The 48,275-nt window shown below is 60.3% G+C and carries 47 protein-coding genes (1 of these 47 cut by a window edge); 24 read left to right on the top strand and 23 right to left on the bottom strand.

Translation table 11 applies throughout. The annotated features are described in order from the left end of the window. The 3 genes from ACIPIZ_RS17150 to bfr all read left to right on the top strand — a co-directional run. The coding region (locus ACIPIZ_RS17150) for a bL17 family ribosomal protein (protein WP_401166228.1) at positions 1 to 203 on the top strand (203 nt) is incomplete at its 5' end. Positions 204 to 443: 240 nt separating this feature from the next. Further along, positions 444 to 1,898, top strand: a complete 1,455-nt coding sequence (locus ACIPIZ_RS17145; RefSeq protein ID WP_122661442.1) for a catalase — start codon at positions 444 to 446, stop codon at positions 1,896 to 1,898. Positions 1,899 to 2,047: 149 nt separating this feature from the next. Continuing rightward, positions 2,048 to 2,515, top strand: coding sequence for a bacterioferritin (gene bfr, locus ACIPIZ_RS17140; protein ID WP_053124309.1), 468 nt, complete (start codon positions 2,048 to 2,050; stop codon positions 2,513 to 2,515). Between the two features lie 65 nt (positions 2,516 to 2,580). Here the strand turns inward: bfr and uvrA are convergent, their stop codons facing one another. Beyond that, entirely contained in the window at positions 2,581 to 5,415 is a 2,835-nt protein-coding gene (gene uvrA, locus ACIPIZ_RS17135; protein WP_401166226.1) for an excinuclease ABC subunit UvrA, read from the bottom strand. A gap of 191 nt (positions 5,416 to 5,606) precedes the next feature. Between uvrA and ACIPIZ_RS17130 the strand changes: the two genes are divergently transcribed. Both ACIPIZ_RS17130 and ACIPIZ_RS17125 read left to right on the top strand, forming a co-directional pair. Continuing rightward, the gene (locus ACIPIZ_RS17130) at positions 5,607 to 7,004 is read left to right on the top strand and encodes an MFS transporter (RefSeq protein WP_064392258.1); all 1,398 of its coding nucleotides are present in this window, start codon (positions 5,607 to 5,609) and stop codon (positions 7,002 to 7,004) included. Positions 7,005 to 7,013: 9 nt separating this feature from the next. Continuing rightward, positions 7,014 to 7,538 (top strand): single-stranded DNA-binding protein, encoded by a 525-nt coding sequence (locus ACIPIZ_RS17125; RefSeq protein WP_008081898.1) that lies wholly within the window; start codon positions 7,014 to 7,016, stop codon positions 7,536 to 7,538. A gap of 107 nt (positions 7,539 to 7,645) precedes the next feature. Here ACIPIZ_RS17125 and ACIPIZ_RS17120 read toward each other — a convergent pair whose 3' ends face one another. The 7 genes from ACIPIZ_RS17120 to ACIPIZ_RS17090 form a co-directional block, all read right to left on the bottom strand. Further along, positions 7,646 to 8,803 (bottom strand): glutathionylspermidine synthase family protein, encoded by a 1,158-nt coding sequence (locus ACIPIZ_RS17120; protein WP_253481643.1) that lies wholly within the window; start codon positions 8,801 to 8,803, stop codon positions 7,646 to 7,648. Between the two features lie 2 nt (positions 8,804 to 8,805). Continuing rightward, positions 8,806 to 9,501: a DUF1190 domain-containing protein gene (locus ACIPIZ_RS17115; RefSeq protein ID WP_064392247.1), complete on the bottom strand. Its 696-nt coding sequence runs from the start codon at positions 9,499 to 9,501 to the stop codon at positions 8,806 to 8,808. A gap of 17 nt (positions 9,502 to 9,518) precedes the next feature. Then, a complete protein-coding gene (locus ACIPIZ_RS17110) occupies positions 9,519 to 9,944 on the bottom strand; it encodes a DUF350 domain-containing protein (RefSeq protein ID WP_064392245.1) in 426 nt (141 codons plus the stop codon). 14 nt (positions 9,945 to 9,958) lie between these two features. Beyond that, on the bottom strand, positions 9,959 to 10,609 hold the full coding sequence (locus ACIPIZ_RS17105; RefSeq protein ID WP_253481646.1) for a DUF2491 family protein: 651 nt from the start codon (positions 10,607 to 10,609) through the stop codon (positions 9,959 to 9,961). 199 nt (positions 10,610 to 10,808) lie between these two features. After that, complete coding sequence (locus ACIPIZ_RS17100; protein ID WP_064392241.1) at positions 10,809 to 11,507, bottom strand: PspA/IM30 family protein; 699 nt, start codon at positions 11,505 to 11,507, stop codon at positions 10,809 to 10,811. A 17-nt stretch (positions 11,508 to 11,524) separates the two neighbouring features. Further along, entirely contained in the window at positions 11,525 to 12,193 is a 669-nt protein-coding gene (locus tag ACIPIZ_RS17095; RefSeq protein ID WP_105709071.1) for a YjfI family protein, read from the bottom strand. A gap of 145 nt (positions 12,194 to 12,338) precedes the next feature. After that, a complete protein-coding gene (locus ACIPIZ_RS17090) occupies positions 12,339 to 12,893 on the bottom strand; it encodes a cysteine hydrolase family protein (RefSeq protein WP_064392236.1) in 555 nt (184 codons plus the stop codon). A 101-nt stretch (positions 12,894 to 12,994) separates the two neighbouring features. Between ACIPIZ_RS17090 and ACIPIZ_RS17085 the strand changes: the two genes are divergently transcribed. The 3 genes from ACIPIZ_RS17085 to ACIPIZ_RS17075 all read left to right on the top strand — a co-directional run bounded on the left by ACIPIZ_RS17085 (position 12,995) and on the right by ACIPIZ_RS17075 (position 16,129). Continuing rightward, a complete protein-coding gene (locus tag ACIPIZ_RS17085) occupies positions 12,995 to 13,975 on the top strand; it encodes a GlxA family transcriptional regulator (RefSeq protein ID WP_401166223.1) in 981 nt (326 codons plus the stop codon). A 299-nt stretch (positions 13,976 to 14,274) separates the two neighbouring features. Then, positions 14,275 to 15,384 carry a DUF3182 family protein gene (locus ACIPIZ_RS17080; RefSeq protein WP_401166221.1) on the top strand — a complete coding sequence of 370 codons (1,110 nt, stop codon included), beginning with the start codon at positions 14,275 to 14,277 and terminating at the stop codon, positions 15,382 to 15,384. Next, on the top strand, positions 15,374 to 16,129 hold the full coding sequence (locus ACIPIZ_RS17075; protein WP_064392230.1) for a S9 family peptidase: 756 nt from the start codon (positions 15,374 to 15,376) through the stop codon (positions 16,127 to 16,129). The genes ACIPIZ_RS17080 and ACIPIZ_RS17075 overlap by 11 nt, the downstream gene beginning before the upstream one ends. 87 nt (positions 16,130 to 16,216) lie before the next feature. On the opposite strand, the gene ACIPIZ_RS17070 is transcribed toward ACIPIZ_RS17075, so the two are convergent. Genes ACIPIZ_RS17070 through ACIPIZ_RS17055 form a run of 4 tightly spaced genes read right to left on the bottom strand, consistent with a single transcriptional unit; the run spans position 16,217 to position 20,194 of the window. After that, complete coding sequence (locus ACIPIZ_RS17070; protein ID WP_064392228.1) at positions 16,217 to 17,206, bottom strand: lysylphosphatidylglycerol synthase domain-containing protein; 990 nt, start codon at positions 17,204 to 17,206, stop codon at positions 16,217 to 16,219. Continuing rightward, positions 17,203 to 18,477: a cardiolipin synthase ClsB gene (gene clsB / locus ACIPIZ_RS17065; RefSeq protein WP_064392227.1), complete on the bottom strand. Its 1,275-nt coding sequence runs from the start codon at positions 18,475 to 18,477 to the stop codon at positions 17,203 to 17,205. Before clsB ends, ACIPIZ_RS17070 begins: the two co-directional genes overlap by 4 nt. Continuing rightward, positions 18,474 to 19,271, bottom strand: a complete 798-nt coding sequence (locus ACIPIZ_RS17060; RefSeq protein ID WP_401166219.1) for an endonuclease/exonuclease/phosphatase family protein — start codon at positions 19,269 to 19,271, stop codon at positions 18,474 to 18,476. Before ACIPIZ_RS17060 ends, clsB begins: the two co-directional genes overlap by 4 nt. After that, on the bottom strand, positions 19,268 to 20,194 hold the full coding sequence (locus ACIPIZ_RS17055; RefSeq protein WP_401166217.1) for a DUF72 domain-containing protein: 927 nt from the start codon (positions 20,192 to 20,194) through the stop codon (positions 19,268 to 19,270). The genes ACIPIZ_RS17060 and ACIPIZ_RS17055 overlap by 4 nt, the downstream gene beginning before the upstream one ends. Before the next feature lie 579 nt (positions 20,195 to 20,773). On the opposite strand from ACIPIZ_RS17055, the gene ACIPIZ_RS17050 reads away from it, so the two are divergent. Further along, positions 20,774 to 22,867, top strand: coding sequence for a mechanosensitive ion channel family protein (locus ACIPIZ_RS17050; protein WP_401166215.1), 2,094 nt, complete (start codon positions 20,774 to 20,776; stop codon positions 22,865 to 22,867). Positions 22,868 to 22,982: 115 nt separating this feature from the next. Here ACIPIZ_RS17050 and ACIPIZ_RS17045 read toward each other — a convergent pair whose 3' ends face one another. After that, the gene (locus tag ACIPIZ_RS17045; RefSeq protein ID WP_401166213.1) at positions 22,983 to 27,269 is read right to left on the bottom strand and encodes a DEAD/DEAH box helicase; all 4,287 of its coding nucleotides are present in this window, start codon (positions 27,267 to 27,269) and stop codon (positions 22,983 to 22,985) included. A gap of 278 nt (positions 27,270 to 27,547) precedes the next feature. On the opposite strand from ACIPIZ_RS17045, the gene ACIPIZ_RS17040 reads away from it, so the two are divergent. Together ACIPIZ_RS17040 and ACIPIZ_RS17035 are read left to right on the top strand one after the other, a co-directional pair. Then, entirely contained in the window at positions 27,548 to 28,432 is an 885-nt protein-coding gene (locus tag ACIPIZ_RS17040) for a sugar nucleotide-binding protein (protein ID WP_105709080.1), read from the top strand. Further along, positions 28,425 to 29,357, top strand: a complete 933-nt coding sequence (locus ACIPIZ_RS17035; protein WP_401166211.1) for an NAD-dependent epimerase/dehydratase family protein — start codon at positions 28,425 to 28,427, stop codon at positions 29,355 to 29,357. The genes ACIPIZ_RS17040 and ACIPIZ_RS17035 overlap by 8 nt, the downstream gene beginning before the upstream one ends. Positions 29,358 to 29,833: 476 nt before the next feature. Here the strand turns inward: ACIPIZ_RS17035 and ACIPIZ_RS17030 are convergent, their stop codons facing one another. From ACIPIZ_RS17030 to ACIPIZ_RS17010, 5 genes are all read right to left on the bottom strand, one after another. Next, positions 29,834 to 30,532 (bottom strand): OmpW family protein, encoded by a 699-nt coding sequence (locus ACIPIZ_RS17030; RefSeq protein WP_064392214.1) that lies wholly within the window; start codon positions 30,530 to 30,532, stop codon positions 29,834 to 29,836. A gap of 220 nt (positions 30,533 to 30,752) precedes the next feature. Next, positions 30,753 to 31,271 (bottom strand): DUF3299 domain-containing protein, encoded by a 519-nt coding sequence (locus ACIPIZ_RS17025; RefSeq protein ID WP_064392280.1) that lies wholly within the window; start codon positions 31,269 to 31,271, stop codon positions 30,753 to 30,755. 11 nt (positions 31,272 to 31,282) lie between these two features. After that, complete coding sequence (locus tag ACIPIZ_RS17020; RefSeq protein WP_401166209.1) at positions 31,283 to 32,548, bottom strand: ABC transporter permease; 1,266 nt, start codon at positions 32,546 to 32,548, stop codon at positions 31,283 to 31,285. 1 nt (position 32,549) lies between these two features. Further along, positions 32,550 to 33,260 (bottom strand): ABC transporter ATP-binding protein, encoded by a 711-nt coding sequence (locus ACIPIZ_RS17015; RefSeq protein ID WP_090286721.1) that lies wholly within the window; start codon positions 33,258 to 33,260, stop codon positions 32,550 to 32,552. Positions 33,261 to 33,396: 136 nt separating this feature from the next. Beyond that, positions 33,397 to 33,996, bottom strand: a complete 600-nt coding sequence (locus ACIPIZ_RS17010) for a DUF2796 domain-containing protein (RefSeq protein WP_122853717.1) — start codon at positions 33,994 to 33,996, stop codon at positions 33,397 to 33,399. Positions 33,997 to 34,131: 135 nt separating this feature from the next. Between ACIPIZ_RS17010 and ACIPIZ_RS17005 the strand changes: the two genes are divergently transcribed. Beyond that, positions 34,132 to 34,491, top strand: coding sequence for a hypothetical protein (locus ACIPIZ_RS17005; protein ID WP_122853718.1), 360 nt, complete (start codon positions 34,132 to 34,134; stop codon positions 34,489 to 34,491). An 88-nt stretch (positions 34,492 to 34,579) separates the two neighbouring features. Here the strand turns inward: ACIPIZ_RS17005 and trxA are convergent, their stop codons facing one another. The 3 genes from trxA to ACIPIZ_RS16990 all read right to left on the bottom strand — a co-directional run bounded on the left by trxA (position 34,580) and on the right by ACIPIZ_RS16990 (position 36,753). Beyond that, positions 34,580 to 35,452 (bottom strand): thioredoxin, encoded by an 873-nt coding sequence (trxA, locus tag ACIPIZ_RS17000; RefSeq protein ID WP_122853719.1) that lies wholly within the window; start codon positions 35,450 to 35,452, stop codon positions 34,580 to 34,582. Positions 35,453 to 35,638: 186 nt separating this feature from the next. After that, positions 35,639 to 36,292: a class I SAM-dependent methyltransferase gene (locus ACIPIZ_RS16995; RefSeq protein WP_401166206.1), complete on the bottom strand. Its 654-nt coding sequence runs from the start codon at positions 36,290 to 36,292 to the stop codon at positions 35,639 to 35,641. Further along, complete coding sequence (locus tag ACIPIZ_RS16990; protein WP_064392278.1) at positions 36,289 to 36,753, bottom strand: YbaY family lipoprotein; 465 nt, start codon at positions 36,751 to 36,753, stop codon at positions 36,289 to 36,291. Before ACIPIZ_RS16990 ends, ACIPIZ_RS16995 begins: the two co-directional genes overlap by 4 nt. Before the next feature lie 116 nt (positions 36,754 to 36,869). Between ACIPIZ_RS16990 and nrdR the strand changes: the two genes are divergently transcribed. From nrdR to ACIPIZ_RS16930, 12 genes are all read left to right on the top strand, one after another. Continuing rightward, positions 36,870 to 37,346, top strand: a complete 477-nt coding sequence (nrdR, locus tag ACIPIZ_RS16985) for a transcriptional regulator NrdR (RefSeq protein WP_401166232.1) — start codon at positions 36,870 to 36,872, stop codon at positions 37,344 to 37,346. After that, positions 37,343 to 38,476 carry a bifunctional diaminohydroxyphosphoribosylaminopyrimidine deaminase/5-amino-6-(5-phosphoribosylamino)uracil reductase RibD gene (gene ribD, locus ACIPIZ_RS16980; protein ID WP_401166204.1) on the top strand — a complete coding sequence of 378 codons (1,134 nt, stop codon included), beginning with the start codon at positions 37,343 to 37,345 and terminating at the stop codon, positions 38,474 to 38,476. Before nrdR ends, ribD begins: the two co-directional genes overlap by 4 nt. Positions 38,477 to 38,523: 47 nt before the next feature. Then, entirely contained in the window at positions 38,524 to 39,189 is a 666-nt protein-coding gene (locus ACIPIZ_RS16975) for a riboflavin synthase (protein ID WP_105709087.1), read from the top strand. Between the two features lie 31 nt (positions 39,190 to 39,220). Beyond that, on the top strand, positions 39,221 to 40,312 hold the full coding sequence (gene ribBA, locus ACIPIZ_RS16970; RefSeq protein ID WP_008081846.1) for a bifunctional 3,4-dihydroxy-2-butanone-4-phosphate synthase/GTP cyclohydrolase II: 1,092 nt from the start codon (positions 39,221 to 39,223) through the stop codon (positions 40,310 to 40,312). A gap of 91 nt (positions 40,313 to 40,403) precedes the next feature. Next, positions 40,404 to 40,880, top strand: a complete 477-nt coding sequence (gene ribE / locus ACIPIZ_RS16965; protein ID WP_003228649.1) for a 6,7-dimethyl-8-ribityllumazine synthase — start codon at positions 40,404 to 40,406, stop codon at positions 40,878 to 40,880. After that, complete coding sequence (gene nusB, locus ACIPIZ_RS16960) at positions 40,877 to 41,377, top strand: transcription antitermination factor NusB (RefSeq protein ID WP_034153728.1); 501 nt, start codon at positions 40,877 to 40,879, stop codon at positions 41,375 to 41,377. Before ribE ends, nusB begins: the two co-directional genes overlap by 4 nt. An 18-nt stretch (positions 41,378 to 41,395) precedes the next feature. Further along, positions 41,396 to 42,361 (top strand): thiamine-phosphate kinase, encoded by a 966-nt coding sequence (thiL, locus tag ACIPIZ_RS16955; RefSeq protein ID WP_064392196.1) that lies wholly within the window; start codon positions 41,396 to 41,398, stop codon positions 42,359 to 42,361. Further along, positions 42,358 to 42,861 carry a phosphatidylglycerophosphatase A gene (locus ACIPIZ_RS16950; protein WP_011336134.1) on the top strand — a complete coding sequence of 168 codons (504 nt, stop codon included), beginning with the start codon at positions 42,358 to 42,360 and terminating at the stop codon, positions 42,859 to 42,861. Before thiL ends, ACIPIZ_RS16950 begins: the two co-directional genes overlap by 4 nt. Positions 42,862 to 42,898: 37 nt before the next feature. After that, complete coding sequence (locus ACIPIZ_RS16945) at positions 42,899 to 43,636, top strand: substrate-binding periplasmic protein (RefSeq protein WP_401166201.1); 738 nt, start codon at positions 42,899 to 42,901, stop codon at positions 43,634 to 43,636. Positions 43,637 to 43,870: 234 nt separating this feature from the next. Continuing rightward, positions 43,871 to 44,488 carry a GTP cyclohydrolase II gene (gene ribA, locus ACIPIZ_RS16940; protein WP_016984117.1) on the top strand — a complete coding sequence of 206 codons (618 nt, stop codon included), beginning with the start codon at positions 43,871 to 43,873 and terminating at the stop codon, positions 44,486 to 44,488. After that, on the top strand, positions 44,485 to 44,904 hold the full coding sequence (locus ACIPIZ_RS16935) for a hypothetical protein (protein WP_064392192.1): 420 nt from the start codon (positions 44,485 to 44,487) through the stop codon (positions 44,902 to 44,904). The genes ribA and ACIPIZ_RS16935 overlap by 4 nt, the downstream gene beginning before the upstream one ends. Beyond that, positions 44,904 to 45,704 (top strand): cobalamin-binding protein, encoded by an 801-nt coding sequence (locus ACIPIZ_RS16930; protein WP_401166199.1) that lies wholly within the window; start codon positions 44,904 to 44,906, stop codon positions 45,702 to 45,704. The genes ACIPIZ_RS16935 and ACIPIZ_RS16930 overlap by 1 nt, the downstream gene beginning before the upstream one ends. 113 nt (positions 45,705 to 45,817) lie before the next feature. Here the strand turns inward: ACIPIZ_RS16930 and ACIPIZ_RS16925 are convergent, their stop codons facing one another. Together ACIPIZ_RS16925 and dxs are read right to left on the bottom strand one after the other, a co-directional pair. Further along, the gene (locus ACIPIZ_RS16925; RefSeq protein ID WP_105709091.1) at positions 45,818 to 47,704 is read right to left on the bottom strand and encodes a TonB-dependent receptor domain-containing protein; all 1,887 of its coding nucleotides are present in this window, start codon (positions 47,702 to 47,704) and stop codon (positions 45,818 to 45,820) included. A gap of 139 nt (positions 47,705 to 47,843) precedes the next feature. Continuing rightward, a protein-coding gene (dxs, locus tag ACIPIZ_RS16920; protein ID WP_401166198.1) for a 1-deoxy-D-xylulose-5-phosphate synthase crosses the window boundary here: on the bottom strand, positions 47,844 to 48,275 show its end. It continues 1,467 nt past the right edge of the window; 432 of the gene's 1,899 nt are visible here — the last part of the coding sequence; its start codon lies off the right edge, out of view; its stop codon occupies positions 47,844 to 47,846.

Genomic DNA, 48,275 nt, shown 5'->3' with positions numbered 1-48,275 from the left:
ACCGCCGTGTTGCTTTCGACCGTACTCGTTCGAAAGCTATCGTTGGTAATCTCTTCAACGACCTGGGCAAGCGTTACGCTACCCGTGAGGGTGGCTACCTGCGCATCCTCAAGTGCGGTTTCCGCGCTGGCGACAACGCGCCTATGGCGTACGTCGAGTTGGTTGATCGTGCTACTGCTGGCGAAGCTGTATCCGCCGAGTAAGACGTCAGTCTGAAACAAAGAACCGGGCCTAGTGCCCGGTTTTTTGTGCCTGCAAGAAAATGCGCTTTACGTACAAGCTTCTGACACAGGTCAGCTGGCACTATGGCTTGGGAGTCATAATTAGTAATTTTCTATCGATAAGCACAAGTTAATGAATTTGTGGCTGTCACATTGATGATCAATACTTCCTAGCAAGCCGATTAGCCGGCAGTTTCAAGACTGACAGAGGAAGAAGACCGTATGAGCCAGATCAAAACGCTTACGACCGCCAGTGGCGCACCTGTCGCTGACAACCAGAATTCTCGTTCCGCCGGCCCCCGTGGCCCGCTGCTGCTCGACGACTTTCATCTGATCGAGAAGCTCGCTCACTTCAACCGTGAAAACATTCCTGAGCGTCGCGTGCACGCTAAAGGCTCGGGCGCCTACGGGACATTCACCGTGACCCGTGACATCACCGAGTACACCAGCGCCAAATTGTTTGACTCGGTCGGTAAACAAACCCCGACGTTTCTGCGCTTTTCTACCGTGGGTGGCGAGCGTGGTTCGGCCGATACCGAACGTGATCCGCGCGGTTTTGCTCTGAAGTTTTATACCGAAGAAGGTAATTGGGACATCGTTGGCAACAACACGCCCGTGTTCTTCATTCGCGATCCACTGAAATTCCCTGACTTTATCCATACGCAAAAACGCCTGCCGCAAAGCAACCTGAAAAGCGCGCAGATGATGTGGGACTTCTGGTCACATTCGCCTGAAGCGCTGCATCAAGTGACCATTCTGTTCTCCGATCGCGGTATTCCTGACGGCTACCGTCACATGCACGGCTTCGGCAGCCACACTTACAGCCTTGTCAGCGCAAAAGGTGAGCGTCACTGGGTGAAGTGGCACTACAAAACCAAGCAAGGCATCAAGAATCTTTCGCCCTCCGACGCTGCACGCCTGGCGGGTACTGATCCGGACTACGCCCAGCGCGATCTGTTCGAGGCGATCGAGCGCGGTGACTTCCCGAAATGGCGGGTGTGCATTCAGATCATGACCGAAGCGCAAGCGGCGGCGCACTGCGAGAACCCGTTCGACGTGACCAAAACCTGGTCGCAGAAAGAATTCCCGTTGATCGAAGTCGGTGAGTTGGAACTGAACCGCAACCCGCTCAACTATTTCGCTGAAGTCGAACAGGCAGCTTTCGGCCCGAGCAACATGGTGCCAGGCGTTGGTCTGTCGCCGGATCGCATGCTGCAAGGTCGCGTCTTCGCTTACGCCGACGCCCATCGCTACCGTGTTGGTACCAATCACCAGCAATTGCCGGTGAACGCGCCACGCAGCCCGGTCAACACCTATCAGCGTGATGGCTCGATGGCGTTCGGCAACAACGGCGGCGCAGCGCCCAACTACGAGCCGAACAGCTACATCGAATCGCCCAAACAAGCTCCGCATTATGCTGAGCCTGCGCTGGCCTTGAGCGGCGCGGCTGATCGTTACGATCACCGCGAAGACACCGATTACTACAGCCATGCCGGTGCGCTGTTCCGCTTGATGAGCGACGATCAGAAGGCGCTGCTGGTGAATAACATCGCCGGCGCCATGGCTGGCGTTTCGAGCGATGTGATTGACCGTCAGTTGCAGCATTTCTACAAAGCCGATCCGGCGTATGGAGAAGCAATCGCAAAGCTGCTCAACGTACAGCTTAACGAAGTCTAAACGAGAAGCAGAACCGCCCTCATTTGGGCGGTTTTTGCGTTATTTAGGCTGCTTTTCTAAGAATATCTTCGCTTTTATTGCGTGTGACGGGTGACCTTCCAGTCAGGTTGGTTCAAACTACAGACTTTCAAGTAGGGAGATGTAGGGCGATGCAAGGCCACCCAGACGTAATCGATTACCTCAACACGTTGCTGACCGGCGAACTGGCCGCGCGTGATCAATATTTCGTTCATTCGCGGATGTATGAGGACTGGGGGTTCACCAAACTCTACGAGCGAATCAACCACGAGATGGAAGAAGAAGCAGGTCACGCTGATGCATTGATGCGTCGGATTCTGATGCTCGAAGGCACCCCGCGCATGCGCCCGGATGATCTGGATGTCGGCAGCACGGTGCCAGAGATGCTTGAAGCAGATCTGCGCCTGGAGTACAAAGTCCGCGCGGCGCTGTGCAAAGGCATCGAACTCTGCGAGCAGCACAAAGACTATGTCAGCCGCGAGATTTTGCGGGTTCAGCTCAACGACACTGAAGAAGATCACACCTACTGGCTGGAAAAGCAGTTGGGTCTGATCAAGCTGATCGGTCTCGAGAACTATCTGCAGTCCCACACTTCCTGATTGCAGAAGATACAAAAAAGCCCCTGTCACTGTTGAAGTGACAGGGGCTTTTTCATGGCTGACGTTTAAGCCCGATCGCGGATCAGCAGCGGTTTAAGGTAATGGCCGGTGTGAGATTGCTTCATGTCGGCGACTTCCTCTGGCGTACCTGTGGCAATGATTTGCCCACCCTTTGAACCGCCCTCAGGGCCGAGATCCACCAGCCAGTCGGCGGTCTTGATCACGTCGAGGTTGTGTTCGATCACCACCACGGTGTTGCCGTGGTCGCGCAGGCGATGCAATACATCGAGCAATTGCTGGATATCCGCAAAATGCAGGCCGGTGGTCGGCTCATCGAGGATGTACAGGGTCTTGCCGGTGTCACGCTTGGACAGTTCACGAGACAACTTGACCCGCTGTGCTTCACCACCGGACAACGTCGTCGCCGACTGCCCGAGCTTGATGTACGACAGGCCGACGTCCATCAACGTTTGCAGCTTGCGCGCCAGCGCCGGCACTGCGTCGAAGAACACCCGGGCTTCCTCGATGGTCATTTCGAGGGTTTCGTGGATGCTCTTGCCCTTGTATTTGATTTCAAGGGTTTCGCGGTTGTAACGCTTGCTCTTGCACACGTCGCACGGCACGTAGATGTCCGGCAGGAAGTGCATCTCGACTTTGATCAGGCCATCGCCCTGACACGCTTCGCAACGGCCACCCTTGACGTTGAACGAGAAACGCCCCGGGCCGTAGCCGCGGGAGCGTGATTCCGGTACGCCAGCGAACAGCTCGCGGATGGGGGTGAACAGACCGGTATATGTCGCAGGGTTGGAGCGCGGTGTACGACCGATAGGGCTCTGGTCGATGTCGACGACTTTGTCGAGATGTTCCAGACCTTTGATGCTGTCGTGTGCTGCCGCTTCCAGTGTCGTCGCGCCATTGAGTGCGGTGGCGCTCAGCGGGAACAGCGTATTGTTGATCAGCGTCGATTTGCCCGAGCCGGACACGCCGGTCACGCATGTGAGCAAGCCAATCGGGATTTCCAGATCGACATTGCGCAGGTTGTTGCCGCGTGCGCCCTTGAGCGACAGCGACAGCTTCTTGTTGCGCGGCGTGCGTTTGGCCGGCACTTCAATCTTCACCCGACCTGACAGGTATTTACCGGTCAGGGAGTCCGGGTGTGCCATGACTTCGGCCGGCGTACCTTCGGCAACGATCTGCCCGCCGTGCACACCGGCACCCGGGCCGATATCCACCACGTAGTCGGCCAGGCGAATCGCGTCCTCGTCGTGCTCGACCACAATCACCGTGTTGCCGATATCGCGAAGGTGCTTGAGCGTGCCGAGCAACCGGTCGTTGTCACGTTGGTGCAAGCCAATGGACGGCTCGTCGAGGATGTACAAGACACCGACAAGACCCGCACCGATCTGGCTGGCCAGACGAATCCGCTGCGCCTCGCCACCGGACAGCGTGTCAGCGCTGCGATCCAGCGACAGGTAATCCAGACCAACGTTGACCAGGAACTGCAGACGCTCGCGGATTTCCTTGAGGATCTTGTCGGCAATTTCACCGCGACGACCAGTCATCTTCAGCTCGCCGAAGTAAACGCAGGCATCGCCGATCGGCAGGTTGGTTACCGCAGGCAGGGTCTTCTCGCCTACCCATACATGTCGCGCTTCACGACGCAAACGCGTACCACGGCAATCCGGGCACGACTGAGTGCTGAGGAACTTGGCCAACTCTTCACGCACGCTCGCCGATTCGGTTTCGCGGTAGCGACGCTCCAGGTTCGGCACGATGCCTTCGAACGGGTGCGAGCGTTTGACGATATCGCCACGGTCGTTCAAATACTTGAAGTCGACATTCTGTGAACCGCTGCCGTGCAGGATCTGTTTCTGCTGCTCGGCGGTCAGTTCATTGAACGGTTTTTCCAGGCTGAACTTGTAGTGCGATGCCAGCGAGCCGAGCATCTGGAAGTAATAGACGTTGCGCCTGTCCCAGCCACGTATCGCGCCCTCGGCCAGGGTCAGCTCGCCGTTGACCAGACGTTTGATGTCGAAGAACTGCTTCACGCCCAGGCCATCGCACGTCGGGCAGGCGCCGGCCGGGTTGTTGAAGGAAAACAGTTTGGGTTCCAGCTCGCTGATCGCGTGGCCGCAAATCGGGCAGGCGAAGCGCGCGGAGAAGATCATTTCTTCGCCCGGCTCATCGTCCATCGGTGCGACCAGGGCGATGCCGTCCGCCAGTTTCAGCGCGGTCTCGAAAGACTCGGCCAGACGCTGCTGCAGATCGGCGCGCACTTTGAAGCGGTCGACGATCACGTCAATCGAGTGCTTCTTCTGTTTATCCAGTTTCGGCAGCTCGTCGAGCTCGCAGATGCGGCCATTGACCCGGGCGCGGACGAAACCTTGCGCGCGCAACTCTTCGAAGACCGACAGGTGTTCGCCTTTACGCTCGCGGATCACCGGGGCCAGCAACATCAGTTTGCTGCCTTCGGGCTGCGCCAGCACCAGGTCGACCATCTGGCTGACGGTCTGCGCCTCCAGTGGAATGTCGTGATCCGGGCAGCGCGGCGTGCCGACGCGAGCATAGAGCAGGCGCAGGTAGTCGTAGATTTCGGTGATGGTGCCGACCGTGGAGCGCGGGTTGTGCGAGGTCGACTTCTGTTCGATGGAGATTGCCGGCGACAGGCCTTCGATGGTGTCGACGTCGGGCTTTTCCATCATCGACAGGAACTGGCGGGCATAGGCCGACAGCGATTCGACATAGCGGCGCTGACCTTCGGCGTACAGTGTGTCGAAAGCCAGGGACGACTTGCCGGATCCGGACAGGCCGGTGATTACGATCAGTTTGTCCCGTGGCAGGGTCAGGTCGATGTTCTTCAGGTTGTGGGTACGGGCCCCACGTATCAGGATCTTGTCCAAAGTGGCCTCGCTCGGCGGGCGTCGAAAACGTAGGAGTATACGGGCAAATACTGGATGGATGCACACTATCAAACGAAGGGTTTTTTGCCTTGGATGAAGAGAGTTTCATCTATACGCGTCAAAGCGTCGCGATCTACCCCGTCTTTCGATGGGACTGGTAGAATCGCCGCCGGTTCACACGAGGTTTTTCCATGCACGATCCCCACAGCGAACGCATGAGTGGCAGCGAGACCCGCGCGGCGAGCGGTCTGGCCCTGGTGTTCGCCTTCCGTATGCTGGGCATGTTCATGGTGTTGCCGGTGCTGGCGACCTACGGCATGGATCTGGCGGGAGCGACCCCGGCCCTGATCGGCTTGGCCATCGGCGCCTACGGCCTGACCCAGGCAATTTTCCAGATTCCGTTCGGGGTTATTTCCGACCGCATCGGCCGTCGTCCGGTGATTTACCTCGGGCTGATCGTCTTCGCTCTGGGCAGTGTTCTGGCTTCACAGGCTGATTCTATCTGGGGCGTGATCGCCGGACGGATCCTGCAAGGTGCCGGCGCCATTTCCGCGGCGGTGATGGCTCTGCTTTCCGACCTTACCCGCGAGCAGCACCGCACCAAAGCCATGGCGATGATCGGCATGACCATTGGCCTGTCGTTCGCCGTGGCCATGGTCGTCGGACCATTGCTGACCCGCGCGTTTGGTCTGTCGGGGTTGTTCCTTGCCACCGGTGGCATGGCGCTGGTGGGCATCGTCATTGTGATGTTCATGGTGCCGAAATCGACCGGGCCGCTGACTCACCGTGAGTCTGGTGTAGCGCGTCAGGCCTTGATGCCGACGCTCAAGCACCCCGACCTGCTGCGCCTCGATTTAGGTATCTTTGTGTTGCACGCGATGCTGATGTCGAGCTTCGTCGCGCTGCCTCTGGCACTGGTGGAAAAAGCCGGTTTGCCCAAGGAACAGCACTGGTGGGTCTATCTCACCGCGCTGCTGATTTCGTTCTTCGCCATGATCCCGTTCATCATCTATGGCGAGAAGAAACGCAAAATGAAACGAGTTTTGCTCGGCGCCGTGACGACGCTGATGCTGACTGAGCTATTCTTCTGGCAGTTCGGCGACAGCCTGCGGGCTCTGGTGATCGGTACGGTGGTGTTCTTCACCGCGTTCAATCTGCTGGAGGCCTCATTGCCGTCGCTGATCAGCAAGGTTTCACCGGCAGGCGGGAAGGGCACGGCCATGGGCGTGTATTCCACCAGCCAGTTCCTCGGTTCGGCACTCGGCGGGATACTCGGCGGCTGGCTGTTTCAGCATGGCGGTCTGTCGGTTGTGTTCCTTGGATGCGCGGGTCTGGCTGCCATCTGGCTGGCCTTTGCTGTTACCATGCGTGAACCTCCCTACGTGACGAGCCTGCGCTTGCCGTTGTCGCCCGAGGCGATCCGCGAAGCGGGTCTGGTCGAGCGCCTCAAGGCCCTCGTAGGGGTAACCGATGCAGTGATAGTTGCTGACGAAGCGGCTGTTTACATCAAACTGGACAAAGAATTAGTGGATCGCGACACCCTCGAACGCCTGGTGAACAACCCGGCCGAGGCTGCTTGCGGCGCTTAGGAGAACGTTATGGCCCGTGGGGTTAACAAAGTCATATTGGTCGGCACTTGCGGCCAGGATCCCGAAGTTCGCTACCTGCCTAACGGTAACGCCGTGACCAACCTGAGTCTGGCAACCAGCGAACAGTGGACCGACAAGCAAACCGGTCAGAAGGTCGAGAAGACCGAGTGGCACCGTGTTTCGATGTTCGGCAAAGTCGCCGAAATCGCCGGTGAATATCTGCGCAAGGGTTCGCAGGTCTACATCGAAGGCAAGCTGCAGACCCGCGAGTGGGAAAAAGACGGTATCAAGCGTTACACCACCGAAATCGTGGTCGACATGCAAGGCACCATGCAACTGCTCGGCGGCCGTCCACAACAGGGCGACCAACAAGGTGGCGGCAACAACTATCAGCAGTCGGCTCCGGCTCCGCGCCAGCAGGCTCCGCGTCCTCAGCAGTCGGCTCCACAACAGCGTTCGGCCCCGGCTCCACAGCAGGCCGCACCGCAACCGGCTCCGGATTTCGACAGCTTTGATGACGATATTCCGTTCTGATTCGCTGTTGTAACCGCCGCAAATAAAAAGGCCCGTCGCTTAAACGACGGGCCTTTTTTGTATGCAAAAAATCTGTTGTTACCTCAAATCCCTGTGGGAGCTGTGGTTCAGTCAAGGATCAGGTGCGGCAGGAAGCGGCTCGAATCCTTGGTGATCAAACTGTTGTCTTCCCGCACACCAATCCCCGCCGCCTGATCGCCAATCACCCACGAGCCGATCAGCGTGTAGCTGTCGCCAAACTTCGGCAGCGGCGCAAACTCCTGCAGGATAAATGGCGCATCGGTGTACGGCCCATCCTCCTTGACGATCAAACCGTCCGGGGTCTGCAGTTCAATGTTGGCACCTTCGCGGGAAAAGTACGGCTTGCGCACCCAACCCTTGGGCACTGCATTGGCCGGATTCGGGTCGAGATGCGCCGCCAGCAGATTCGGATGCCCCTTGTGCATTTCCCACAGTAACGGCAACACGCCTTTGTTCGACAGGATCGCCTTCCATGCCGGTTCGAAAAACTGCGTGTCGCACTCGGCAATCGCCGCGCCGAACGGTTCGTGGAAAATGAATTCCCAGGCATGCAGCTTGAACAGGTGCGGGATCCAGCGATCTTGCAGATCAACAAAGCGACCTTCAGCCGTAAGGCCGATGTCTTCAATGTCGATGTGTCGCGATTCGATACCGACTTTTTCGGCGATCAAGCGCAGGTAATCCGTGGTGCCTTTGTCCTCGACCGAGTCTTTCATCGACGCAAAGTAAAACGGCCGCTTCAGTTGCAACTCGGCAAAGGCCTGGTGCAGTTTGGTGTCGATGCTGTTGAATTGGTCGGCATGGCGCGGCAGCGTGCCGCGTTCGATGCATTGCTCAAGCCAACCCCACTGGAACGCCGCCGCCTCGTAGAGGCTGGTCGGCGTGTCGTAGTTGAGCTCCAGCAGTTTCGCCGGGCCGTTACCGCTGTAGGAAAAGTCCATGCGTCCGTACAGATGCGGATGACCTTCCAGCCAGGAGGTGCGGATCATGTCGTAGTACGACGCCGGGATGCTCAAGCGGTCGAGCAACTCTTCGCTGCGCACGACGCGGTCAACCAGGTCCATGCACATCTCGTGCAGTTCGGTGGTCGGATCCTCGAGATCGTTTTCGATCTGCGCCAGCGAGAACTGGTAGTAGGCGCTTTCGTCCCAGTACGGTTCGTCATCGATGGTATGGAACATGAAGCCGAGACTCTCGGCGGTGTGTTTCCAGTCGGGGCGCTCGGCGCAGTGGATCTTTTTCATGATCAGCTGCTCGAACGGCCGGAACTGCTGCCCCAGCCACCCCATCCGCTGCGGGCACTGGACTGGCTGCCGAAACCGCCACGGGAAGTCGAGGAGGCGACGTTCACCGGTTTGCTCTTGCTGCTCTCATAGTCAGGCTGGCTGCGCGTGACCGGAGCAGATTCGACTTTGCGGTACTGCGTCGAGGTGTTGTAGGTCTGGCGTGTGTCGCGATCACGATAAACCGTGCGATTGGAGTTGTTACTCATCGCGTTGCCGATCAGCCATCCCGTGAGCAGGCCGCTGGTCGAGCTAGCGGAAGAATGAGTCGTGGCCTGTGCGGCTTGTGCGGCGTTGACGTCACCGGCGGGCATCTGCGCATCGGCAATCGCATCGAGATTCTGCGGCGCTTCAGCGTTCTGGCTGATTTTGAAGCCACCCAGTTTCGGCACGAATTTGCCGGACGAATTTTTCTGGCACCAGTCGGCGGCAAAGTCTGCGTCGCACTCGGCCTTGTCATCGTACGCCGGGGCGATACGACGGTGCTCGGTCAGGGCGGCGACGTAGGCGTTCGAGCAGACATCGGCGGCGACTTCGGCATCGACACACTGCTCGACACTCTGGAAGCTGCGTGGCTGATCGACTGCTACCGCTTCGCCGGAGATGGCCAGGGCCACCGAGGCGGCGAGGGACAACTGAACGTATTTACTGCGTTTCATCGAGGGCTTCCTGCCGGTCAGTTGGACGGTGTCATGCAGGCGGCATTGAGCATGCCGACGCTGATCGCCACCGCAGCGACATAAATGCCGGAAGCCACTTCACCGTTGGCGATGCGCTGGGAAGTGCCTTTGAGGACCAGGCCTGTGGCGAGAAATGCCAGCAGTTGTACAACTGCCGCAATCACCGCCCAAAGCACGAAGTCGACGACATTGACCGAGAAGGCGATCACGTTACTGGCCGGAATCGCAAAACCGATGATCGCGCCGGACAGCGCAATCGCCGCGGCGCTGTTGCCGGAACGGATCAGCTCGAATTCCTTGTGCGGGGTGATGCGTGTGTAGACGAATTGAAACAGCATGAACAGCAGCACGGCGCCGATCAGGTAAACGACGAAACCGACCAGTGCGGTCTTGTTCAGGGAAACGGCCAGCACTTCCAGCATGAAAAACTTCCTTTTTAAATGGTGCTCAAATCAGTCGTGTACAGCGAGATACCCAGAGAGGTGCTCAAGCTGACGGTGCCTTCTTCGTCCTGTTCGACGGAGAACAGCAGCAATTCGCGGCGATCGGTCAGGCCAGTGTCGCGGGCGTAAAGCATCGAGTGGTGTTCGATGGTGTAGCTTTCGTCCGGGTTGACCACTTGCTCGGTCATCGGTACGAGTTCGGTCTGACCTTGCTCGGTGCCCCATTCGCGGGTGAACCCGACACCGTCGTGGGTGTAAGCCGGAAGGCCGATCGGGCTGCTTGGACCCGCCAGGCGCTGCAGTTCGGCGTCACTGTTGACGGTCACGTAACTGAGGTAGTTGAACAGGGTGACCGATTCGATCTGGTCGTCGCCGGTGACGTGGATCTGCAGCCAGAAATCCTCGTCGTTCATGTAATAGCGGTGCAGTTTGTTGGACTGGCCGAGGTCGACCCAACCATGGCTCCAGATCGCCTGATCAAAGGGCACGCGCACGGTAGTCGAACCGTCGAGCAACAGCGCCAGCGTCGTATCGAACCTGACGGCCTTGCCCTGCGCCATGCCGAGTGGGCCACTGGCAACGGTCGGTGTTGGCGCAGCGTTCTGCCAGTTGCTGGTGCCCAGCAAGTCTTTAAACCATCCCATGGGTACGTTCCTTGAAGCGGGTGGAAGTGTTCGTTGGCGAAAAAGCGTGGCTAGTGTACCGGGCTGCGCGATCAACAACACGCCACAAAACAAGTAGGAGTGAGCCTGCTCGCGATTGCGCCGGTTCAGACAACACTGAGGTTGAATGTTCCGGCCTCATCGCGAGCAGGCTCACTCCTACAAGGGTTTTTCGCAGTGATTACTGAGCGGACTTTTGCTTCAGGCGCTCAAGAATCGCATTGGCGCTGCCTTCGTTTGGCGTGATGCCGGCGTCGCGCAGTTTGCGATCCAGGTCGTTGCCGGTCGAGGCGTCGGCCAGTTCATCAGCGGCACTCAGCTCGGCGGCGCGTTGCTGCTGCTTGGCCTGCAGGCGATTCAGAGTGCCGACGGCGGTTTCCAGTTTGCCATTGGCGCCGCCGCTGGCAATCGATGCGCTCACTTGGGCTTTCTGCACGCTTTCACGGGCCTTGGCCATGTCCACTTGCTGGCGCAGGCTCTTGATCCGCGCCTCGGCCTTGCTGATGTCTTTGCGCATGTTTTCGGCGTAGGTGCCGAACTCGTCGCTCTGTTTTTTCTCGGCGTCGAGGTCGTTGGTCAGGGTCGAAATCGCTTCGGCCACTTCCAGCGCGAGGTCTTCACGACCGGCGTTCAGGGCCGAAACAGCCTTGGCTTCGAGATCCTTGATCTTGGCGTCGTACTCGCTCACGCGGTCAGCAGCCAGTTTGTGCTTGGCCATGATGGTGACCAGTTCACGGCGGGCGTTCGACAGTGCGGTATCGGCGTCGCGGATTTCCTGGTCGAGGATGCGCAGGGCCTGTTGGTCGACGATTGCTTCGCCGACTTCATTGGCGCCGCCGCGCAGTGCGGTGAACAACTTGCTCCAGATGGACTGAGTCATTGGATATTCCCTGTTGATTACTTGAAGAAGTGTTCGAAGGCTTCGCTTGCGCGCTGCACGTTGTCGACCAGGGTTTTCACCTCGGTGACGACGTTGGTCAGGCTCGAGTCGGCGCTGAGGGCGCCAAACATGTTGTAAACGGTCTGCCCGTTCGGCATCGACTCGATACCGATCGAGGACAGCGGGAACATTTCCCGGCTGCGCAACACGGCGTCGTTGAAAGTCGCTACGTCCGAGATCGAATCGATGTCCACCAGCACGGTGTCGACGATGATCTGCTGGCCAGCCAGGGCGATGTGAATCGGCAGACCGCCGAATTCGTTCATTTCCAGCTTGATGCTGGGTTCGGAGCTCTGGATCAGCGACAGCGTGATCTCTTGCGAAGCCACCTCGTCCAGGGCCTTGAGGGCGTTGAAGAGGCTATCAATGGTCCAGTTGTTGCCTGCGCTCATGTAATTCTCCGACATGAAAGAGCCAGCCAGAATCGGTTGGCGTAGCTGTTGCTCCATTTGCTTGAGCAAGCTTCGGTTTTCGGGAAGCACCCAAGTTTCGTGTTTCACATAACCGGCAGCGGCCAGGCCTGCGCGCATCTGCTTCATATAGAAGCTCGACGGTTTTTTCGCCGACGGTTTCGCGCGCTCTCCCTTCGGGCTTTCTGATTTCGATGTGGGGGAACGGCTTTTCATGGCAATGGCTCGGTTATGAACATCTCACGCGTGAGCCACACTACAACCAAATCAAAGTGCCATCAATGGCTCACGCGTGAGATTTTTATGACAGACGAAAAAAGGCCCGCTGGAAGGCGGGCCCGGATAGTTTGCAAGGTATGACTCAGTGAGGTTTTGCGAGGAATTCGTCGGTGGACACCACGCTGGCGTAGGCAAAACCCAAGGCTGACATGAACGCTGCGTGAACATGCGCCGCCGGCACGGTAAGGCCATTGAACTCCAGGTCGCGGCTGGCGCAGGCGTCGTGAATCACCGTAACGCTGTAGCCCAGATCCGCCGCTGCACGGGTGATACCGTCGACGCACATGTGGCTCATGCTGCCGACCACCACCAGTTCCTTGATGCCTTTCTCGTTGAGGATCGCTTGTAGTTCGGTTTCGCGGAATGAATTGACGAAGTGTTTGAGCACGACAGGTTCATCGGCGCGGTTGAGCACTTTGGGATGCAGCTTGGCGCCTTCAGAACCCGGGGTGAAAAACGGTGCGTCGGGGGAGGTGAATTCGTGGCGGATATGCACCACCGAATCGCCTGACTCACGAAACGCTGCGATCAGCCGCGCGGCGTTGTCGGCGGCGGCATCAGCACCGGCCAGCGGCCACTTGCCTTGGGGGAAGTAGTCGTTCTGGATATCGACTACGATGAGCGCTTGCTTGGCCATGGGTGTGTCCTCGATGGATTGGCTGGAAGTGGCTTCAGTATTGACGCTGACCAGCGAATCGAGGATTGGCCGCACCGACAATAAGCAGGGGAAAACTGACAATGGGCGTAGAAAGGGCCGCTGTCGCTGAACTGGGCATATTGATTTACCCCGGTGCGCAGATGGCGGCGGTGCATGGCCTGACCGATCTGTTCGCGGTGGCCAACCGGATTGCCGCCGAGTATCAGGCTGCGCAACTGCCGCTGCTGCGGGTCAGTCACTGGCAGATCGAAGGGGTTCAATCGCCCGAGCGGATTTATGACAGTCGTCCGGGCAGTGACAGCCATCTGCTCGCGGTGCTGATTCCGCCGTCTATCGGTGGTTTTTCTGCGGCGCAAATGCCGAGCGGTCTGTTGCAGTGGCTGCGCGATCAGCATGCTCGTGGGGCGACGCTTGGTGGCGTCTGCGTCGGGTCGTTGCTGTTGGCGGAAAGCGGTCTGCTCGACGGCCGTAGCGCCACTACGCACTGGACGTCGGCCAAGGCTTTTGCCGAGCGTTATCCGAAGATCAAACTCAAGGCTGATACCCCGATTGTCGACGACGGTGACTTGATCACCACGGCCGGATTGATGGCTTGGTCGGAACTGGGATTACGTCTGGTCGACAGGTTGCTCGGGCCGAGCATTGCCACCGGCACCGCGCGATTTCTGGTGATAGAGCACAGTGACAGCGCCAGTGAGTGCGGCAGTAATTTCGCGCCGATTCTCGGTCATGGCGATGCGGCGATTCTCAAGGTGCAGCACTGGCTGCAAAGCACCGGTGCGACGGATGTTTCGTTGACGGCGATGGCGGAGCGGGCCGGGTTGGAGGAACGCACATTTCTGCGGCGGTTCCGCGCGGCGAGCGGCTTGAAACCGACCGAGTACTGCCAGCATCTGCGGGTCGGAAAGGCGCGGGAAATGCTCGAGTTCAGCAATGGCACGATTGATCACATTGCGTGGACGGTGGGCTATCAGGATCCGGGTGCGTTTCGCGCGATATTCAAGAAGATTACCGGGCTGGCGCCGAGTGATTATCGGGCGCGGTTTGGATTATCCCGTTAGTCAGAAACAACCCAGTACCTGTGGGAGCGGGCTTGCCCGCGATTCGATCTCACAGTCGGACGAGTCGGTGACTGAACCACCGCTATCGCTGGCAAGCCAGCTCCCACAAGGTTCTCCGGCGGTTTATGGATCGTGCAATTTGCCGGGGTTTTGCGGGCCGTCGTGCAGTTTGAAACAGGCGTGATGCCAGCACCTTTCGGGCAAGTTTCTGATTGGTCTATGATTTTCCTAGAGCAGTCGTTGGCCTGATCTCTGCACCCTCCACCGCTACAGTCATCGAACCGATGGAAGGGGGACGCATGACCCCGACACCCCGCAAAAAAATCGTCGTCGCCCACTCGGTGCGTGCCGACGCGCCGCAGCATGAAGTGCAAACCAACAAGGCGCTGGCCCGCTGGCTGGCGCAGATTATCGGGTTGAAATTCGGTGGCAGTTACGACCCGGAAAAACATCGCGGCCGTGATCTGTATCTGCTGCCCACGCAAACCATCGTCGGCGCTGCCCAGGCCCAGGCGCTGGGCATCAACGGCCCGGAAGATCTGTGGGGCGGCTTTGTCGAACATGACTTCATTTGCACCAAAGCCATCAGCCACGGTCTGCGCAGCCATTTGGCCACAGCGCCACAAGGCTGGTCGCCGCTGTTCAGCGAACGCACGCGCAATGTGGTCCTCGACGGTCTCAGCGTGTTTGCTCTGGAAGATGCACGGCCCGCTGCCGAGCACTTGTTGTACAGCGGGCCGATTCGTCTGAAGCCGATTCACGCCTGCGCCGGTCGCGGTCAGGAAGTTATAAAGAGTCTGGGCGCCTTCGACGAAGTCCTCGCCCGTCCCGACATTGAAAAATACTTCAGTGAGGGCGTAGTGCTGGAGCAGGACTTGAGCGACGTGGTCACTCACAGCGTCGGCCAGTCATTCATCGGCGACAAAGTGTTGAGTTATTGTGGTGATCAATACCTGACCAAAGACGCCCACGATGAAGAGGTTTATGGCGGCTCGAACCTGCTGGTGGTGCAGGGTGGCTATGACGATCTGCTGGCGCTGGATTTACCGGACGATGTGCGCCTGGCCATCGAACAGGCGCAGATTTTCGACAGTGCCGCCGACGAAGCCTACCCACGTTTCTACGCCTCGCGCCGCAACTACGACATCGCCCAAGGGCTGGACAACAACGGCAAAACCCGCAGCGGTGTACTCGAACAATCCTGGCGCATGGGTGGCGCCAGCAGCGCTGAAGTCGCCGCGCTGCAAAGTTTCGTCAACGACCCGGGGATGCGCGCGATTCGCGTGTCTTCGGTGGAAACCTACATTGATCAACCGCTGCCGGCGAATGCCATCGAGGTGTATCGCGGCCCGGCCGAAAACAGTGAATTTCTCCTCAAATACGTAACGGTCAAATCCTATGACGGCTAGAAGCGAAAGCATTCAAATCGACATTGATGATGAACAGATGAGCGGGACCTTTCTCAGTCCCAAATCGAAAGTCCCGGGAGTGTTGTTTGTCCACGGTTGGGGCGGTAGCCAGGAGCGCGATCTGGAGCGGGCCAAAGGTATCGCCGGTCTCGGTTGTGTATGTCTGACGTTCGACTTGCGCGGGCATACCGGCGGCACCGGAATTCCGCTGACCCGCGTCACCCGCGAAGACAACTTGCGCGATCTGCTCGCGGCGTACGACCGCTTGCTGGCGCATCCGGCGCTCGATACCTCGGCAATCGCCGTGGTCGGCACCAGTTATGGCGGTTACCTGGCATCGATCCTTACGTCATTGCGCCCGGTGCGCTGGCTGGCGTTGCGCGTGCCAGCGCTGTATCGCGATGAGCAATGGCACACGCCCAAACGTGAGCTGGACAAGGCCGATTTGCGTGATTATCGAAGCACGCTGGTGCGCGCCGACAGCAACCGTGCGCTGCATGCGTGTTCGCAGTTCACCGGGGATGTGTTGCTGGTGGAGTCGGAAACCGATGACTACGTGCCCCACGCGGCGATCATGAGTTACCGCGCGGCATGCCAGCAGACCCATTCACTGACGCACCGGATTATCGACGGCGCCGATCATGCGCTGAGCGAGCCGGTGTCGCAGCAGGCGTATACCTCGATTCTGGTGGACTGGATTACCGAGATGGTTGTTGGTGAGCGGTTGAGCATTATCCAATCCTGAAGATCAAAAGATCGCAGCCTGCGGCAGCTCCTACAGGGAGAATGCATTCCAACTGTAGGAGCTGCCGCAGGCTGCGATCTCTTGTTCTTAATGCCTCGGTTTCTTCTCTATCCGCAGCGCCTTGGCCTTGGCCTCAACCACCAAATACATCACCACTGTTATCAACAACGGCAATAGAAAATAAATCGCCCGATACGCCAGCAACCCCGCCACCAGACTGCCGCGCGAAGCCTCGTGTTGCAGCAGCGCCACAAACACCGCCTCAAGCACCCCAAGCCCCGCCGGAATATGGGTAATGACCCCGGCAATCGCGCTGATCAGCAACACCCCCAGCACCAACGGGTAGTCGAGCTTGCTCGGCAGCAAGGTGAAAATCACCGCCGCCATCAACGACCAGTTCAATGCGCCCAGCAACAGTTGCAATACCGCCATGCGCAGCGACGGCAGATTGATCTCCACACCGCGAATCGACCATTCGCGGCGCTTGGAAAACTGGCACGCCGCAAGATAGCCCGCGCTGATCAGCAGCAGTAAAACGCCGATGCCTTGCAGCGCGGTGCTGCTGACTTTCCACCCCGGCGGCATGCTCACCAGACCGCTGCTGAACACCACGCCGGCAATGGTCATGTAGCCAAACCAATTGGTCGCCAGGCTCAGGCCGAGGATCTTGGCGATGTTGCTTTTGCTCACCCCAAGGCGCGAGTAGAGCCGATAACGCATGGCAATGCCGCCGACCCACGCGCTCAGGTTCAAATTGAATGCGTAGCTGATGATCCCCACCGGCAGGATCTGTTTCCAGGTCAGATCCTGGCGAATGTAGGTGCGTCCGATCAGGTCGAAACTGGCGTACACCAGAAAGCTCAACAACGTCAGGCTGGCCGCGATGATCAGCGTGCGCACTTTGAAGTCGGCGAGGGTCTGCAGCACTTCGGCCCATTCGATGCGCGTGGCGAACATCGTCAGCAACACGATCAGTGCGAGAAAAAACAGCAGCGTCAGCGGGCGTTTCCAGCGACTCCATTTCGAGTGCGTCGCAGGCGTCGAATGCTGGGCGGAATGCACCTCGGAATGGCTCATGAGCGGTCACCTCGAAACGGCTTGAGCCTTGGTTTGTGCGCCGGCAGCCAACCGGCCATTGCCGGGAAGTGCCGCAGAAAGTGGAAGACCAGAAACCCCACGGTCATGTGCCAGATCCGCCCGCGTGGCGACTTGCTCGCATCCATGGCCTTGCAGTGATTCTGGCTGAGGTCTTCGAGGCGCTCGAACAAGTGCTGATTGAAGGCGCGGTCGCGAATCAGCACGTTGGCTTCCAGGTTCAGCGACAAGCTCAACGGGTCGAGGTTGCTCGAACCGACGGTGCTCCATTCGTCATCGACAAGCGCGACTTTGCCGTGCAGCGGGCGCGCACAATATTCGTCAATCTGCACTCCGGCCTTGAGCAAATAATCGTAGGTCATGCGCGCCGCGAGTTTGGCCACCAACATGTCTGGCTGCCCTTGCAGAATCAGTCGCACCTCGACACCACGTCGCGCCGCATTGCGGATTTCCCGCAGCAAGCGGTAACCGGGGAAGAAATACGCGTTGGCGATCACCACGCGGCGTTTGGCGCGGCGCAGCACTTGCAGATAAACGTCTTCGATATCGGTGCTGTGCTGGTCGTTGTCGCGGAACACCAGACGTACCTGACCGTCATGGTCGTCGAAAGCCATTTCGGCGCGGCGCTGGCGGCGGCGCTGCCACCAGAACCGCGCGCGGCCCGGGCGACCACTTTGCAGCAGGGCGAAATGGTGGATGTCGGCGACCGCCGGGCCCTGAACTTCCACCGAGTAATCCTGCTTGGCTTCGGGGCCGAAATCGGCCAGGTGATCGCCGGAAAAATTGATTCCACCGATGAACGCGACCATGCCATCGACCACGACGATTTTACGATGCAGACGGCGAAACCAATTGGTGCGGATGCCCAGCCGTTTGGGGGCCGGATCGAAGATCTGCAAATGCACGCCGGCCGCACTCAGCGCGGTGAGATAGCCGGTGGTCAGCTCGCCGCAGCCAAAGCCGTCGAGGCTGACGGTGGTGCGCACGCCGCGCTTGGCCGCATCAATCAGAATCTCCTGCAGTTCGGCGCCGACCTTGTCTTCGAAAACGATGAAGGTCTCCAGGAGGATTTCACTTTTCGCCGCGCGCATGGCCTCGAACACGCGAGGAAAATATTCCTCACCGTTTTCCAGCAACTGCACATGATTGTTGCCCTGCCAGCGATATTCGACATCGACTTGGCCGGGCTCGCGTATCGGCGGGGTGATAGCTATCGGTTCCACGGCGGATTTCTCCAGCGGCGCGCTGTTCATAGTTCGATCTCCACCGATAACGGTGCGTGGTCGGAAAGGTGGGACCAGGGCCGGTTGGCAAGGACTTTCGGCTGACTGGCTTTAAGGTTGCGCACGTAGATGCGGTCGAGGCGCAGGGTCGGCAAACGTGCGGGGAAACTGCGTGCCGGTTTGCCGTGATGCTCGGCGAAGACTTCGCGCAGGCCACAGGGTTTGAGCAACGCATCGGCGCGCTGGCGCCAGTCATTGAAGTCACCGGCGACGATCACGGGCGCGTCGTCCGGCAGTTCGGCCAAGCGTTCGCCGAGTAGCTTCAACTGCGCGTTGCGATGACTTTCACGCAGCCCCAGATGCACGCAGATCGCATGGATCTCGGCGCCGTCGCCGGGCAGGCGCAGCACGCAATGCAGCAGACCACGGTTCTCATGGCCGCTGATCGACACGTCGAGGTTGTCGTGGCGGATGATCTGGAATTTTGACAGCAAGGCATTGCCGTGATCGCCCTCCGGGTACACCGCGTTGCGCCCGTAAGCGAACTGCGGCCAGAGGCTGTCGGCAAGGAATTCGTACTGCGGCATCGTCGGCCAGTTGCTGTAGCGCTTGGGATGGTGCTCGTGGGTGCCGTGAACTTCCTGTAAAAACACCACGTCGGCGGCGACGCTGCGCACCGCTTCGCGCAATTCCGGGAGGATGAAGCGTCGGTTTAGCGCGGTGAAGCCCTTATGGGTGTTGACCGTCAGCACGGTGAACGTACGTACCGAAGGCGCGACCACCGAGCCTTCATCAGTGAAACCGACCGGTTCCGGAATACTCATGCCAGCACTCCTTGCGCAGCGGGTTCGCCGGGGGCGGTGGCGAGGTCTCTGTCCAGTTCGAAACGTTGCAAAAGATCGCGGGCGTCGTACGGCGCGCGGACTTTGATGTCGTTGTCGAAATAGCAGAATACTTCGCGGGATTTGCGTGGGCGCGGCTTCAAGCGTGGCGCAATCAAATGCGCATCTTTCGGTTGTTCGCCGTGATGCCAGGCGTCGATGCGCTCGGCCCAGCGTTTGAGGGCCGGCGCGGTGTAGCCGCTGGCGTAAAGCTCTTCGGCACCGTGCAGGCGCAGGTAGACGAAGTCGCTGGTGAGGTCTTCGCGGTAGGGCCATTTGTTTGCGGTGTCGGCGATTACCAGGGCGGTGTTGTAGCGCTTCAGCAACCGCACGAAATCGGGATCAAGGAAGCTGTCATTGCGGATCTCTACGGCATGGCGCAGCGGCTTTTTGCGCCGGGCTTTCATGCTCGCGTGACCGCGCAGGTGCGAGTCATGTTGATGGGCGAGGGCAGCGGCCGCTTCGGTGTCGTGGGGCAATAGCGCGAGGAAATGCTCAAAGCGCTCAGGCTCGAATTTGAAGTTTGGCGGGAATTGCCAAAGGATCGGCCCGAGTTTTTCCTTGAGTTCCAGAATCCCCGAGGCGAAGAAATTCGCCAGCGGTTTCTCGATGTCACGCAAGCGGCGGATGTGGGTGATGAAGCGCGGCGCCTTGACGCTGAAGACGAAGTCGTCAGGCGTTTCGGCGTACCACTGTGCATAACGTTCGGGTCGTTGCAGGGCGTAGAACGATCCATTGATTTCGATGCTGTTGACCGCCCGCGACGCAAATTGCAATTCGCGCTTTTGCGCCAGTCCCTTGGGGTAGAAGTCCCCGCGCCACGGTGCGTAGCGCCAGCCGGAAATACCGATGTGAATCGTCGCCATGCCGCCCTCCCGTCGAAAGTCCTCGTGTTGCCGGTATCTTTTGATGACTGCGGGCGGGCCGGGAAAGTTTCGATGGCGTTACGGACGGTCACGTCCAAGGCGAAGATCAAAAGCGCTCCCCCTCACCCCAACCCTCTCCCCCAAGGGGGCGAGGGGGAAGGGAGCAGATCTTCAGGGTTTTCAGGGTTTGAGTTCGACTCCGGACTTGCAAGTCGGTGTACTTCTCGCAGGCAACTCGGTCAGCTCCCTCTCACGCGGGGAGGGGGCGAGGGGGAAGGGAGCAGATCTTCAGTGTATTCAGGACTTGAGTTCGACTCCGGACTTGCAAGTCGGTGTACTTCTCGCAGGCAACTCGGTCAGCTCCCTCTCACGCGGGGAGGGGGCGAGGGGGAAGGGAGCAGATCTTCAGTGTATTCAGGACTTGAGTTCGACTCCGGACTTGCAGGTCGGTGTACTTCTCGCAGGCAACTCGGTCAGCTCCCTCTCCCTCTGGGAGAGGGCTGGGGTGAGGGTGCTCTTGAACTTGCTGGGCAATTACCGATCAGTTCCTTACAGGTTCAGCCACGGGAGATCGGAGTTTTGCTCAAGTTCAGGATCGCCATTCTGCTGGGAGCACTGTTGTTTCTCGGCGCCAGTGAAATCGACGCCGCCGCGTTGCCGGGCATCCCGGCCGCCACCGAGGAGGCGGCCAAACCTGAACCGATTGTGCAGGGCGGTCTGCTCGGTGCGATCAGTTCGAGCATCGACGACGTCCAGGACAAACTCGACATCAACGAACACCTGGTCGACGCCTGGCGCCTGCGCGCCGATCGCGCCGCCGATGAAGTCGACAAACTGGTCAATCAACCGTCGAACCGCTCGGGCTGGAGCGTCGCCGGGGATTTCCTTAGTCTCTCTGGAACTTGGCTCGGCAGTTTTGCGCTGCTCACCGTACTCGGCAGTTTGTTGGCCAACCGTATGCGTGGAGGTCGCTGGTTGCGCACCCGTCAGCGCAGTCAGGATCTGATCGGCTACTTGTTGCCGTACACCGTGCCGGCGCTGATCTGCCTGCCGCTGACGCTTTACGTCAGCCACTTTCTGCCAGCTTCGGTCGGACGTGCGCTGGCGCTGTGTCTGGCCTACGCCACCAGCAGCGGCATCTTTTCCACGTCGATGTTGTTGTGCGTGGTGGTGATGTTCAATGTCGGGCACAAACGGCCCGCTGCACGCATCATCCGCAATTATTGTCCGCGACCATTGTTCCTGATCGGCTTCCTCGCCGCCCTCAGCGATGCGCTGACCAGCCCGCAAATCGCCCGTCAACTGGGCGGCAATATCACCAGCAGCGTCGCCGTGTTTACCGGCCTGATCGCCTCGGTGATTTTCGGACTGTTGGTGATTCGTCTGCGCCGTCCAGTGGCCCATCTGATTCGCAACCGTTCGCTGGCTCAACGTTTGAAACAGCCCTCCTTGCAGGAGTCACTGCGGATTTTTTCCGGACTGTGGTATTGGCCGATTGTGTTGATGGTGCTGGTCTCGGCGGTGAATCTGATCGGCATCGGCGAGGACAATCAAAAAGCCCTGCGCTGCGCGTTGTTCACCACGGTGCTGCTGATCGGCACGGTGTTTCTCAGCACGATTCTGCAGCACTTGTTCAAGTCACGAAAAGCCGAGGCGATCCAGCGCAGCAGCGCCTATAAGGAACGCTTCCTGAGCCTGTTGCATGCCTTGCTGCGGATCGTCATCGCGATTGCCTTCATCGATATTCTCGGACGGATCTGGGGCGTGTCGCTGCTTGATTTCGCCCAGAGCAGTACAGTCGGGCGAGCAATCAGTAACGCGCTGAGCAGCATTGGTCTGATCTTTCTGGTGACGTGGCTGTTGTGGGTGGTGCTCGACACGGCGATTCAGGAAGCACTGAAGCCACCAGTCAGCAAGCGCGGCGCTCGCCAGCCAAGTACGCGGGTGAAAACCATCCTGCCGCTGCTGCGCAACGCGATCAAGATCATCCTCGTGGTGATCTGTGCGATCACCACCATGGCCAATCTGGGGATCAACGTCGCGCCACTGCTGGCCGGGGCCGGGGTGGTCGGTCTGGCCATCGGTTTCGGTTCGCAGCAACTGGTGCAGGACGTGATCACCGGGTTGTTCATCATCATCGAAGACACCTTGTCGATTGGCGATTGGGTGGTACTCGATTCGGGCCATGCCGGCACGGTCGAAGGGCTGACCATTCGTACCCTGCGTCTGCGTGACGGTAAAGGTTTTGTGCACTCGGTACCGTTCGGCCAGATCAAGGCTGTGACCAACCAATCGCGGCAGTTTGCCTTTGCGTTTTTCTCTGTGCAGTTCACTTACGACACGGATGTGGACAAGGCCATCGAGCTGATTCGTGAGACCGGCGATTCGATCCGCGAAGACCCGTTCCTCAAGTACAACCTGCAAGGGCCGCTGGATGTGTTTGGCGTGGACAGGATGGATTTGAACGGCGTGGTGCTGACGGCGCAATTCCGCACCGTGTCGGGTGGGCAGTATGCGGTGAGCCGGGCGTTCAATCAGCGTTTGAAGAAGCTTGTGGATAACACCGAGACGGTGCATTTCGCGCAGACTTATCCACAGCAGGTTTTGTTGCCGAAGCGTTCGCAGGGGAGTGAGGTGGTGGTGAGCGAGGTGCCACATGAATCGAGGACTTAATATCGGGTTTTGTGTTGGTAATACTGGCGTCATCGCGAGCAGGCTCACTCCTACCTTTGGAATGCGTTCCCCTGTAGGAGTGAGCCTGCTCGCGATAGCACCAGAACAGCCGACATCAATGCCGGATCAATTTGCTGCGCACCTGCTCCATCGCGATCTGATCCAGCTCCAGCCAAAATTGCGGCTTACCGGCAATCTCCGCCGCCGCCGGCAAACCATCCCGATACACCAACCGATTACTCACCAGCGCCGGCACTTTCACCCCCGGCAACAACGTCCCGGCGAGGTTCAGCGGATCAGCCCCGCACACCGCAACCAGACTGCCGTCCTGTGGCCGCCGACGTACTTCGCGTAAAAGTGGAATCGCCTCCGGCAAGGCAAACTGCTCCCCCGCCAAGCCACTGACAAACCGTCCACCACGAATCTCGCCGCGCGCTTCCAGTCGATGAAACGTGCGCAGCAATTCCCGCCAACTCGGCAACCAATCCGCCTCACGCTCCAGCAAGCGCCAGAACACCACGCCATAGCGGCGCAGCAAGGTCATGGCGACATGTTCCAGGGTTTCGCTGTTATCCACAGCTGCCCCGCGCCGCAGCAAGGCCCAGCGCCCGGCATCATCCATGCCGCCTACAAACGCGCCGCGCCCGCGACGACTGCTGCGCTGCTGGCGTTTGCTCGCCGGGGTGATCAGCGCACGCAGGCCAGCGAAACTGTCGGCATTCACCAGCCCGGCGCCGACCAGTTCCTGCAGAGCGATTTCCAGCTCGGTGCGCAGCAGATGCGCCTCATGAATCAACTCATCGAAAAACAGCGCGCCGTGCTGACTCAACGCTTTAAAGACCTTCTGGGTTTTCGGCGACAGTTCGCTCACGGGCGTCTGTTCGGCCAGCGCACTCCACAAGCCAACCTGACTGCGCGGCAGCAACACGATGGGCGTACTGCGCAACGCCGTGCCGCTGATTTTTTGCCGGGCACTGAGGCGCGTCCACACCAGTTTGCCGTTGCGGCACAGCTCATCCAGCCAGCTCGGCGAATAGTCCTTGAGCCGCGCCGGCAGAATGTCGCTGTCCCACGCCGAAGCTGCCGCTGCGTAGCCTTCGAACTGGCTGACAATCGCCGGCAACACCGCGCCGCCCTGGCCCCGCGTCGAAGGCGAGAGATGCTGCCAGTCGAACAGAAATCGCATGAAATCCTGCAAAGCCACCGGTTCGATTTCCCGGCGCAGACGCTTGACCGTGTAGCGATGAATACGCGCGAGCAGGTGACGTTCGCACCATTCTTCGATGTTCAGTTTCGGCGTGAATTGACCGCGCAGGACATAGCCTTCGCGCTCCAGTTGAGCGAGGGCTTGGTTGACTTGAGTGGTTGGCAGCCCCAGCGGTTCGGCGATAGCGGTTAACGGCAACGGGCCGAAAGCACCGAGCCGTGCGCGGATCACTTCGACCAATGCCTCATCGTACGTCCAGGTTTCATCGAATCCCGGCAAGGCCTCCAGCCCGGGTTGCAATTTAGCCTGTGGATAAAGTGCTTGCAGGCAGGTCAGGCGCTCGCGGGCCAGCCATAAACAATGCTCGGAATCGATCTGCAAACGGCAGGCGCGGCCGCTGCTGGCCAAGGTTTCCAGCCATTTGCGCCAGCCTTCGTTCGTTTGCACCTCATCCTCGCTGATGCACGCCAGACTCATCAGCGCCTCATGCATTTCATCCACAGCGTTCGGCGTCGGCCAGGCTTCTTCGCGCACGGCGTTTATCGCGTCTGCATCCAGCGCACCGAGATCATCAGTCGATTGCGGATCGCTCCAGCGGCGGTTGATCACCGCTTGAGTGCGACGTTCTTCCAGCGGTGCATCGTCGAGAAAAGCGTACGGCCGAGCACTGAGAATTTCCGCCGCGAGCGGTGAGGGCGCCGGCAGATCGCGGCTGATCAAACGCACCTCGCCACGCTCCATGCGCCGCAGCAGATTGAGCCAGCCTTCGCTGTCCATCGCCTCGTGCAGGCAGTCGTCGAGGGTTTGCTCGATCAATGGATGTTCGGGAATTTCCCGTTCGCCGGCGAGGTTTTCCAGGCAGGCGATCTGATCGGGAAACACGCTGGCAATCAGGTCTTCGCTTTTCATCCGCTGCAACTGCGGGGCGACTTTGCGCCCACCGGTAAAACGCGGCAGCGCCAATGCCACCCCGGCATTCCAGCGCCAGCGCACGCCGAACAGCGGCGCATCGAGCACCGCTTGAATAAGGATGTGCTCGGCGCTGTTGCTGTGCAGGTAACGCCAGATCTCATCGAGTTCAAAGCTATGGCTGGTGGACAGCGACAGCACGATCGCGTCTTCGCTGGCGGCAGCCTGCAACTCGAAATTGAAGGTGCGGCAGAATCGCTTGCGCAGGGCCAGGCCCCAGGCGCGGTTGATACGGCTGCCGAACGGTGAGTGGATGATCAATTGCGTGCCGCCGGACTCGTCGAAAAAACGCTCCATCAACAGCGTGTCCTGCGACGGCAGGGCGCCGAGGGTCTGACGGGCGCGGGCGAGGTATTCGACCAGTTGCTCGGCGCTGGCGCGGTTGAGGCCGAGGGTGTGCGTCAGCCAGTCGAGCGCCGGTTGCAGATCGCCGGGGCTGGCGCCGAGCAACGCGTCGAGCTGCGCTTGCAGGCGGGCGACAGCCGATGACAATTCATCGCTGCGCCCCGGCGCTTCGCCGAGCCAGAACGGAATGGTCGGCGGCTGGCCGTGGGCATCCTCGACGCGCACCTTGCCGGTTTCCACGCGCAGAATCCGATAGGACGTGTTGCCGAGCTGGAACACATCGCCGGCAATGCTTTCCACGGCGAAGTCTTCGTTGACGCTGCCGATGTTCAGGCCTTGCGGCTCGAGCATCACGCTGTAATCAGCGTTGTCGGGGATGGTGCCGCCGCTGGTCACAGCGGTCAGTCGCGAGCCACGCCGGCCCCGCAAGGTGCGGTTGACGGCGTCGCGATGCAGATAAGCGCTGCGGATGCCCTGTCGGCCGTTGTAGCCTTCGGCGAGCATGCTCAGCAGGGCCTGATAGTGTCTTTCGTCAAGGTCACGGTAGGGCGAGGCTTGGCGGAACATCGCCAGCAAGGCGTCCTCCGGCCATTCCTGGCAACTGACTTCGGCAATGATCTGCTGCGCCAAAACATCCAGCGGCGCGACCGGGATGTGCAGGGTATCGAGTTCGCCTCGGCGTACGCAGTCGAGCAGGGCGGCGCATTCGATCAGGTCGTCGCGGGTGGTGGCGAACAACCGACCCTTGGGTGTGCCGCCCACCTGGTGACCGGATCGGCCAACCCTTTGCAGAAACCCGGCGATGGAGCGCGGTGAAGCGATCTGACAGACCAGATCGACTTCGCCGATATCGATGCCCAGTTCCAGCGAAGCGGTGGCAATCAGCACTTGCAGTTCGCCGCGCTTGAGCCGTTGTTCGGCGTCGAGGCGAAACGCCTTGGCCAGACTGCCGTGGTGCGCCGCCACGGCGTGCTTGCCGAGGCGTTCGCTGAGGTGCCGGCTAAGCCGCTCGGCGAGGCGCCGGGTGTTGACGAAAATCAGCGTGGTGCGGTGCTCGCGGGCAAGTTCCGTGAGGCGGTCGTAGACCAGCTCCCAGACATCGTTGGCCATGACTGCCGACAACGGCACGGGCGGTACTTCGATGCCGAGATCCCGTGGCCGCGCGTGGCCGATGTCGATGATTTCGCAGGGGCGCTCATGGCCGACGAGAAATTGCGCCACGGCTTCGACCGGTTTCTGCGTGGCGGACAGGCCGATGCGGGTCAGCGGTTCGGCGCACAACGCTTGCAGGCGCTCAAGGCTCAGAGCCAGGTGACTGCCACGTTTGCCGGCGGCCATCGCGTGGATTTCATCGATGATCACGGTGCGCGTGGTGCCGAGCATTTTGCGGCCCGATTCCGAGCCGAGCAGAACGTAAAGCGATTCCGGTGTGGTCACCAGAATGTGCGGTGCCGATTTGCGCATGGCCACGCGTTCTTTCTGCGGCGTGTCACCGGTGCGCACGGCGGTGGTGATGTGTACTTCCGGCAGGTTCATCTGCCGCAGTTGTTCGGTGATCCCAGATAGCGGGTTTTGCAGGTTGATGCGGATGTCGTTCGACAGTGCTTTTAGCGGTGAGACATAAACGACGAGCGTTTCATCGGGCAAACCTTCGGGGTTTTCCAGGCCACGGTGAACCAGATCATCGAGTACGGCGAGAAAGGCTGTGAGGGTTTTGCCCGAGCCGGTGGGCGCAGCGATCAGCGTCGAACGGCGCTGGCGGATCAACGGCCATGCGCGGGCCTGGGCGTCGGTGACCGTCGGGAAAGTCTTGCGGAACCAGGCGCTGACGGCGGGGTGAAAGCCTGCCAGGGCCGCGTCCGTGGGGATGGGCAGATTCATGGCTCAAGTTATGCGGGCGCAGGGGGGAAGATGCAAGTACCGTTCGGGCCTCATCGCGAGCAGGCTCACTCCTACAGGGGAATGCATTTCAATTGTAGGAGTGAGCCTGCTCGCGATGGCGCCAGTCGAAGCGCTACAAATATCCGGGATGTACACTTTACGGATGACGGTTGCGCACTAAACCCGCAAAATGCAACGATTCCGGCAATTATCGGCGACGGTTCCACAAGATCTGTCGCTAAAGCCATCGTTCCAACCAGACTGGGCCTGCTGACTCTATGCGAATGCGCCTTATGTTACTGGGCGGCGGAAATGCCCTTGGGCAGGCGCTGATTCGCCTCGGTGCAGAGGAAGACATCGGTTTCCTCGCCCCCCGCCCGCCCGAAAACGGCTGGGATGCCGCGAGCCTGACCCAATTGCTCGACGACACCCGTCCCGATGCGTTGATCAACCTCGCCTACTATTTCGACTGGTTCCAGGCCGAGACCGTCAGCGAAACGCGGATGGCCGGGCAGGAACGTGCGATCGAGCGTCTGGCCGAACTGTGCCAGCACCACAACATTGTCCTCGTGCAGCCCTCCAGCTATCGGGTGTTCGATGGCTCGCGTGCGACTGCTTACAGCGAAAAAGACGAACCGGTGCCGCTCGGTCTGCGCGGTCAGGCCTTGTGGCGTATCGAACAGAGCGTTCGCGCGACGTGCCCGCAGCACGTGTTGCTGCGTTTCGGCTGGCTGCTCGATGACAGCGCCGACGGCACCCTCGGGCGTTTCCTCGCCCGCGCCGAGCATCCGGAAGAATTGCTCCTGGCCGATGACCGCCGCGGTAATCCGACCCCGGTCGACGACGCTGCGCGGGTAATCATTTCGGTGCTCAAGCAACTCGATTGCGCCGCGCCGCTGTGGGGCACTTATCACTACGCCGGCCACGAAGCGACCACCCCGCTGGCGCTGGGCCAGGCGATTCTGACCGAAGCGCGCAGCCTGCACGCCCTGGCCATCGAAGCGCCGACCGCACAGGCTCACGCCGCGCGCCCGGACGCAGCCGAAGAGCCGCAACACGCAGTGCTGGCCTGCAAGAAAATTCTGCACACTTTCGGGATCAAGCCGCGCGCCTGGCGTGCTGCGCTCCCGGCTTTACTGGATAGGTTTTATCGCCATGGCTGAAGGCCCTGTTTTAATCACCGGCGGCGCCGGTTTCATCGGCTCGCACCTGACCGACGCCTTGCTTGCCAAGGGCCATTCGGTGCGCATTCTCGATGACCTGTCGACTGGCAAACGCGCCAACCTGCCGCTGGACAATCCCAAGGTCGAGCTGATTGTTGGCGATGTCGCCGACGCCGCACTGGTCGCGCAAGCGATGCAGGGTTGCAGCGCTGTGGCGCACTTGGCCGCCGTGGCCTCGGTACAGGCCTCGGTGGATGATCCGGTAAAAACCCACCAGAGCAATTTCATCGGCACGCTGAATGTCTGCGAAGCGATGCGCCAGACCGGGGTCAAACGCGTGCTGTACGCCTCCAGCGCGGCGGTGTATGGCAACAACGGTGAAGGCCAGTCGATCGACGAAGACACGCCGAAAGCGCCGCTGACGCCGTATGCCTCGGACAAACTGGCCGGTGAGCACTACTTCGATTTCTATCGTCGCCAGCATGGTCTGGAACCGGCGATCTTCCGTTTCTTCAACATCTTCGGCCCACGTCAGGATCCGTCCTCGCCGTACTCCGGGGTGATCAGTATTTTCAGCGAGCGCGCACAAAAAGGCCTGCCGATCACCGTGTTTGGTGACGGCGAGCAGACGCGGGATTTCCTCTACGTCGAGGATCTGGTCGATGTGCTGGTACAGGCGATTGAAAAGCCGCAAGTCGAAGAGGGGGCAGTGAACGTCGGCTGGAATCAGTCTATGAACCTCATACAGATGCTCGCGTCGCTACAAACAGTGGTCGGCGAATTGCCACCGGTCAGCTATGGTCCCGCGCGTTCCGGTGACATCCGCCATTCGCGGGCGAACAACAAGCGGCTGCTGGAACGCTTCAAGCTGCCAGCGCAGACGCCGATGAGTGTGGGTTTGGCGCGGTTGCTCGGTCGCTACTGAAAAGCCCCCTCACCCTAACCCTCTCCCTGAGGGAGAGGGGACTGATCGAGGTGTACTTTCGAGTTACGCCGACGTGAAATACCGAGTCGAACTCAGGTTTTGAAGACACCACAAATCGGCTCCCTTTTCCCTCTGTCATAGGGAGAGGGTGCTCACCGAGGCGTTCGGATGAGATACACCGAACTGAGGTATCGAGTCGAACTCGGATTTGAAAAGCACACAAATCGGCTCCCTTTCCCCCTCTCCCTGAGGGAGAGGGCTGGGATGAGGGGGAGATCCAACTCACGCCACAGGTTTCCAGCAGACATGAAAAAGGCGCCCTTTGACAGGCGCCTTTTTCACGGCCGGAATTTGTCGCCATTCCTGTGGCGAGGGGATGTTATCCCCCGATCAACTGCGTACGGTCGCCGTCAGTTCTAAGCCTGCTCACCACCAAGCCTCATTCACCACCACGTGAACGTTCGGTAAAAATCAGCTTAGAACTTATAGCCCAGACCGACCATGTAGATGAACGGATCGACATCGACGTTCACCCTTGCGCGGGTGCCCGGAGCGACGGCGTTGTTTTCCACAGTGGCGCGGGTATCGATGTCGATGTAGCGCACTTGGGCGTTGAGCATGATGTTGTCGGTCAGCATGTAATCCGCACCGACCTGCCAGGCCAGACCCCAGGAGTTTTTCGCCTTGAAGTTGCTGAAGCCTGCAGTCTGCGCTTCGCTGCCGACGTGCTCGTCATAGATCCAGGTGTAGTTGATACCGCCGCCAACGTAAGGCTGGAAGGCCGACTTCGAATCCAGCGGGTAGTAGACGACGCTGAGGGTCGGCGGCAAGTGCTTCAGTGTGCCGAGCTTGCCGTTCGCGGCTGGGAGGGCAGTGCCCTTGAGCTTGACGTCATGCTCGAACGGCGTCGCCGCGAGCAATTCGAGGCCGACGTGATCGGTGAGCATGTAGGCGAAGTTCAGACCCAGTTGGGTATCGCTGCTCATGGTCGCCTTGCCGCCGAGATTGGTGCCACTCAACGGACCCTGATCGACCTTGACGCTGGAGCTGTCAGCCTTCGGGTTGACGGTGATTGCACCGGCGCGGATGAGGATGTCACCGGCCTCGTGGGCGTGGGCGAGCGGGGCTGCGAGCGCGAGGGCAAACAGCGAAGCACTGAGCAAGGACTTGTTCATGGGGGCTCCAAAGGACGTTAAAAATTTCTGATGTCCTATGGTACGAAGCCAACTGATACGGTCTTTTGACGCAGCTCAATGAAACAGTGAAGGGGCGGGTTTCTGTGGAACCTTGAGGGCCTCTTCGCGAGCAGGCTCGCTCCCACCCTGGAATGTGATCACCTGTGGGAGCGAGCCTGCTCGCGAAGACGATGGATCAACCAACACAAAACCGCCGGATTCACTCCGGCAGTTCGTAGACATAAATCTTGTCCGCATCCATCTGATACCCGGCATCCGCCAGTTCGCTGCTCGACGCCTTGACCTGCAACGGCCCTTCGACCCAGTACGGCTGATACAGCTCATCAAGCTTCACGCCCAACTCGCTTTTGACATGCACGATCTGGTTCGACGGTGGTGGCGGCACGTGGATGCAGGCGCCGAAATACGGCACCAGCAAAAAGTCCGTGGTGCGTCCTTCTTCGTTGACTTCCAGCGGCACGATGTAGCCCGGCAAACGAATGGTCTGCCCGTCGAGTGACTGCACCACTGGCGCATTCGGCAGATCCTGCTTCGCCGCTGGCGCGGACTCGGCAGACAACGCATCGCCCATCTTCGACAGGTCGTGCAGCGGCGTCATGTTCGGTACTTCCGGCGCGGCGTCCGGCGGAATCATTTCCGACCACGTCAGGTCTTTCGGCGCCGCTGCCCACACGGGCAGGGCGACCAGCAACAGCAGCGCAAGTGCAGCGCGGGGCATGGTGAACATCCTCATAAACGGATCGACAGGCCATCGGCCAAGGATTGGCGATAAGCGCGCCAGGCCGGCACGCTGCCCATCAGCAGCGCGGCCGCCAGAATGCCACCGAGCAGCGTCCATTCATACTCGCTCGGCCACGCCAGCGGCAGATACAAACCGTAATTGGCCTGCACGTAACCCTGCGCGGCGGCGATGCCGATGTACAGCAACGCCAGACCTGCGATGACGCCGGTCAGTGCCAGCGCGAAGGCCTCCAGCACCAGCAGGCTCGCGATGTGCCACGGCCGCGCCCCGACCGAGCGCAGAATCGCCATCTCGCGACGACGCTCGTTGAGGCTGGTGAGAATCGCCGTGAGCATGCCGATCAATCCGGTCAGCACGACGAACAACGACACCACGAACAACGCTTTTTCAGCGGTGCTCATCAGGCTCCACAACTCCTGCAACGCCACCCCCGGCAGGATCGCCAGCATCGGTTCGCCACGGAATTCATTGATCTCGCGTTGCACTGCAAAGGTGGAAATCTTGCTGTTGAGGCCGAGCATGAACGCGGTGATCGCTTGCGGCGTCAGGTCCATGTTGCGCGCCTGATCTGCGCTGATCCGCCCGTTGCCTCGGGCCGGCACGCCGTTGTGCCAGTCGATGTGAATCGCCTCCATGCCACCGAGACTGATGTGCAGTGTGCGGTCGACCGGGGTGCCGGTGCGCTTGAGGATGCCGACCACGGTGAACGGTTTGTCATCGTGCTTGACCAGACTGATCGCCGCCACGCCGTGGGCCAGCACCAGTTTGTCGCCGAGTTTGTAATGCAGCGCATCGGCCACTTCCGCGCCGAGCACCACTTCAAACGGATCGGTGGCAAACGCGCGACCGTCGGCGAGTGCCAGATGTTGCTGGCGACCGTACTGGTAATGCTCGAAATAGGCTTCGGTGGTGCCCATCACCCGGTAGCCGCGATGGGAATCGCCGAGGGACATCGGGATCGCCCACTTCACTTTCGGGTTGTTGGCAAAGTGTTCGAAGCTGTCCCAGCGGATGTTGTTGGTGGCGTTGCCGATGCGGAACACCGAGTACAGCAACAGGTTTACCGAACCGGAGCGAGCGCCGACGATCAGGTCGGTGCCGCTGATGGTGCTGGCGAAACTGGCTTTGGCCTCGGTGCGCACCCGTTCTACGGCGAGCAGCAGGCAGACCGACAGGGCGATGGCGAATGCCGTGAGCAAAGCGGTGAAGCGGCGGTTGGCCAGGCTGGCCATGGCCAGACGAAACAGATACATCTCAGACCTCGGCAGACGTGGCGGCGCGATTGAGTTCGGCCAGGGACAGATGACGGTCGAACAGCGGCGCCAGGCTCTGGTCGTGGCTGACGAACAACAGGCTGGAACCGGCTTCGCGGCATTCGGCGAACAATAGGCGAATGAAGTTTTCCCGGGCGTCGTAGTCAAGGGCCGAGGTCGGTTCGTCGGCGATAACCAGCTCAGGCTGACCGATCAAGGCGCGGGCAGCGGCGACGCGTTGTTGTTGGCCGATGGACAGCGAGTCAGCGCGACGGCTGAGTAGGCTTTCATCCTTCAGGCCCAAGTGGGCGAGGAGGGTGGCAGCGGCTTGGTCGACGCTGCCGTGGCGCTGTTTCGCCCGTTGCGCGCGCAGTTTCGAGAAGTGACACGGCAACTCGACATTCTCGCGTACCGAGAGAAACGGCAGCAGGTTGAACTGCTGGAAGATGTAGCCGGTGTGATCGACGCGGAAGGTGTCGCGGGCGCCGGCGGAGAGTTCGGTGAGTTCCTGGCCGAGCAGGCGAATGCTGCCGCGACCGGGCTTCTGCACGCCGCCGAGCAGGCCGAGCAGGGTGGTCTTGCCGCTGCCGCTGGGGCCTTTGAGGAAAAGGGTTTCGCCGGCTTCCAGACGAAACGCCGGGATGTCCAGCAACGGCGGGTGGCCGGGCCAGTTGAAGCCCAGGTCGGACAGTTCGATGAGTGCTTGGGTCATGGCACCAGTTTCAAAGTTGTAGACAGAACCCCTGTAGGAGCTGCCGAAGGCTGCGATCTTTTGATCTTGGCTTTTACAATCAAAAGATCGCAGCCTCGTTTCACTCGACAGCTCCTACAGGAGATTTACGGAGTGATCAGAATTTCAGCGCGGCAGCCTTGGCCGTCACTTCGGTACCTTGCTGGCCGTTCGTGCCGATCAGTTGTACCTGAATTTTCTGCGTGGCCGGGAAGGTCTTGAAGACGTTCGCCAGATCCAGGGTCTTCAACGCACCTGGTGTGGTACAGCTGAATTGGTAATGCGCATGGATTTCGCTGTGGTCGTGGTGATGCTCGTGGCCGTCCTTGTCCGCTTCATCGTCGTCATGGTCGTCGGCATCCGGCTTGTCACCGAACAGCGGGCTCTCCAGTTCCTGACTGATCACTTTGCAGCCGGCAGCAGACGGCAGGCTGAACAGGGCCAGCGGCTTTTCCAGTTGCGCACGGGCGGCAGCGACTTTGGCCTTGTCGGCATCCGTGGTGGCGGCGTGTTCGAAACCGACGAGGTTCATTGCCGGGCTTTCCAGCTCAAGCTCCAGGGTCTGCCCATCGAGCGCGGCGTTCAGTCGACCAACACCATGTTCATGCGCGCCAAGGCTACCGTGTTCATGATCGTGATCGTGGTCATGCTCATCAGCCGCATGGGCGATGGCCAGCGGCAACAGGGCAAACGGCAAAGCGAGCAGCAGACGACGCATGGCGGTCTCCGGGTAGTAAAGTGAAGAGTTTGTTATGTAATCTTATAACGAAAGTCCGCAGAGTTTGCCCGTGCGCTTGGCGTTGCACAAGTCCCGTGGGAGCATGCAGGTCATAAATGTGCGGGAGCGAACTCAATGTTGCGGATACGCGGAACCGTCGGCGACGTGCCGGTGGACTTGACGGTGGAACTGGATGACAACGACTGGGCCAGGCTCGGTTCGGCGCTGAATGCGCAGGCAGCGATCACCCAACCTGAGGTCGCCGCGTCGGCGCCAGCGGCAAAACCGCTGAATCAGGACGACGCGTTGTGGCAGGTGGCCAAGGATCTGTTGCGCAAGGCTGGGCAACTCAGCGGGCCGGATCTGCTTGATCAGCTTGAAGGACTGACGGGCAGCGCGGCGGCGGGCAAGCGCTTGCTGGTACGCCTGCGCCACAGTTCGGACGTGAAAGTGGTGAGCGGCGGGGATACGCCGCTCTACAGCTGGATCGAGTGAACCGCAAAAGATCGCAGCCTGCGGCAGCTCCTGCAAGGGTGTACACGATCCCAATGTAGGAGCTGCCGCAGGCTGCGATCTTTTGATCTTAATAAAGCGCAGCAAACATCTTGCGGCGGTACACCGTCACCAGCGGATGATCATTGCCCAGCAACTCGAACACCTGCAGCAAGGTTTTGTGCGGCAGGCCTTCGCTGTAGCTGCGGTTGCGGATAAACAACTTCAGTAGTGCATCCAGCGCCGCTTCATACTGCTGGCGCGCCAGTTGCTGAATCGCCAGTTGATACACCGCTTCATCGTCCTGCGGATTCTGCGCCAGACGGCTTTTCAGGTCGGCAGCATCCGGCAGATCACGCGCCAGGCCAAGGAATTTGATCTGCGCCTTGGCGCCGGCCAGTGCGGCTTTGTGCTCATCACTCTTGACCGCATCCAGCACGGTTTGCGCTTCGCCCAGTTCGCCGCGTTCAGTCAGGCAACGGGCATAGAGAATCAGCGCCTTGGCATTGGTGTTGTCTTCATTGAGCATCACCACCAGCGCCGCTTCGGCATCGGCGTAACGACCGTCATCGAACAACGCCTGAGCCTGCTCGAACGGATCGGCTGCGGCCGGTGGTGGCATCTGCACATGTGGCTCAAGCAGGGCGCGCACGGCGGATTCCGGTTGTGCACCGGCAAAACCGTCGACCGGTTGACCGTCCTTGAACAACACCACGGTCGGCAGGCTGCGAATGCCGAAACGGGCGACGATGTCCTGCTCGATGTCGCAGTTGACCTTGGCCAGCAGCAACTCGCCCTGATAGCTCTCGGCGATGCCCTGCAACATCGGCATCAACGCCTTGCACGGCGCACACCACTCGGCCCAGAAATCCACCAGCACCGGTTTGTTGAAAGAAGCCTCGATCACCGACTGGTCGAAATCGGCCGTCGTGGCGTCGAAGATGTACGGCGTTTGCTCACTCATGGGGGATCTCGTAGAAGCGTTGATGGTGCAACTATACGGCTTGGCGGGGTGTGGCCGGAAGCGGTCAGCTTTTGAGAGGTGTGTTGCATGGGCGGATGCCTTCGCGAGCAGGCTCGCTCCCACCCTGGAATGCATTCCCCTGTGGGAGCGAGCCTGCTCCGGGCGGCGTTCCGACGAAGCTTTTAGCTAGCGCCGCGCATGGTACAGGCTGACATGTCTGAACTCTTCCGGCTCGGCCAGATCCGGCAACGTCATCGCCTCAAGCATTTCAATGCGCTCATACAACGGATGCCGAAAATCCCGAACCCGAGAATCCGCCACCAACGCCTCTCGCCCACGGCTTAAAAACGCATCGAGTAACGGCAGATTCGCCCGGTCGTACAACACGTCAGCCACTAGAATCAGATCGAACCGGTCGGCCTCGGCAAAGAAATCCGTCGAATAGCTCATCTCGACATTATTCAGCGCGGCATTCGCCCGGCACGCGGAAATAGCCAGCGGATCGAGATCGCAGGCTACCACCTCCAGCGCCCCGGCCTTAACCGCCGCGATCCCGGCAATCCCGGAACCCGCGCCGAAATCCAGCACACGCTTGCCGCGCACCCACTCCGGGAACTCGTCCAGATAGCGCGCCACCGCCAGACCGCTGGCCCAGCAGAAACCCCAATAGGGTGGCTCGTGCAGAATTCGCTGGATTTCGTCCTGACTGAATTGGCGATCCATGTTGTCGCCATCGATCAGCCACAGCTGCAATTCGGTGTCCGGCAACGCACAGACCTTGAGTCTGGCGTCGCCGAGCAGTTCACCTAACGCCTGTTGCAGGTCGAGCGGTGCCGTCATGGTGCTTTGACAAATTGCAGTTGGCCCAGCGCCTGAGTGGTCGGCTGGGTGATGGTCTGCGACGGCAGGTGCAGGATCAATTGGCCGGACTGGCTGGCGCGACCGCGCAACTCAACCCGCGCACCGGCCGGGAAGGCGTCCGGGTTGAAACGCAGGCGGAACGGTAGAACCTGGTTGTTGCCGATCAGGCTGGAACTGGCGAGCAATTGTTGCGGGCGATCCTTTGCATCGATCACCAGCAACGCCAGCTCGACTTCGGCACCGGCCGGCACGCCCTGAAGGGTGCCACTCAATTCGCGTTGATAGGCGGGCAGCGGGCCAAGCTCGGCGGCCTCTTTGGCTTTTTTCTGCGCCTGTTGCGGCGCGGGGCCTGGCGTCGGCGGCTGAGGCTTGGGTGCATCGCTGCCACAGGCCACCAGCAGGCTGAAAAGACTGAGCAAAACGAGCGGACGTAACGGCATTGGATGCTCCGGCAAAATGAAATCCATGGATCAAACGATCATGCCGTTCTGTATACCGCAAAGCCTATGGCTTGTCTTGCCACCGGGATGCGCTACCATGGCCCTCCCTTTTTTTGTTGCCAGCCACCCGGCACGCCCCCTTCGGCGGTGCCAACGACCCCAAGGACATCGACTCGCGGCTGGTCGCCGAGGGCGAACAGGTGCGCCGCCGGCGTGAATGCCTGGCCTGCGGCGAACGTTTCACGACGTTCGAGACGGCCGAACTGGTGTTGCCGCGCCTGATCAAAACCGACGGCAGCCGCCAACCGTTCGACGAAGAAAAACTCCGTGCCGGCATGCAACGCGCCCTGGAGAAACGTCCGGTGAGCGTCGAGCGCCTCGAATCCTCTCTGGTTCACATCAAGCACAAGCTGCGCGCCACCGGCGAGCGCGAGGTCAAATCCCTCGTGGTCGGCGAACTGGTCATGGCCGAGCTGCAAAAGCTTGATGAAGTCGCCTACATCCGATTCGCGTCGGTGTACAAACGCTTCCAGGACCTCAACGAATTCCGCGAAGAAATCGACCGCCTCGCCCGCGAACCGGTGAAAGAATGACCACCGTCGCCGAGCAGGCCATCCTCGACGCCCACTTCATGGCGCGTGCGCTGGAACTGGCGCGCAAAGGTCACTACACCACCCATCCCAATCCTCGGGTTGGCTGCGTGGTGGTGCGTGACGGGCAGATTGTCGGCGAAGGCTGGCATCAACGTGCCGGCGAACCGCACGCCGAAGTCCATGCCCTGCGCGCCGCCGGTGAGCTGGCCCGGGGCGCGACCGCTTATGTGACCCTCGAACCGTGCAGCCACCATGGCCGCACGCCGCCGTGCGCCGATGCGCTGGTGAATGCTGGCGTAGGCCGCGTGGTCGCAGCGATGCGTGATCCTAATCCGCAGGTTGCCGGACGTGGATTGCAGCGCCTGGCCGATGCCGGCATCGCCACTGAAAGCGGTGTCCTGGAAGCTGAAGCGCGCAAGCTCAATCAAGGTTTTCTGAAGCGCATGGAACACGGCTTGCCGTTCGTGCGGGTCAAGTTGGCCATGAGCCTCGATGGTCGTACAGCGATGGAAAGTGGTGAGAGCCAGTGGATTACCGGCCCGGCCGCACGTTCAGCCGTACAGCGTCTGCGCGCTGAGGCCGCCGTGGTGCTGACCGGTGCCGATACGGTACTGGCCGATGGCGCGCGTTTGACTGTGCGGGCCGATGAATTGGGTCTGGATACCGAACAAACCGCATTGGTCATGAGCCGTCCGCCGCTACGCGTATTGATCGACGGCCGCCTACGGGTGCCGCTGGATGCGCCGTTCTTCAAGGCCGGCCCGGCGTTGGTCGCCACCTGTGTCGCGATCGAAGAGCAATACGCTCACGGTCCCGAGTGCCTGATCGTGCCGGGTGAGGACGGGCAGGTCGATCTGCATCAATTGCTGATCGAACTGGCCGGTCGCGGCGTCAACGAAGTGCTGGTTGAGGCGGGCCCACGTCTGGCCGGCGCCTTTGCTCAGTTGGGTCTGGTCGATGAGTTCGTGATCTTCATCGCCGGCAAGTTTCTCGGTTCCACGGCGCGTCCATTGCTGGACTGGCCGCTGGCCCATATGAAGGATGCGCCGGAGCTGAAAATCACTGAAATTCGCGCGGTGGGCGATGACTGGCGAGTCACTGCCAACCCTGTCCTTTCGGCGAGCGTATAATTCCCGGCCATCGCGTTAGCGCTGGCTCAGTTCTCAAGGAGAACCCCATGTTTACCGGCATCATCGAATCCATCGGCAGTATCCGCGCATTGACCCCAAAGGGCGGTGATGTGCGGGTCCACGTCGCCACCGGCAAGCTCGACCTGAGCGACGTCAAACTCGGCGACAGCATCGCGGTCAACGGCGTCTGCCTGACTGCCGTTGAACTGCCAGGCGACGGCTTTGCCGCCGACGTCAGCCGTGAAACCCTCGACTGCACCGCCATGAATGACCTGAAAAGCGGCAGCCCGGTCAATCTGGAAAAAGCCCTGACCCCGACCACCCGTCTCGGCGGGCACCTGGTCAGCGGTCACGTCGACGGCGTCGGCGAAATCGTCGCGCGCAGCGACAATGCCCGCGCCGTGGAATTTCGCATCCGCGCGCCGAAAGACCTGGCCAAGTACATCGCCCATAAAGGCTCGATCACCGTCGACGGCACCAGCCTGACCGTGAACGCCGTCGATGGCGCCGAGTTCATGCTGACGATCATTCCGCACACCCTGAGCGAAACCATCATGGCGTCGTACACGCCGGGTCGCCGGGTGAACCTGGAAGTCGATTTGCTGGCACGTTATCTGGAGCGTCTGCTTTTGGGCGACAAGGCCGCAGAGTCGACATCCGGCGGCACGATCACTGAAAGCTTTCTGGCCCAAAACGGCTACCTCAAATCCTGAAGCTCTAAATTCGAAAGAAGGGGGGTGCCTTGTGGCGCTCAATAGCATCGAAGAACTGGTTGAAGACATCCGCCAAGGCAAGATGGTCATCCTCATGGATGACGAAGACCGCGAGAACGAAGGCGACCTGATCATGGCCGCCGAGTGCTGCCAGGCCGAACACATCAACTTCATGGCCAAGCACGCCCGTGGCCTGATCTGCATGCCGATGAGCCGCGAGCGCTGCGAACTGTTGAAGCTGCCGCTGATGGCGCCGCGCAACGGTTCCGGTTTCGGCACCAAATTCACCGTTTCGATCGAAGCGGCCGAAGGCGTGACCACCGGCATCTCCGCCGCCGACCGTGCGCGCACTGTGCAAGCGGCTGCTGCCAAGGATGCCAAGGCTGAAGACATCGTCAGCCCGGGCCACATCTTCCCGCTGATGGCGCAGGCCGGCGGCACCCTCGCGCGCGCGGGCCACACCGAAGCCGCTTGCGACCTCGCACGCATGGCCGGTTTCGAGCCGAGCGGGGTGATCTGCGAAGTGATGAACGACGACGGCACCATGTCCCGTCGCGCCGAACTGGAAGCTTTCGCCGCTGAACACAACATCAAGATCGGCACCATTGCCGACCTGATTCACTACCGGATGATCCACGAGCGTACCGTTCAGCGGATTGCCGAGCAGCCGCTGGACAGTGAACTGGGCCAATTCAACCTGGTGACCTATCGTGATTCCGTGGAAGGCGACGTGCACATGGCGCTGACCCTGGGCACTGTTTGCGCCGAAGAGCCAACGCTGGTTCGCGTGCACAATATGGATCCGCTGCGTGACTTGCTGATGGTCAAGCAACCCGGCCGCTGGAGCCTGCGCGCCGCCATGGCGGCGGTTGCCGAGGCCGGTAGCGGTGTGGTGCTGTTGCTCGGTCACCCGCTCGATGGCGACGTGTTGCTGGCGCATATCCGTGAAACCGGTGATCAGCCGGCACCGAAAAAACCGACCACCTACAGCATCGTCGGTGCCGGTTCGCAGATCCTGCGAGACCTCGGTGTACGCAAAATGCGCTTGATGTCTGCGCCAATGAAATTTAATGCGATATCCGGTTTCGATCTGGAAGTTGTAGAATACGTGCCCTCCGAATAATGACCGGTTGTTTCCGGACTCCGATTCGCGGCAAATAAATCACTGAGGGACGCGTAGCAGACGCGTCCCGGCTCTTTAAGAGAACTGACGAATGACCCTGAAGACCATCGAAGGTACCTTCATCGCCCCTAAAGGCCGCTACGCTTTGGTAGTGGGCCGTTTCAACAGCTTCGTGGTTGAAAGCCTGGTCAGCGGTGCAGTTGATGCCCTGGTTCGCCACGGCGTGAGCGAAAGCGACATCACCATCATCCGCGCACCTGGCGCCTTCGAAATCCCGCTGGTAGCGCAGAAAGTCGCCCAGAAAGGTGAATTCGCAGCCATCATCGCCCTCGGCGCGGTCATTCGTGGCGGTACTCCGCACTTCGAATACGTGGCAGGCGAGTGCACCAAGGGTCTGGCCCAGGTGTCCATGGAGTTCGGCGTGCCGGTCGCTTTCGGCGTCCTGACCGTTGATTCCATCGAGCAAGCCATCGAACGTTCCGGCACCAAGGCCGGTAACAAAGGTGCCGAAGCTGCCCTGTCCGCTCTGGAAATGGTCAGCCTGCTGGCGCAGTTGGAGGCCAAGTGATTAGCGACGAAAGCGATCGTTTCAACCCGCGCGAGCCGCGTCCAACCGACGCCGGCAAGCCTTCGAAAAGTGAAAAGCGCCGCGCTGCCCGTCAGTTGGCGACTCAAGCGTTGTACCAGCGCCACATGGCCAGTACTTCGCTGAACGAAATCGAAGCGCAGTTCCGCGTCGATAACGATTTCACCTTCGCCGATGCCAGCTACTTCCACGACATCCTGCACGGTGTTCCGGCCAGTCTGACCGAGATCGACACTGCGCTGGCGCCGTGCCTGGACCTGACCATCGAAGAGCTCGACCCGGTTGAACTGTGCGTACTGCGCCTGTCGACCTGGGAACTGCTCAAGCGCGTTGACGTGCCGTACCGCGTTGTGATCAACGAAGGTATCGAGCTGGCGAAAGTCTACGGTTCGACCGACGGTCACAAGTTCGTCAACGGCGTGCTCGACAAGCTGGCGCCGCGCCTGCGTGAAGCTGAAGTGAAGGCGTTCAAGCGCTGAAACGCGCTTGAAACCTCAATGGGCGAATTCGAGCTGATCCGCAATTTCTTCGCCGCCGCGCCTTGTGCGCAGGGCGGCGAAGGCGTTGCTCTGGGGATCGGCGATGACTGCGCCTTGCTCGCTGTTCCCCCCGGGGAACAGTTGGCGATTTCCACCGATACGCTGGTGGCCGGTGTGCATTTCGCCGACCCCTGCGATCCGTTTCTGCTCGGTCAGCGCTCGCTGGCCGTCGCGGTCAGCGATCTGGCCGCCATGGGCGCCACGCCCGTTGCCTTTACCCTTGCCCTGACTGTGCCGACGGTGACTGCCGATTGGTTGCAGGCCTATGCCCACGGTTTGAACCGCATGGCGCAGAACTGCGGCGTTGCGTTGGTGGGCGGCGATACCACGCGCGGGCCGTTGAGCCTGACGGTGACCGTGTTTGGTCGCGTGCCTGCGGGCCTGGCGTTGACCCGTAGCGGTGCGCAGCCGGGTGACTTGCTATGTGTCGGCGGTGAGCTGGGCAATGCCGCTGGCGCACTGCCGCTGGTGCTGGGGCAGCGTGACGCCGAAGCGCCTATCGCCCAACCGCTGCTCGATCATTACTGGTCGCCGCAGCCGCAACTCGCCCTCGGTCAGGCCCTGCGCGGCAAAGCCACGTCGGCGCTGGATATCTCCGATGGCCTGCTCGCCGATTGCGGTCATATCGCGCTGGCATCACAGGTGCGGCTTGAGATTGAACGCGAGCGCGTACCGCTGTCGGATGCATTAGTGGCGTTTCTCGGTCAGCGCGGCGCCGAGCGTGCCGCGCTGAGCGGCGGCGATGATTACGTGCTGGCGTTCACCCTGCCGTCCGTCGAGTTGCCGGCGTTGTTGGCCAATGGCTGGCCGATCCATGTGATCGGTCGTGTGTCAGAAGGTCAGGGCGTGATTCTGCTGGATCGCGAAGGGCACGACATCACCCCGCAAATCCGGGGCTATCAACATTTTCAGGAGACACCGTGACAGATCACCCGAAACAGGTTCCGGCCGAATTCGTTCCGCCGTCGGTCTGGCGCAATCCCTGGCATTTCCTCGCGTTCGGCTTTGGCTCCGGCACCTTGCCGAAAGCGCCGGGCACGTGGGGCTCGTTAGTTGCGCTACCCTTTATTCCGTTGTGGCAGATGTTGCCCGATTGGGGTTACTGGTTGATGCTCGGGATCACCATGCTGTTCGGCTTCTGGCTGTGCGGCAAGGTCGCCGACGATCTGCGGGTACACGACCACGAAGGCATCGTCTGGGACGAAATGGTCGGGATGTGGATCACCCTCTGGCTGGTGCCGGAAGGCTGGTACTGGTTGCTCGCGGGTTTTCTGGTGTTCCGTTTCTTCGACATTCTCAAACCATGGCCAATTCGCTGGATCGACCGGCATGTGCATGGCGGCGTCGGCATCATGCTCGACGACGTGCTGGCCGGCGTATTTGCCTGGCTGGCGATGCAGGGGCTGGTGTGGGTTTTCGCCTGATTCCAAGGGATGTCAGGGGTAAGTGAGGAGACTAGGGATGGCTCGACGCTGGTTGGCGGTGATGTTTTTTGCTTTGCTGGGCACGGTGGCCAGTGCGCAGGAAGCTGTGCCGACGCCTGCGGTCATCCATCTGGCCAGCGAAGACTGGGAAGACTACACCGCCGCCGACGGCCATGGCCTCGGTTGGGACGTGTTGCGCAAGGTGTTCGAACCGGCCGGCGTGAAGCTGGACATTCGCACGGTGCCGTACACCCGTTCGATCGGTCTGGTGCAGTTGAAGGAAGTCGATGCGCTGGTCGGCTCCTATCGCGACGAAGCCGAGCAAGTCCTGTATCCGCACTGGAATTTTGATTCCGACCACATTTACGCACTGGGTCTGGCGAGCAACCCATCGCCGACTCAGGCGACGCTGGGCAAGTATCGCCTGGCCTGGGTGCGTGGCTATCGTTACGAAAACTACCTGCCGAACATCAAGCGTTACAACCAGATCGAGCGTCGTACCGGCATTCTGTCGATGCTCAAGCAGGGGCGGGCGGATTACTACATTGATGCGTTGACCGAGATTGAAGCCGTGGTGAAAACCGCAGCCGATCCAGCGCAGTATCGCTATTCACACCTGGCCGAGCTGCCGCTGTTTCTCGGCTTTGCCGACACTCCGCAGGCGCGAGCGCTGATGGCTCTGTATGACCAGCGTATGGAGCAGTTGGTGAAGAGCGGCGAGTTGAAACCGATTTTCGAGAAGTGGCAGCAGCCGTATCCCTTCAACCCGAACTGACCACATACCCCTGTGGGAGCGAGCCTGCTCGCGAAAGCGGTGGTTCAGCCAGCATTGGGGCGACTGACAGGACGCCTTCGCGAGCAGGCTCGCTCCCACAAGGATCTACGCCAGTCAGTAGTTATCAAACTTTTTGATCGTTATCCCCGATAATTCAGCCTAAGCGTCTGCAGGAACCTGCTGTTACAATGCCCGCCTGCGAATTTTCAGACTCTTTAGATCAGGAGCACGCCGGTGCCTGTCGTCTTTGTCGCCGCTTCCAAGCTGCCAACACCTTTTGCGCAATTCACCATGCACGGTTTTCTCGATGAAGCCACCGGCCGCGAGCACGTCGTGCTGAGCCTGGGTGAAATTGCCGACGGTGCCCCGGTACTCGGCCGGTTGCACTCCGAATGCCTGACGGGCGATGCCTTGTTCAGCCAGCGTTGTGACTGCGGCTCGCAACTCGAAGGCGCGCTCAAGGCGATCGCTCGCGAGGGCCGTGGCGTGTTGCTGTACCTGCGCCAGGAAGGTCGTGGCATCGGTCTGCTGAACAAGATTCGCGCTTATGAATTGCAGGACGGCGGCGCCGACACCGTTGAAGCCAACGAGCGTCTGGGCTTTGCCGCCGACCAGCGCGACTACGCCATGTGCCTGCCGATGCTTGAGCATCTGGGCGTGAAATCCCTGCGCCTGATGACCAACAACCCGCGCAAGGTCAAAGCCTTGACCGACATGGGCATCACCGTGGCGGAGCGCGTGCCGTTGCACACTGGCCACAACCCGCACAACAAACTGTACCTGGCGACCAAGGCCAGCAAGCTCGACCACATGATGGGCAACGAGCACCAGGGCGAGGTTGATCGCGCGTGACCCGTGGTCAGGTGCGGCGCCGATTGTCGGTCGATTGGTGGAAATACCTGGCGCTGGCGCTGGTGCCGCTGTTCGTGCTCAACGCACTGTTTGGTCAGGGCAAAGGAATTCTGCCAGTACTGGCGATGCCGTTTTTTATCGCCGGTGTGGCATCGATGTTTGTCAGCCTGAAGTTTTTCGGCCGTTACAAACATGCGCTGATCGCCACGCAAAAAGCCCTCGATACCCCGGATGAACCGGCCGCGTGGATTGCCCTCGCTGCGCGTCGTCGGGCGGCTTTTCTGGCGGCAGCCTTGCCGGCGTGGATCGGCGCACTGGCGGTGTTCGTCGGTCTCGAAGCAGTGCCACTGATGCTGCTGGCACTGTCCACGGCGGTGCTGTTTTATCTCTACCGTATCCCGCGTCAACTCGGCTGATGCGCTGTCTCTGGCTGGCGGTTCTGCTGCTGGCCGTCAGTGGCCCTGCGCTAGCGCAACTGCGAGTGGTCAGCCTCGCGCCGTCGCTTTCTGAAATCGTCGTTGAACTGGATTCGGCTGATCTGTTGGTCGGTGTGCTGGATGCCGGTGAGCGTCCGACCGAGATTGCCAGCGTGCCGTCGGTTGGGCGCTATGGGCAACTCGACATGGAACAGTTGCTGAGCTTAAAGCCTGATTTGCTGTTGCTGTGGCCCGGCAGCGTCGGCCCGGCGCAGCGTGATCAGCTCAAGCGTCTGGGCATCCCGACCTTCGTTGCCGAACCGCATTCCCTCGAACAACTCGCTGCGCAGATCGAAGGCATTGCCGCGCAGTTGGGGCGTCCCGAGCGTGGGGTGAAACGTGCGGCTGCGTTGCGCGACCAACTCGCAGCGCTTCGCCAGCGTTATCGCCGGGATGTGCCGTTGCGGGTGTTCTACCAAGTCTGGGACAAGCCGCTGTACACCGTCGGGGGCGGGCAGATCATCAGTGATGCGCTGGAAGTGTGCGGGGCGCGCAATGTGTTCGGCGATCTGAGTCTGCCGGCGCCACAGGTGAGTATCGAGGCGGTGTTGCAGCGTGATCCGGAGGTGATTCTGGCGGGGGATCAGGCGCAGTTGAATGCGTGGAAGGCCTGGCCGCAAGTGGCAGCGGTGAAACAGGGGAAATTACTGTTGGTCACCGATAAAGGCCTTGAACGCCCCAGCGGCCAGATGATCGACGCCACCGCCAAGCTCTGCCAATTGATCGCGCCGAACAGGTGATTCTGTAGGAGCTGCCGAAGGCTGCGATCTTTTGACCTTGTTGTTTGACTGAGTCGGAAACGCCGAAGATCAAGATCAAAAGATCGCAGCCTTCGGCAGCTCCTACAGGGGGCTCAGTTGATTTCGGGAGTCCAGGTCACCCCAAACATCCACACCCGACCTTCCTCGCGATAACCGTACTGGCTGCCGTCATAGCTGTAATTCGCCCGGCTGTAACCCTTGTCCAACAGGTTGTCGACCTTCAGATCCAGCTTGATCTCGCGATTCAACGCCCAACTGCTGCGCAAGCCGAACAGCGCATAGCCACCCAGCGCCTGCGTATTGTCCTTGTCGTCATAACTGCTGCTGACCGCCTGCCAACTGGCGCCGAGGCTGACTTGGTCAAACTGTCGATCCAGATCCCAACTCAACGTGCGCCGCGCACGCCGGGCCAAGGTGTGTCCGCTATCGCGGTCGCGCGGGTCGATGATCGCCACGCCCAGATTGCTCTGCCAGTTGAACAGCTCCTGCTTCAGCGCCGCTTCAAAGCCGTTGATTCGAGCTGAAGCGACATTTTCCGGACGTGAATTGCTGCCGAAGATAATTGCGTCTTCCAGATCCGTTCGGTAAATCGAGGCTTCGAGACGGCTGCTGTCGGTCAACTGGCTACGCCATTGCAGCTCGTAACTTTTCGAGGTTTCCGGCTTCAGATTCGGGTTGCTGAAATCCGGGTAGTAAAGGTCGTTGAAAGTCGGTGCACGAAAGCCTTCGCTGTAGCTGAGCAGCAGATCGTTGTCCGGATTCAGTGGCAGGGTGAACGTGCCACTCCAGGTGTTCTGGCTGCCAAACTGCTGGTTGTCGTCGTGACGCAGACCGAGTTCAGTGGAGAAACTGTCGGCCTGATAACGATGCTGGATAAATGCCGCCCGGTTCCAGCGGCTGTCCTCATCGAATGCGGTGCTGCTGTTGACTCGATCTTCGTACCAGTCGCCGCCGAGGATCAGGCTGTTGCGCGCGTCCAGAGTCAGGTCGTTCTGCCAGTTCACCGAGTCGCGGTAGGTGTTGAACACCGTGCGCTCGTCGCTGAGTTTGTCGAAGGTCTTCTCGCGGTTTTCGGTGTGGCCGAACTCGACGCGGGTTTTCCAGGTTTCGTTGACCCGCGCGTCGACGTAACTGCTGACGCTGCTGACGTTGAAATCGCTGTAGGGCTGCTGCTGCACCGAATCGAACGTGGTCGTGTCGAAGCGGCCGAAGGGGTTGTCGAACTCGCTCTTGCCTCGGTTATCCAGCAGATTGGCACCAATTTCGATGTCATCGGTCAGCGCATGACTGAGGCTCAGGCTGACGGACTTATTGCGGTAAGCATCGTGATCGCTGTCGCTTGGGTACGACTCATGGGTACGGTCGATCCCGGCGGTTTCATCCAGGCTCGCACCAAGATTGAAGCGGGTTTTATCGTCGCCCCCGGATAGCCCAAGGCTGCGTTCCCAGGTCTGGTTGCTGCCAAAACCGACGTGCATCCGCGGCTGCAAACCCTGTTCGCTGCCACGGCGGGTGAAGATCTGGATCACCCCGCCAATCGCATCGCTGCCGTAAATCACCGAACGCGAACCGCGCAGCACTTCCACGCGCTCGATCTGTGCGATGTTCAGGTGCTGCAGATTGCTGTCGCCCGAGGTGGAGTTGCCGATGCGCTGGCCATCGACCAAAACCAGACTTTGCGCCGATTGCGTGCCGCGAATGTAGATCCCCGGCAGACTGCCGCGCCCGCCGGTCTGCGCCACTTGCACGCCCGGCACGCGCCGCAGCAAGTCCGGCACGTCGCTCGGTTGCAGACGATCGATGTCTTCGCGAGTGAATACCGTGTTGGCGGCGCTGCTGTCGTTGCGCGCTTCGATCTGACGGTTGGCGGAGATCAGCACATCCGGCAGTTTCAGTGCCTGATCACGCTCGAAGTTGTCGGCGAGGGCGTTGGCCGATGGCAGCAGAAAGAAGGGCAGGGCGAGGCGCGAGAGGTTCATCGGGCGTCCGTTGTCATTGTTGATATCCACAAAACAAATGTGGGAGCGAGCCTGCTCGCGAATGCGGTGTATCAGTCAGCAATGATTTGACTGACAGTCCGCCTTCGCGAGCAGGCTCGCTCCCACAGGGGTATTGCGTTTACTTGTCGAGCAGGGTCAGACGCTCACGAATCGACGCTTCGATCCCGGCCTCATCCAGCCCGCATTCGGCCAGCATCTGCGCCGGTTTCGCGTGCTCGACGTAAACATCCGGCAAGCCCAGATGCAACATCGACTTGAGGATGTTCTCCCGTGCCAGGAACTCGCTGACCGCGCCGCCGGCGCCGCCCATGATTGCGTTCTCTTCGATGGTCACCAGCAACTCGTGGCTGCCGGCAATCTCGCGTACCAGCGCTTCATCCAGTGGCTTGACGAAACGCATGTCGACCACCGTGGCATCCAGCTTCTCGGCGACTTTCAGCGCCTCGGCCAGTTGCACACCGAACACCAGCAAAGCCACCTTGCTGCCATGACGGCGGACGATGCCCTTGCCGATTTCGATCGGCTCGAGATCTTTCTCGATGGCGGCATT

The organism is Pseudomonas sp. NPDC087690, from assembly GCF_044743175.1.
In the GTDB taxonomy this organism is placed as follows: Bacteria; Pseudomonadota; Gammaproteobacteria; order Pseudomonadales; family Pseudomonadaceae; genus Aquipseudomonas.
This window is presented reverse-complemented; position numbering and strand designations above follow the sequence as displayed.

Coding starts and splice junctions, on each gene's coding strand:
- ACIPIZ_RS17145 (WP_122661442.1), top strand. CDS start 444: ATGAGCCAGATCAAAACGCTTACGACCGCCAGTGGCGCACCTGTCGCT.
- bfr (WP_053124309.1), top strand. CDS start 2,048: ATGCAAGGCCACCCAGACGTAATCGATTACCTCAACACGTTGCTGACC.
- ACIPIZ_RS17130 (WP_064392258.1), top strand. CDS start 5,607: ATGCACGATCCCCACAGCGAACGCATGAGTGGCAGCGAGACCCGCGCG.
- ACIPIZ_RS17125 (WP_008081898.1), top strand. CDS start 7,014: ATGGCCCGTGGGGTTAACAAAGTCATATTGGTCGGCACTTGCGGCCAG.
- ACIPIZ_RS17120 (WP_253481643.1), bottom strand. CDS start 8,803: ATGAAAAAGATCCACTGCGCCGAGCGCCCCGACTGGAAACACACCGCC.
- ACIPIZ_RS17115 (WP_064392247.1), bottom strand. CDS start 9,501: ATGAAACGCAGTAAATACGTTCAGTTGTCCCTCGCCGCCTCGGTGGCC.
- ACIPIZ_RS17110 (WP_064392245.1), bottom strand. CDS start 9,944: ATGCTGGAAGTGCTGGCCGTTTCCCTGAACAAGACCGCACTGGTCGGT.
- ACIPIZ_RS17105 (WP_253481646.1), bottom strand. CDS start 10,609: ATGGGATGGTTTAAAGACTTGCTGGGCACCAGCAACTGGCAGAACGCT.
- ACIPIZ_RS17100 (WP_064392241.1), bottom strand. CDS start 11,507: ATGACTCAGTCCATCTGGAGCAAGTTGTTCACCGCACTGCGCGGCGGC.
- ACIPIZ_RS17095 (WP_105709071.1), bottom strand. CDS start 12,193: ATGAAAAGCCGTTCCCCCACATCGAAATCAGAAAGCCCGAAGGGAGAG.
- ACIPIZ_RS17090 (WP_064392236.1), bottom strand. CDS start 12,893: ATGGCCAAGCAAGCGCTCATCGTAGTCGATATCCAGAACGACTACTTC.
- ACIPIZ_RS17085 (WP_401166223.1), top strand. CDS start 12,995: ATGGGCGTAGAAAGGGCCGCTGTCGCTGAACTGGGCATATTGATTTAC.
- ACIPIZ_RS17080 (WP_401166221.1), top strand. CDS start 14,275: ATGACCCCGACACCCCGCAAAAAAATCGTCGTCGCCCACTCGGTGCGT.
- ACIPIZ_RS17075 (WP_064392230.1), top strand. CDS start 15,374: ATGACGGCTAGAAGCGAAAGCATTCAAATCGACATTGATGATGAACAG.
- ACIPIZ_RS17070 (WP_064392228.1), bottom strand. CDS start 17,206: ATGAGCCATTCCGAGGTGCATTCCGCCCAGCATTCGACGCCTGCGACG.
- clsB (WP_064392227.1), bottom strand. CDS start 18,477: ATGAACAGCGCGCCGCTGGAGAAATCCGCCGTGGAACCGATAGCTATC.
- ACIPIZ_RS17060 (WP_401166219.1), bottom strand. CDS start 19,271: ATGAGTATTCCGGAACCGGTCGGTTTCACTGATGAAGGCTCGGTGGTC.
- ACIPIZ_RS17055 (WP_401166217.1), bottom strand. CDS start 20,194: ATGGCGACGATTCACATCGGTATTTCCGGCTGGCGCTACGCACCGTGG.
- ACIPIZ_RS17045 (WP_401166213.1), bottom strand. CDS start 27,269: ATGAATCTGCCCATCCCCACGGACGCGGCCCTGGCAGGCTTTCACCCC.
- ACIPIZ_RS17040 (WP_105709080.1), top strand. CDS start 27,548: ATGCGAATGCGCCTTATGTTACTGGGCGGCGGAAATGCCCTTGGGCAG.
- ACIPIZ_RS17035 (WP_401166211.1), top strand. CDS start 28,425: ATGGCTGAAGGCCCTGTTTTAATCACCGGCGGCGCCGGTTTCATCGGC.
- ACIPIZ_RS17030 (WP_064392214.1), bottom strand. CDS start 30,532: ATGAACAAGTCCTTGCTCAGTGCTTCGCTGTTTGCCCTCGCGCTCGCA.
- ACIPIZ_RS17025 (WP_064392280.1), bottom strand. CDS start 31,271: ATGCCCCGCGCTGCACTTGCGCTGCTGTTGCTGGTCGCCCTGCCCGTG.
- ACIPIZ_RS17020 (WP_401166209.1), bottom strand. CDS start 32,548: ATGTATCTGTTTCGTCTGGCCATGGCCAGCCTGGCCAACCGCCGCTTC.
- ACIPIZ_RS17015 (WP_090286721.1), bottom strand. CDS start 33,260: ATGACCCAAGCACTCATCGAACTGTCCGACCTGGGCTTCAACTGGCCC.
- ACIPIZ_RS17010 (WP_122853717.1), bottom strand. CDS start 33,996: ATGCGTCGTCTGCTGCTCGCTTTGCCGTTTGCCCTGTTGCCGCTGGCC.
- ACIPIZ_RS17005 (WP_122853718.1), top strand. CDS start 34,132: ATGTTGCGGATACGCGGAACCGTCGGCGACGTGCCGGTGGACTTGACG.
- trxA (WP_122853719.1), bottom strand. CDS start 35,452: ATGAGTGAGCAAACGCCGTACATCTTCGACGCCACGACGGCCGATTTC.
- ACIPIZ_RS16995 (WP_401166206.1), bottom strand. CDS start 36,292: ATGACGGCACCGCTCGACCTGCAACAGGCGTTAGGTGAACTGCTCGGC.
- ACIPIZ_RS16990 (WP_064392278.1), bottom strand. CDS start 36,753: ATGCCGTTACGTCCGCTCGTTTTGCTCAGTCTTTTCAGCCTGCTGGTG.
- ribD (WP_401166204.1), top strand. CDS start 37,343: ATGACCACCGTCGCCGAGCAGGCCATCCTCGACGCCCACTTCATGGCG.
- ACIPIZ_RS16975 (WP_105709087.1), top strand. CDS start 38,524: ATGTTTACCGGCATCATCGAATCCATCGGCAGTATCCGCGCATTGACC.
- ribE (WP_003228649.1), top strand. CDS start 40,404: ATGACCCTGAAGACCATCGAAGGTACCTTCATCGCCCCTAAAGGCCGC.
- thiL (WP_064392196.1), top strand. CDS start 41,396: ATGGGCGAATTCGAGCTGATCCGCAATTTCTTCGCCGCCGCGCCTTGT.
- ACIPIZ_RS16945 (WP_401166201.1), top strand. CDS start 42,899: ATGGCTCGACGCTGGTTGGCGGTGATGTTTTTTGCTTTGCTGGGCACG.
- ACIPIZ_RS16930 (WP_401166199.1), top strand. CDS start 44,904: ATGCGCTGTCTCTGGCTGGCGGTTCTGCTGCTGGCCGTCAGTGGCCCT.
- ACIPIZ_RS16925 (WP_105709091.1), bottom strand. CDS start 47,704: ATGAACCTCTCGCGCCTCGCCCTGCCCTTCTTTCTGCTGCCATCGGCC.